Below are 53951 nucleotides of genomic sequence, written 5' to 3'. Positions count from 1 at the left end.
TGGGGGGGGGGAGGGGGGAGGGGAGGGCGGGGAGCGTCGAGGCTTTGCCGGGAGCCGAGCCGCGGTGGACGCTCTCTTCCGGCGAGTCGCTGCGGGCCTCCTGAGGGGTGTGCCGCGGGCGTTCGCCGTGAGCCTCCAGGCTGCCGCCGTGTCGCGGGAAGTCCCCGTGCTCCTCCTCAGCCTCAGCGCCTCCCTCAGGACCGCGCGATCCCCCGGCCTCGGCCTCCGTGGCGCCCACACACAAGTCCGGGCTTCCTGGACGGCGGCCGCCACCCGGGGTCTCCTCCCCTGGAAAGAACCCCGCGCCTGGACCCATGTCCCCGGTCTCATCCGCGAGTTGGTGTACGAGAATGCCGTGACGGAACGCGATCTCGCCGACTTCGGCACACGTACCGCCGTACACGGACAGCCGGTTGCCGCCCTCCCGGACGACCTCGACGGAGCGGTGCGCCGCCCGCGCCTCCTTGGTCAGCAGGGCAGCGAGGCGGACGGCGTGGGGAGTCCGTACGGCGACACGGGGGCGCAGCCTGGTGCGCGCGAACTCCCGGACCTCCTGGTCGGCGACGAGTCTGCCCTTTTCGAGCGTGACGACCCGATCCGCCACGCGCGCGGCCTCCTTGGGCTCGGCCGTGGTGAACAGGACTGTGCCGCCTCGGACGGCGTGCGCTCGCAGCACGCCGTACAGCCAGTGACTCTCCCCGCTCGAGAGTCCTTCTGCCGGCTCGTCCAGTACGAGGCTGTGCGGGTTGGGCAACAGGGCACAGGCCAGACCCAGGCGGCGGTCCATGCCGCGCGACAGCGTGCCGAGACGCTCGTCGCGCAGACTGACCAGCCCCACCGCTTCGAGCACCTCGTCGGCGCGCCTGACCGGTACACCGGCCGCCGCGCACAGCATCCGCAGATGCCCGCGGACCGTGCGCGCGGGATGACCCGGCACATCGCCCAGGAGGACGCCGACCTCACGCGAGGGATGTGCGATGCGATGCAGCGGACGCCCCCTGAAATGGGTGATGCCACGGCCCTGTTGCAGTTCGAGCATCAGTCTGAGCGCCGAGGTCTTGCCCGCGCCCGCCGCTCCGAGAAGCGCGGTGACGCGTCCCGGACGGGCTTCGAAGGACACGTCGTCGACCGTGGGCGGGAGGTCCTTGCGGGAGGGGCTGGTCAGTCCGAAGGCCTGGATCACCCGTAGCAAGATAGCGCGTTATGTCCGGGTTTCGCTGGCGTCACACTTCGGGGCGCAGCATCGGAGGGTTGAGCAGCGTCGCGCCGCCGGCGCGGAAGAGCTGGGCGGGACGTCCGCCTTGCCGCGTGGTCGTACCACCGGTGGGGACCAGGAAGCCTGGCGTACCCGTCACCTTGCGGTGGAAGTTGCGCGGGTCGAGAGCAACGCCCCACACCGCCTCATAGACACGACGCAGCTCACCGACGGTGAACTCAGGCGGGCAGAACGCGGTGGCCAGTGACGAGTACTCGATCTTCGAGCGGGCTCGTTCCACACCGTCCGACAGAATCTGCGCGTGGTCGAAAGCCAGCGGCGCGACCGGTTCCCCGTCGCGACCGTAACCGCCCTGCTGCAACAGTTCCTCGACGGGCGCCCAGCGTGCGTTGCTGGCATCGCCACCTGCCCGAGGAGCGGGCAGATCAGGGGCCAGAGCCAGATGGGCGACGCTCACCACGCGCATCCGAGGATCACGCTTTGGGTCACCGTAGGTCGCCAGCTGTTCCAGGTGCGCGCCGTTGTCCTGGACGGGGACGGCAGGGTCGTGTGCGCGCAGCCCGGTCTCCTCAGCCAGTTCCCGGGCTGCGGCCTGCGCCAGATCCTCGTCGGCCCGTACGAAGCCGCCTGGCAGTGCCCAGCGCCCCTGGAACGGCGGCTCGCCCCTGCGCACCGCGAGCGCACACAGGGCGTGGCGACGCACGGTCAGTACGACCAGATCCACGGTGACGGCGAAGGGCGGAAAGGCTGACGGGTCGTAGGGCATGCGGCGATCATAGTCGTCTGCCTGACGATAAACACTCCCTTCGCCTGTCGCGGCAACGGTTGATCCACTGCGCCCCAGGGCAGATCCCACCCCTTGTTCGCGGCCACTCTGCGAGGCGATGTCGTACAAGGTCACGACCCCAGTTGTAGCCCTTCGGCAGCCTCCTCGACCATGGCGAGCCCGAGTCTGCTGACCCGTACCGAGAACGGGGCGCCCGCAATCCTCAGTCCGGTCAGTCCGATCTCGCCGAGAGGCACGCTGCGCATGGGGCGCAGGGTGACGGTTCCCGCCGGGGCGTCCGGGCGGACCCCCGCGAGGGCACTCAGCAACAGCACTCCCGCAGCCGCTGCGGTCGCGGCGGGACGACAGGCCGCCGGATGGGGCAGCGGAGCGCTCCCCTCCGAGCGCTGTTCTCCGGCGAACATCTCGGGGAGCCGGTGCCCGAAGGTCTCGGATGCCGCGAGCAGACCTTGCAGGAGGGAGCCGGCCTCCCTCTCGAACCCGGCGGCGGCCAGCCCCGCGACAGCGACAGCCGTCTCGTCGACGCGAACGGCCCCGGTGCGGTGGCCGAAGGGGTTGTATCCCGCTTCCTTGGCACCCAGGCCACGCAGCCCCCAGCCCGAATCCATGGCCGGGCCACCGAGCAGCCGGGCGAGCTGCTCGGTCTGGACGCTGTCGAGGAGTCCGGGTGCCAGTTCGCCACCGCCGAGCAGGCCGGTGTCCAGAAGATGGACGGCCGTGGCTCCGAGGTACGGCACGAGGCGGCCGTCAGGAGCACGGGCCGCCGCTGGGCGGCCACCACCACGATCCTCGATCCAGAAATCCCGCCGGAAGGCCGTTCGCAGGTCGCGGGCCCATTGCCGCAGTGCCGTCCCACCGGGTCTGTCGAAAGCGTCGAGCAGATCCGCACCGAGGACAGCCGCGCGATGCGCGTGGGCCTGGGTCTCACAGCGGGCCGGACCACCTGGTTGCGGGGCGCGGAGATACGTCCCCTCCCCCACAGTCGCTCGCATCCAGCCCAGGCAGCGCTCGGCCGTCGGGAGCAGATCTTCCGTCTCCTGTCGCGAGAGCCCCCACCGGAAGGCCTCCGCGAGCAGAGCGGGGAAGAGCAGGGTGGCTTCGGTGCCGGTACAGCCGGCCGGCAGATGTGCCCCCGCGTCCCGGCGCGGTCCGGGGATCATTCCGGACCGTGCCTCGCGCGTTCCGGTCGTTTCTCGTTGTTGGGTGCGGGCGAGGGTTCGGAGTGTCCCGGCGGCGAGCCCGGTACCGAGCGGCAGGACCATGCGGGCCGCGGCGAGTGCGTCGGCCGGAGCCAGTCCGCAGCGCCAAGGGACTCCGGCCGCCAGGTGGGTGTCAGTGGGGTGTGCCGGGTCGCGCAGCAACAAAGACCGGAGATCGTCGATGCTCGTGTCCAGGAGAGGCTGGAGCGCGGGGTGGTCTCCCGTCGCGCGGGCGGAAGCGAGGGGACTGGTCGACGCACGGCCCGCGGCCCGGACGGGAGCTGCGCCGTCGAGACGCACACGCAGCTCCAGACCGGCCGTCCCGCCGGGCGGCAACTCGAACTCCCAGCGCAGCAGGCCTGCCGACGCCAGCGCGTCACTCGGGGGCGGGTCTGCTGTCACCGAGGCACCACCAGAGGCGCCGGACCAGCGCAAACCGGAGTCGTGCACGATCGCGGACAGCTCGGGTCCCGCTCGGCCCGACGCGATAGCGCTCAGGTCCGCCAGATCCGAGCCGAGTGCCACCTCCACGGGCAGCCGCAGGGGGCGGGAGGCTGCGCTGCGCAGCGTGATGCGTTCCGTGCCGTCGGCGTGGCGGCTGCGTTCGACGACGACATCGGGGTCCGGGCTCGGGCCAGGAGCGACGCGGACAACGGCAACGAAGCGTGCGCGATCGGCCGCGGTCGCCCGTGCCTGGACGGCGAGCGGTTCGCGGCCGGCGACCCGGACCTGGCAACGGGAGAGCAGCCGCCGGCCCGCGCGGTAGAAGCCCTCCAGCCCTTGGCCGGTCAACTGCCCTTGGGCCGTGGAGATGGCGAGGCCCGGAAGTGCCACACAGATGATGGTCGAGTGCACAGGGGGGAGGCCGGCCGGTCCTCCGGGGCCTGGGGAGCCGCCCTGCGGCTGCGGTGGCCCGGACGGAACCGGTCCCGGTAGCCGGACGGAGCGGCTCCCGGCCAAAGCCGAAGTCCGACTCGGCTCCACCGGCGGCGACGAACGTCGCGCGGGCCCTGCCGGTGGAAACGACTCGCGATCCCACGACGCCGAAGGCGTACTCCCCCATCGATCGGACGACCGGTGCTCTGCGGTCACCAAGGAGTGCTGTGTGCCGGTCGGGAACCTCGGCTCGGGTGTGCCGGTGTCCGTGACCACCCGCTGCGGCGGTCCGACGCTCCCAGTCCAAGCCGACTTCGGCGCATGGCGGGCGGACAGGGCGTCGTCGGAGGGCGGAGTCGGCTGATGCAAGGGTCGCTTCCTCTGCGCTCTGCGCGGCACGGGCGGGTGCGGCGCCCGGTGCGGGGCTACTGCCCGGTGCGGGGCTACTGAAGGACAAGAGATGTGAGACGGCACAGCCCGGTCGGGCATTCCACCCCTCAGGTGAACGGGGCAGGGCCGTTCCGAGTCACGCCCGCGACCGGGGAAGCCGACCGAATGGCGGCCGGCCAGGGGCACCACCCTGCGACACAGGCGGGACAGCCCGCGCGCCACACGTTCCCAGCGGCCGCTCACCCCTCTCCCTCGGGGGCACCGTCAGTGGCACCACCTCCAGGCCGAGTGCCCTCGGGTCGGCATGTGGCGTCCTTCCCCGTGGCACGGCGGCGCACGGCACCGGGACGCGTACGGCCGCCCGCGCGGGACGGTGGGCGCGAGTCCTCCACGCCGGACGGTCGCCCCTCCCCTGGCCCAGGGTGCGTCAGGGCATCGCCGCGAGTGCCGCTGCGAGTCCGCTTGCGTCGACGGGAGGCCGTGGGAGGCATGGACGCCGGGACGGGCTCGAACAGGCGCGAGGGAATACTCCCCTCGGAACCGAGAGCCCGACTGCCGTCGGAGTCAACCGTGTCCGACAACTCCGAATCCTCGACTGTCTGCTCCTCGCCGGACCGGCAGACCTCCGACCGGGCCTCTGTCTCACGCGTCTGACGTTCCGCGCGCAGGCACCGACGGATCGACTCGGGGTCCAGTCCCTCGTTGCAGGCCTGGTGCAGAAGCCGGGCGAAGAGATAGCTCGGATCCGCTCCGAGGGCCATGGCCAGCGCCTCCCTGGCCTCGATCTCGTCGCCCGCGGACCACGCGACCCACCCGGCGAGCGTGAGCGGCGCCGCCGCGTGTTCGCCGTACGGCCCGACGCACCGACGGGCCAGTGCCCGCCACAGCCGCAGGGCGGGCCCGGCCTCGTCGGCCTCCATCCACTCGGCTGCACGGTCCCGGGTCGTGCGGTCCTGAAGACCGAGAATGAGTTCGGCCGCCTCCTCGTGCCCCAGCAGTTCGTCGTCCCTCAGGTCCGCCTGGAGTGTGCCGGACACGGGTGGCGCTGCGGCGAAACGAGTCATGACGAGCCTTGCCAGCCGCGCCGTCTCCTCCGCCACTTCCCGGCGGCTCGGCAGGTCGAGCATCCTGGGGATCAAAGCCATACCGGCGGTGTCCAGGGCGACCTCCTGCTCCAGGGCGGCAGCGGTCTCCCACGGCTGCAACCTGCCTCGCAACTCACGCAGAGTGCCTCGCACCTGTAGGCCGGCGTAGGTCGCCGCGGCCGCGAGCACAGAGGTGCCGGGCAGACCCATCGGGAGTCCCTCCACGGGGCAGCATTCCTCGCTCGGACAGCAGTACGACCAGTAGCGGCCGCCGGAGATGCACAACGCCTCGATCACGGGCACGTCGAGCCGGCCGCATTCCGTGCGCAGTAGGGCGGCAAGCGGTGCCAGCCGCTCCGTGATCTGCTTTCCGGTCTCACCGGCTCCGGGTTCCTGGCAGAGGTAGGCGACCATCTGCTCGGGGCGGGCGCCCCTGCGCTCGCTGCCGGTGATCAGCCCATGGGCCAACTGCCGGGCCACGGCCGCCCAGTCGTCCTTGTTGGCCGGGATGCCGAGCCGGGCTCGCCCGCCGAACCGGCCACGGCCGTCCCGGTCGTGCAGGGCGACCAGCACGATGCTGTCCTCGGGCCGGTATCCGAGGAGGTACGGCAGGGCATCGGCCAGTTCGCCCGGCGTCCGCAGAGTGACCTGGTGCTCGGCACCGTGCGCGTCGAATCCGACCCGCTCACCGATACCCAAGCCGTCCCCGACCTGCTCACCGACGCCCAAGCCATCCCCGACGCCCGTGCGGTCCCCGTCCCGCTGCCCACCGCCCTCGCGACCGATGCCATCGCGCCCACTGCTGTCCTGGGCACCGCTGTCGCGGCCACCGCCTCCCCACTCACCACCACGGTACCCATCGCCGTCCCACCCGCTACCGCTTCGTCCACCACCGTCCCGTCCGTCGTTATTGCCGCTTGCAGCCGATCCGGTCGTTTCGCTGTGATTCGTCATGCGCAGACGATCTCGCGGATCGCGATCCTCCGCTTGCCCCTGTGGATAACTCCGATCAGGACCACGACAACCACCGACCCGCCGTCCACAGATCGGCAGCCCACAGGCGCCCCCGCAGGTCCTTCGTCCACAGGCAGCCCGCCGCAGCGCCCGACTGTCCGAGCCGTCCTGTTGTATGGGAGGCATGACGCACACGAGCAAGGACGAACTGCGCGAGGCCGCCGACGGCATCCTCGCCCGGCTCGTCGGGGACAGCACCGGATCGGCGCGGTTGCGCGAGGACCAGTGGCGGGCCATCGAGGCACTCGTCGCCGACAAGCGCCGTGCCCTGGTCGTGCAGCGGACGGGGTGGGGCAAGTCGGCGGTGTACTTCGTGGCGACGGCCCTGCTGCGGGAGCGCGGTGCCGGACCGACCGTAATCGTCTCCCCGCTCCTGGCTCTCATGCGCAACCAGGTCGACGCCGCCGCACGAGCCGGCATCCGGGCCCGGGCCATCAACTCCTCCAACCCTGAGGAGTGGGAGACCATTCGCGCCGAGGTCGCCGCGGGCACCGTGGACGTGCTGCTGGTGAGCCCCGAGCGGCTCAACAACCCGGACTTCCGCGACAACGTCCTGCCCGAACTGTCCGCCGCCACCGGCCTTCTGGTCGTCGACGAGGCGCACTGCATCTCCGACTGGGGACACGACTTCCGACCGGACTACCGCAGACTGCGGACCATGCTCACAGAGCTGCCGTCCGGCGTGCCGGTGCTCGCCACCACCGCCACCGCCAACGCCCGTGTCACCGCGGACGTGGCCGAGCAGCTCGGGACGGGCAGCGGCTCGGACGCGCTGGTGCTGCGGGGTCCCCTCGACCGCGAGAGCCTCAGCCTCTCCGTGCTTCAACTCCCCGACGCGGCTCACCGGCTGGCCTGGCTGGCCGACCACCTGAACGACCTGCCGGGCTCCGGAATCATCTACACGCTCACAGTGGCCGCCGCCGAGGAGATCACCGCCTTCCTGCGTGAGTGCGGGCACACCGTCGCCTCGTACACGGGAAAGACGGAGAACGCCGAACGCCAGCAGGCCGAGGAGGCTCTGCTCGCGAACAAGGTCAAGGCGCTGGTCGCCACGTCCGCACTCGGCATGGGCTTCGACAAGCCGGACCTCGGCTTCGTCGTCCACATCGGTTCGCCTTCCTCGCCCATCGCCTACTACCAGCAGGTGGGTCGCGCCGGACGTGGTGTCGAGCATGCCGAGGTGCTGCTCCTGCCCGGCCGTGAGGACGAGGCGATCTGGTCCTATTTCGCATCGGTCGCGTTCCCGCCCGAGGAAGCCGTACGACGCACTCTCGACGCCCTGGCCGGAGCGGACCGGCCATTGTCGCTGCCCGCGCTCGAACCACTGGTCGAACTGAACCGGACCCGCCTGGAGATCATGCTCAAGGTGCTCGACGTGGACGGCGCCGTCCACCGGGTCAAGGGCGGCTGGATCGCCACGGGAACGCCCTGGTCGTACGACAGCGAGCGCTACGCGTGGGTCGCCAAGCAGCGCGCCGCCGAACAGCAGGCCATGCGCGACTACGCCACCACTTCGGGCTGCCGTATGGAGTTCCTACGACGTCAGCTGGACGACGAGGAAGCGGCTCCCTGTGGCCGCTGCGACAACTGCGCAGGGCCCCGTTTCACCGCCGACATCTCTCCGGCCGCACTGGATACGGCAGGCGGTTCGCTCGCCCGGGCCGGGGTCGTGGTGGAGCCGCGCCGGATGTGGCCCACCGGGCTGCCGGCCATCGGCGTCGACCTCAAGGGCCGTATTCCGCCCGGGGAACAGGCCTCCCCGGGCCGGGCCCTCGGGCGGTTGTCGGACATCGGCTGGGGCAACCGGCTGCGTCCGCTGCTCGCGCCCCAGACCCCGGACGCCCCCGTTCCCGACGATGTGGCCCACGCCGTCGTGACCGTGCTGGCCGACTGGGCCAAGGGGCCCGACGGCTGGGCCTCCGGCGCCGCGGACTCCCCCGCCCGCCCCGTAGGTGTGGTCACGCTGCCCTCGCGCACCCGGCCTCAGCTGGTCCAGTCGCTCGGGAGCCGGATCTCCGCGGTCGGCCGGATCCCGTTGCTGGGCTCCCTCGGCTACACGAACCACTCCGACGAGCTCTCGCTGCCGCGCTCCAACAGCGCTCAGCGCCTCCGTGCCCTGCACGGTGCGCTCATCGTGCCTCCGCCCCTGCGGGAGGCACTCGAGGCAGCCGGCGGTCCCGTCCTGCTCGTCGACGACATGACCGAGACCGGTTGGACCCTCGCCGTCGCCGCCCGGTTGCTGTTGCGGTCAGGTGCCCAGGGGGTGTTGCCGCTGGTGCTGGCGGTACGTGGCTGAGAGGCGCGGAAGTCGGCGAAGGTCTCTGCGCGCGCCGGTCGAGGCCTCGAAGAGCCGGGCCGACGGCTCCGGGCGTCGCCCGGCAAAACACGGGGTAGGGATATATGCCACCAACCATCCGATTCGGGTCGGTGGGCCCAATTGCTCGTTGCCGCAACCAAGTTCGACAGGAAGAATTGGGGTCCGCTCCCCGCACGGCTCGTCCGTGAACCGGTAGGGCTCTGCTGCGGTGCGCGCTCCCCCAATCCGACCCCGCCCCCGCATGGGCGCGTAGCCGAAGGGAGGACCGTGACCTTCGGATTCGCTCCGTCCTCCGCGGCGTCCACGTCGTCAACCGACCTGTCCGCCGCATCCGCCAACCCTCTGGCCCGTCTGCTCGAACCCGCCGAGTGGGCCGAGGCCGGTATCCCGCTGCTGCGCAGTCCGCGCGAGGTCGTCAGCGGGTTGCATTCCCGGCACCAGCCCAAGCCGGCGACCGCGATCGTGGCGGTTCTCGATCCGGACGAACGGCTGCTGGCGAGCGCCTCGTTCACGCGCCGTCCGGCGCCGGCCGACGGCTGGATGTTCCGGAACACGCTGCTCTCGCAGCTGCGTCGGGTGATCCCGCACGACCTGCGGCGCCGCACCCCTGTGCGCACCGCCGTGCTGCTCTACTGCCGTGAGGGCGACGCGCGTTGGACGGAGGAGGACGGCGCCTGGATGTGGGGACTGCGTGACGCCTGCACCCTGCACGGACTGCGCTGTGGTGCGTACATCACTCTGACGCGGGACGGCTGGCAGGTTCTCGGTGAGGGACGCGGCGGTCGGCGCCCGAACGCGGACTCCGCGCCGGAGCCCTTCGCCACGTCCGAGTCGCCGCCTCTGCTGCCGCGCACCGGTGGCGCCGCCTCGGAGGTCCTGCGGCGCGCCGCAGCTCGCTGAGGACCACTGCTCCAGGACGGCATGCCCCGGCCGACACGGTTTTCCGGCCGTACGTCACCGACGTACGGCCGGGGCCGGTTCACCACTGGTTCGCTACGCCCCGGTCACACCGCCGCTGCTGCCATGTCCCGGCCGGCGCTCCCCGCACACCCGCACTCCCCCGCCGGGATTCCGCGCAGACGCGAGCATGCCAAATGGGCCGCCGTGCAGGTGCCGCACAAGCGGCACCATCGGTGACCCCAGGTGCCCCGATTCTCCGGGAACGGGCTCAGACGCCCGCGCCCAGTACCGAGTTGATCTGCTGCGGGTCACCGCAGACGATCAGCAGGGCACCGGCACGCGCATGGGCCAGCGGCAGGGCCTCGGCGGCAGCGGTGGCAGACCCGCCGTTCACGGCGACCACGACCACGGGACGCGAAGCGGCACGCGAGACGGCGGAGGCGTCCGCGTAGAACACGTCGTCGCCGGCGTCGTGCTGCGCCCAGTAGGCGGCTTCACCGAAGGACAGTTCGTGGGCGGCCCACGGATGCTGTTCTCCGGTAGTGATCACCAGCACTTCACCGGGCGCACGGCCCGATTCCAGCAGCAGATCGACGGCCTCCTCGGCAGCGTCGAGCGCACCCGTGGCCGAGGCCGGGATGAGCTGGATCTGGGGAGTCCTCGAAGCCGAGGCTTCGGCTGGGGTGGAGACGGAGGGGGCAGCGGGGCCCGGCAGACCGGGCTTGGCCACGGCCACGTCGTGCGGCGTCCGCTGCACCGGCGGCGTCGGCCGCAGAGGGCCGGGGCGACCGGGACGCGGCGGAGCCACGGGACGGGGTCCGGGTACGGGACGGGGGGTCGGCGCGGTGCGGCCGCTGGCCGCCGTGGCGCGGGGACCCTGGGCACTCTCGTGAATCTGAGGCTCCTCGGGAATGAGAGGCATGGGCTGATGTTTATCAAACGTCGGTGCGGCTCGCGTCAGCGGGTGGCACATCCGTGCGAGCGGAATCGTCAGAAATCGAAGCCGAGCTGGCCCTCGATTCCAGGAGTGCTTCCACTCGCCCAGCTGCGGGCCTTCTTGAGGTGCTGCCACTGAGGCAGCGCATCAAGATACGCCCACGACAACCGGTGGTACGGGGTGGGGCCCCGGACCTCCAGTGCGGCCTTGTGCACCGGTGACGGATACCCGGCGTTGGCCGCGAAGTCGAAGTCTGCATGGTCGATACCCAGTTCGGCCATCATTTTGTCGCGCTGAACCTTGGCGATCACCGAGGCCGCCGCGACCGCCACACAGGACTGGTCGCCCTTGATGACGGTCCGGACCTTCCAGGGCGTGCCGAGGTAGTCGTGCTTCCCGTCGAGGATTACCGCGTCGGGCCGCACCGGAAGGGCCTCCAGAGCACGTACGGCGGCGATCCGCAGGGCGGCCGTCATCCCCAGGTCGTCGATCTCCTCATGGCTCGCATGACCCAGGGCGTACGACGTCACCCAGGTCCGCAGTTCCTCGGCGAGCTCGGTCCGGCGCTTGACGCTGAGCAGCTTGGAATCAGTGAGGCCCTGGGGCGGTCGGCGCAGTCCGGTGACGGCGGCGCAGACGGTGACAGGGCCGGCCCAGGCGCCTCGCCCGACTTCGTCGACACCGGCAATGATCTTCGCTCCGGTCGTGGCGCGGAGGGAGCGCTCGACGGTGTGAGTAGGCGGTTCGTACGGCATGGCGCCCTTAGCCTACGCTGCTCGGATCACCCTGCGACACCCCGGTTTTCCTGACGGCCGGCGAGACACTCGCGAGCACCGGTCAGGAACCCGTCGGCCGCAGAAGGGGCAGGACCAACTGGTCGATCATCTCTTCCATCTCCAGGTCACCCCATTCGCTTCCGCGCATCTTGGAGCGGTACATCATCATGGCCGGAATCGCATCGAAGACGTAGTCGTTCGCCGCGTCAGGGCGGACCTCTCCTCGCTCTATTCCGCGAGTGACAATCTGGTGCAGCAGCTTGACGCTCGGCTCCACGACTCCGTTGAAGATGACTGCATGGAAGCGCTCGGCCTGCACCTGATCGCATTCGTGAATGACCGCACGCAACGCGAAGCCGGAACGGGAGAACATCGCCTCGCGTGCCTGTCGGCAGAGTTCGAGCAGGTCCTCTCGCACGCCGCCGAGGTCGGGCACGTCCTCGAAACGCGGCAGCCCGGCCCTGAGCGCGTCCGCGACAAGGTCCTCCTTGGACGGCCAGCGACGATAGACCGCAGCCTTGCCCGTCTGGGCCACGGCCGCGACACCTTCCATCGTGAGGCCGTTCCAACCGACCGTGCTGAGCTGCTCCAGGGCGGCATCGAGGATCGCCCGTTCCAGCACGGGGCCGCGCCGACGGAGTGAGGCCGTCTGGGCGGGGGCGGCCGTCCAGCGCGAGGTAACCATCTGAGTGTCTCCAGCGAACAGGGAAGCGGGAATTCCGGGGAGGGCGGGTGGGTCGCGCGGCGACATAGGGGGATACGCCACGCACCGACAAACTTAAGTGAACGCTTGCGTTCACTACTGGGGACTCACTACCGTGGGCGCGACAGTGAACGCCACCGTTCACTAAAGCGCTTGTGGGGGACTCATCGTGACAACCTCTCAGTTGATCAACAGTCAGAAGCCAGGCGCGGCCCGCCGGGAAGGGCATCCCGGCATCGCGCTTGCCGTCATCGCGGCCTGTCAACTCATGGTGGTGCTCGACGCGACGATTGTGAACATCGCGCTGCCGCACATTCAAGATGCGCTCAAGTTCAGCACCACCGACCTCACCTGGGTCGTCAGCGCCTACACCCTCACCTTCGGCGGTCTGCTCCTCCTTGGCGGCCGGGCAGGTGACATCCTCGGGCGCCGCCGGGTCTTCCTGACCGGCATCCTGTTGTTCACCTTCGCCTCGCTGCTCGGCGGACTCGCCCAGGAGCCATGGCAGTTGCTGGCTGCGCGCGTCCTGCAGGGCATGGGTGGCGCCATCGCGTCGCCCACCTCGCTGGCGCTGATCACCACCACCTTCCCCGAAGGGCCGGAGCGGAACCGGGCCTTCGGCGTCTTCGCCGCGGTCTCCGCGGGCGGCGGCGCGATAGGCCTGCTGGCGGGAGGCATGCTCACCGAGTGGCTCGACTGGCGGTGGGTGCTCTTCGTCAACGTGCCCATCGGCGTACTGATAGCGGTCCTGACCCCGCTCTACATCAGCGAGTCCGAACGGCACACGGGCCGCTTCGACATCGCGGGCGCTCTGACCTCCACTGGAGGCATGGCCCTGCTGGTCTACGGCTTCATCCGCGCCGCCGACGAGGGCTGGCGGGACAGCCTGACCATCGGGTCCTTCGGCGTCGCCGTGGTGCTCCTGCTCGCCTTCGCGTACATCGAGTCGCGAGCCAAGGAACCCATCACTCCGCTGCGGATGTTCGCCGACCGCAACCGCGCGGGCACCTACGTGATCATGCTGAGCCTGGCCGCAGCGATGTTCGGCATGTTCTTCTACATCGTCCTCTTCGTCCAGAACGTACTGGACTACACCCCGATCGAGGCAGGGCTCGCCTTCCTGCCGGTGACCGTCGTGATCGCGCTGGGCGCGGGTCTGTCGCAACGGTTCCTGCCGGTGTTCGGCCCCAAGCCGTTCATGCTCACGGGGTCGGCGCTTGCCGTGGCCGGGCTCGCCTGGCAGACGCTCATCAGCTCCGACAGTTCCTACGCGGGCGGGGTACTGGGCCCGATGCTGGTCTTCGGCTTCGGCATGGGGCTGAACTTCGTGACGCTGACGATCACAGCGGTCTCGGGTGTCGCCCAGCACGAGGCGGGCGCGGCTTCCGGACTGCTCAACGCCATGCAACAGGTGGGTGGTTCGCTCGGCCTGTCCATCCTGACGACGGTGTTCGGATCGGCCAGCAAGGACGAGGCGGAGAAGCAGCTGCCGAACTTCATGGCCGACGGTTCCGCGGAGCAGAAGGCGGAGTTCGCCAAGACGCAGCAACTGCCCGCCCCCTGGGGGCACGAGGTGCTCGCCCAGGGAATCTCCACGGGCTTCGTCGCGGCTGCCGCGATGGCCGCACTCGCCCTGGTCAGCGCCTGGCTGGTGATCAAGGTCCGCAAGAGCGACCTCGAGGCGCTCGCCGGCACGGCGGGTCCGGGCCTCGGCTGATCGCGCCGGGCTCACGCCGAGCACCGGATGGCCGGGCAAGGACCCTTGGGTCCACGACAGCCCGGCCATCCGCGCACGGCACACCCACGACAGCACAGGCAGCACCCACCGCAGCGCCGCGAGCGCCGCGCCCGACACCCGCAGCCGTACCGACAACCACAACCACACCGAAACCACCCCCCGCACCTGCCTCGCGCCAACCGGCCTGCCCGTCGCACAGCAACTGCAACGACAACGAGCACTTGGTCACGCAGAGTTCCCGACATGCACGGAGAGTTTCCAAGCGCGGCGCCCCCGGAGCGCGGCGCCCCCAAGATCGCGCCGAGCCTCAGAGCACGGCGGTTTACCAGACGAGGACCGGCGCCCCGAGGCCTCTCAACCCGCGCCCACCCGCGTCGCCCTTCAACCCGCCACCCGCAACCACTCCGGAAAGTCCTCGGTCCGCGCCACCCACTCGGCGGGCGGTGCCCCGGCCTTCCCGCCGGCGATCACACCGCCCACGATGGCGCAGGTCGTGTCCACATCGCCGCCGACCTGGGCGGTCGTCCAGAACGCCGATTCGTAGTCGCCGAGAGACCTGGCGGCCGACCAGATCGCGAACGGCACGGTGTCATGGGCCGTCGTTCGGCGCCCGCAGCCCAACACCGCGGCGACGGTCGAGGCGTCGCCGTAGTCGAGCATGTCCCGGGCCCTGCGCAGCCCCGCGCCGACGGCACTCTTCGGAACGAGAGCGATGACACCGTCGAGGAGCGCACCAGGGCTCGGCGGCCCACTGGGATCCGCCGCCAGGGCGGCTGCCGCGGCGACGGCCATCGCGCCGGCGACGGCCTCCCGGTGCTGGTGCGTGGGATACGCCGAGATCTCGGCCTGGTGGGTCGCCTGTTCCGGGTCGTCCGCGTAGTAGGCGCCGAGGGGCGGGATGCGCATCGCGGCACCGTTGCCCCAGGAGCCCTGCCCGTTGAAGAGGGCCGCGGCCAGCTCACGCCAGTCGCCGCCCTCGCGGACCAGCCGCAGCAGACGGTTGACGGCGGGGCCGTAACCGCGGTCGAAGTCGTGGTGACGGGCGAAGGAGTGGGCCAGTGCGTCCTGGTCGATGCGGTGGTGGGCACTCAGGACGGCCACCACGGAGCAGGCCATCTCGGTGTCGTCCGTCCACTGCCAGCGGCCGGACGGCAGCTCACGGTTCTGGAGGAGGGGGTAGTTCACCGGCACGAAGAACTGCGAGCCCAGCGCGTCTCCCACGGCCAGACCACGCAGACTGGCCAGGGCACGCTCGAGGCGCCCGTCGGTTGAGGAGTCAGCGGTCATCGGTCTGCCACTCTAGTCGGTGATCCCGTACGGTTCCGGATCCCGCCAACGATCGAACGGTCGGTCCATCAGGTACTTGTCGTCGTCCCCGAGAACGAGCATCCGCATCTCCGCGTTCCCCGGGTTCGACAGCGACTCGAATTCCGCGACCGTCCAGTGGAACCAGCGCATGCAGAACAGCCGCATGGCCAGGCCGTGCGTCACGATCAGGACGTTGGGCGGGTGGTCGGGGGCCTCGAAGCTGCGGAACAGGCTCTCCAGGAAGCCGCCGACCCGGTCGTACACGTCGGCCCCGGACTCTCCCTGGGCGAACCGGTAGAAGAAGTGCCCGTAGGCATCCCGATAGGCCTTCTGAAGGCGTACGTCGTCGCGGTCCTGCCAGTTCCCCCAGTCCTGCTCCCGCAGCCGGGGCTCCTCACGCACCCGTATGAGCTCGGGATCCAGGTGGAAGGCGCGCAGCGTCTCGTGGGTACGGCGGTACGGGGAGACGTACACACTGACGCGTTCGCGGCCGAAGACCTCACGCAGCCGTTTGCCCGTCTCCTCTGCCTGCCGCCAGCCCTGCTCCGTCAAGGCCAGGGCGTGGTCGGGCTCGCGTTCGTAGACGGTGTCATCAACATTGCCCGTTGACTCCCCGTGCCGGACAAGGACGATGCGCCGTGGTCGTGCCATGCCAAAACCCTAGATCGAGTCGGCCCGTATCGAGGACTCGTACGCGCTCCATACGGCGTAGGTCACATGGTTTCCGTACCAGAAGTCACTTATGAACACACACGTACCAAGTTCGGATCTCAAACTATCCAGGCCGGCTCGAGGTCCACAATGTCACCGGTGAGGGCGGCGACGTCGGCCTCGGTCTGGGCACGCAGAGCGAGGCGCTCCACCCTCTCGGTGCGGTATTTGCCGTGTTCAGCGGCCGACCGCCACATGGAGAGCACCAGGAACTCGTGCCCCGGAGCCTCGCCGAACAGTCCCCGGATCATGCCGGGCGAGCCGGCCATGGCCGGGTTCCAGACCTTCTCCTGCATCAGGGTGAAATGCTCCGCGCGCTCCTCGTGGACACGGCAGTGGGCGAACCGCACCAGGTCGGCATCGGTGAAGCGGGGCTCGAAGCCCGTCTTCACGTCGAAGCGATAGTCGAACAGCTTGACCTGGATGTCCTTGAACGTGCCTGACTGGGCCGCCGCGAGCCGGTCGTGGGAACGCGCCATGAAGGAGTCGTAGAAGGAACGGCTCTCCCAGAAGGAGAAGATGTGCGCCACACCCTGCCGTCCCCGGCTCCAGCCTCCGCCCTGTCCCCGAAACCCCGGCTCTCCCAGAAGCCCCGCCCACTTTCGCTGCCCCCGCTCGAAGCCGCGGCGGTCCACCACGGTGCAGCGAATCCACTTGACCAGCACCGCGCCATCGTAAGGCCACCAAGCGTGGCGTCGGTCACGCTCGGCGGGAGAGCGCACCCCCAACTGTCGGACCCTCGTGGCAGGATGGACAACAGGTCTTGCCCGACCGGCAGTTCGGACCGTGGACGCAGGGGGAAGGGGACGTCTGGTGAGCGCTGTCAACAAGGGGATCCGCAAGGTCGAGGTCGCGCTCAAGTGGGATCCGAGTCCGGCCGGGCAGCCGGACACCGATCTGGACATCGTTGCCGCGACCTACGTGGCGGACGCCCCGTACGGGGATCCCGCCTATGTGGTGCACTTCGACAGCCGCTCCCCCGACGGCACCATCTACCTCAACCGGGACAGCAAGGACGGCAAGGGCTTCGGCTGGGACGAGGTCATGACGCTGGAGCTCGACCGGCTCGACGCGCGGTACACGCGTGTGGTGGTGGGTGCCGTCATCCAGCAGCGCTCCGTGCACCGCACCTTCGTCGGCGTGGCGAATCCTGCCCTGCGCATAAGGGAGGGCTACACGGTCCTGGCCGAGGACGACTTCGGCAGCGTCCTCGGCGCGAGGGCCGCGACCATCGCCGAGTTCGTCCGCCAGGAATCCGGTTCCTGGGACTTCCATCCCGGGATCAGCGGCTTCGAAGACGACCCCGCCACCTTCACCCGGACGATGGGTCGCCAGTGACCCGTCTGCGGGCCACTGTTCGCAGGTGACCCGTCAGCCGGCGGCCCAGCCGGGGACCGTCGGCAGTACCGTCTCGGCGACGCGGAGCAGGGCGAAGTCGTCCGGTACGACGTCGTCCTGGCGCCATATGGTGACCTCGTAGAAACCACCGCCGTCCTTGGCGTTCTTGGCGACCACCAGACTGCGGGCGATGCCGCCGGGACCGGTGTCGACCTTCCCGCCGCCGAAGTTGAACTGAAGGGCGATGGTCCGGTCCGAGTAGAGGACCGCCGGGTGCCCGCCTATCACCCTGTTCTCCGCCGTTTTCCCCAGGAAGCCCACCATCTCGGCCACCGGGGTGTCGTCCTCGGACGAGGAGAGCTTGACGGAGTACGTGGCCAGCTGGATCTCCGCCTCGGGCGTGACGGTCTTGGTGCCGTCGGCCCAGTTGCTCGAGGTCTCCTTGCCGCTGGCGTTCATGGCGTACTCGTCCGGTGTGCCGAGCAGTGTGGGCAGGTCCGCGCGGTTCAGAGCCGTGCACAGCTGCATCCCGGAGACGGGCTTCGAGGGCCGGGCGCCGTCCGATGCGTCACACGCGGCCGGTTCGGGTTCACTGGCCTTCGACTGAAAGGTCCCTGACAACAGAAGAGCGGCAAGGCCCCCGACCGCCACCAGGGCCAGCAGGGCCTGCCCCCACTCGTTCATGCCCTTCTCGGGTCTCTCGACGCTCGTCGCGGCATCGCTGATCTGCTGCTCGCTCATGTCCCCCGTGTCCCCACCCTGCTCTTCGCGCCGGTCGTGCGCGGAGGGAGCCTAGCGCGTGATCGACTCGTGGAGAAACGGAAAAGAACGAGGGCGGTGCGGCCGGTTTCCCGACCGCACCGCCCTACGCGGCTAGTTCGACGTCAGCTGCAACCGCTGGTCGAGCCACAGCCCTCGCAGATGTAGCAGGAACCGGCCCGCTGCATCTTCGTACCGCAGGAGAAGCAGAGCGGGGCGTCGGCCTGGATGCCCAGCTGCATCTCCACCAGCTCGGCGCTCGTGTGAGCCTGCTTCGGGGCGGGCTTTGCCGCCTCGACCTCGGCCTTCGGCGTGGCGACGGCCTTCAGCTCCTGGGTGCGCGGAGCCGACTGGGCCAGTCCCTCGACGTCGACCTCGTCCTCGGTCGGCTCGTAGGAGCCGGTCTCCAGGTGACGCTGACGCTCCTCGGCGGAGTGGATGCCGAGCGCGGAGCGCGTCTCGAAGGGCAGGAAGTCCAGCGCCAGGCGGCGGAAGATGTAGTCGACGATCGACTGCGCCATCCGCACGTCCGGGTCGTCCGTCATACCGGCCGGCTCGAAGCGCATGTTGGTGAACTTCGAGACGTACGTCTCCAGCGGCACGCCGTACTGGAGACCGACGGAGACCGCGATGGAGAAGGCGTCCATCATGCCCGCGAGGGTCGAGCCCTGCTTCGACATCTTCAGGAAGACCTCGCCGAGACCGTCGTCCGGGTAGGAGTTGGCGGTCATGTAGCCCTCGGCGCCACCGACCGTGAAGGACGTGGTGATGCCGGGCCGGCCCTTCGGGAGGCGCTTGCGGACCGGGCGGTACTCGATGACCTTCTCGACCGTCTCGCGGATGGTCGCCTCGGCCTTCTCGGTGACCTCGACCTTCTCCTTCTCCTTGGTCTTCGCGGAGAGGGGCTGGCCGACCTTGCAGTTGTCGCGGTAGATGGCGAGCGCCTTGACGCCCATCTTCCAGGCCTCGAAGTAGATCTCCTCGACCTCCTCGACGGTCGCCGACTCCGGCATGTTGACCGTCTTGGACAGGGCGCCGGAGATCCACGGCTGGATCGCGGCCATCATGCGGACGTGGCCCATCGCGGAGATGGAACGCTCGCCCATGGCGCAGTCGAAGACCTCGTAGTGCTCGTGCTTGAGGCTGGGAGCGTCGACGACATTGCCGTTCTCGGCGATGTGGGCGACGATCGCCTCGATCTGCTCTTCCTGGTAGCCCAGGCGGCGCAGGGCCTGCGGGACCGTGCCGTTGACGATCTGCATCGAGCCGCCGCCGACCAGCTTCTTGAACTTGACCAGCGCGAGGTCGGGCTCAAGACCGGTGGTGTCGCAGGACATCGCGAGACCGATGGTGCCGGTCGGGGCGATGACGGACGCCTGGGAGTTACGGAAACCGTTCTTCTCACCGAGACGCAGCACGTCCTGCCAGGCCTCCGTGGCGGCGGCCCAGATCGGCGTGTCCAGGTCGTCCATGCGGACGGCCTTGGTGTTCTCGTCGGCGTGCTGCTTCATGACCCGCAGGTGGGGCTGCGCGTTGCGGGCGTAGCCGTCGTACGGGCCTACGACCGCGGCGAGTTCGGCGGACCGCCGGTACGACGTGCCGGTCATCAGGGAGGTGATGGAGCCGGCGAGGGCACGGCCGCCGTCCGAGTCGTAGGCGTGGCCGGTCGCCATCAGCAGGGCGCCGAGGTTGGCGTAGCCGATGCCGAGCTGGCGGAACGCGCGCGTGTTCTCGCCGATCTTCTGGGTCGGGAAGTCGGCGAAGCAGATGGAGATGTCCATCGCCGTGATGACGAGCTCGACGACCTTCGCGAAGCGCTCGACGTCGAAGGACTGGTGGCCCTTGCCGTCGTCCTTCAGGAACTTCATGAGGTTCAGCGACGCGAGGTTGCAGGACGTGTTGTCCAGGTGCATGTACTCGCTGCACGGGTTCGAGCCGTTGATACGGCCGGACTCCGGGCACGTGTGCCAGTGGTTGATGGTGTCGTCGTACTGGATGCCCGGGTCGGCACAGGCCCACGCGGCCTCGGCCATCTTGCGGAACAGCGCCTTGGCGTCGACCTCTTCGATGACCTCACCGGTCATGCGGGACGTCAGCCCGAACTTGCCGCCCGTCTCGACCGCCTTCATGAAGGTGTCGTTCACGCGGACCGAGTTGTTGGCGTTCTGGTACTGGACCGACGTGATGTCGTCGCCGCCCAGGTCCATGTCGAAGCCCGCGTCGCGCAGGGCGCGGATCTTCTCCTCTTCCTTCACCTTGGTCTCGATGAAGTCCTCGATGTCGGGGTGGTCGACGTCGAGGATGACCATCTTGGCGGCGCGGCGGGTGGCGCCACCCGACTTGATCGTTCCTGCGGAGGCGTCGGCACCGCGCATGAAGGAGACGGGACCCGAGGCGTTGCCGCCGGAGGACAGCAGCTCCTTGGAGGAGCGGATCCGGGAGAGGTTCAGGCCGGCACCGGAGCCGCCCTTGAAGATCATGCCCTCTTCCTTGTACCAGTCGAGGATCGACTCCATGGAGTCGTCGACGGCCAGGATGAAACAGGCGGAGACCTGCTGCGGCTGGGGCGTACCGACGTTGAACCACACAGGGCTGTTGAAGCTGAAGATCTGGTGCAGGAGGGCGTACGCCAGCTCGTGCTCGAAGATCTCCGCATCGGCGGGCGAGGCGAAGTACTTGTAGTCCTCACCGGCCTTCCGGTACGTCTTCACGATGCGGTCGATCAGCTGCTTGAGGCCGGTCTCGCGCTGCGGGGTGCCGACGGCACCGCGGAAGTACTTGCTGGTGACGATGTTGACCGCGTTCACCGACCAGAAGTCGGGGAACTCTACGCCGCGCTGCTCGAAGTTGACCGAGCCGTCGCGCCAGTTGGTCATGACGACGTCACGGCGCTCCCAGGCCACCTCGTCGTACGGGTGCACGCCGGGGGTGGTGTGGATGCGCTCGATGCGCAGGCCCTTGTTCGCAGCCGCCTTGGTGCCCTTGGCGCGGGAACTCCGTGCCGGACCGCTCGCCGTCTCTGTCATGCCGCCTCCCTGTACGGGCTAAAACGCCCTGAAGTGCCACGATGTTCCCGTGACACGGTGTTTTGTCTGGTGCTGCGGGCACCCACTCGCTACCGCCCGCAACAGGTCTCGTTGGCCGCCGTCCGGCCGGCCCGGGGGTCCTGGCCCGGTCCGGCCCGCCGATCAGTCGGCGGCGCGGGCGGGCTCGGGGACCTGAGCGGTCCCGCCGGGCCCGAGATCGTCTTCCTGGCTCCCCACGACGGCCTCATTGCCGCCCTCAGCCTCTCCGCGGTCCTCGTCGTCCGCGGCGGGGGGTCCCGTGTCCTCCCTCAGTTCCGCGATCGCGGCCTCGAAGTCCTCGAGCGAGTCGAATGCCCGGTAGACGGAGGCGAAACGCAGATACGCGACGAGATCGAGCTCCTGCAACGGTCCGAGTATGGCCAGCCCCACGTCGTGGGTGGTCAGCTCGGCGCTTCCGGTGGCCCGCACCGCCTCCTCGACCCGTTGGCCGAGCTGAGCGAGCGCGTCCTCGGTGACAGGCCGTCCCTGGCATGCCTTGCGCACACCGTTGATGACCTTGGTACGGCTGAAAGGCTCGGTGACTCCGGACCGCTTGACCACCATCAGCGAGCACGTCTCCACGGTCGTGAAACGACGGGAGCAGTCCGGACACTGGCGGCGCCTGCGGATCGACGTGCCGTCGTCGGTCGTACGACTGTCGACGACGCGGCTGTCGGGGTGCCTGCAGAAGGGGCAGTGCATGAACTCCCAACCCTCCTCACAGCAGACTCAATAGCCTCGCTGGGCCCCATGAGCCCCTCGAAGCAGCCCCAAGCATAGGCGATGACAGCGGGCGCGGAGACCCGGGGGACCACAACTTCTGGGCTGCTGTAGCAATCCAAGCACTACATGTAGGGATTGGCACGGCATACACGCCGTACGCGCGTGTCGCGCGAGTATGGGCATGTGCCATACGACCGTCCCGGCCCGCGGCGAACACGACGCACAGCCGTATCCCTGCGCAGCATGCGGAGATACCGTGTGAGCCACAGGGAGGGGACGTGGGATTCCCGCAGAGATGGAAGCCGGTGCCCGGCTGACGGGTCACCTGGTGGCAGACTGGCCCAGCGGACCGCGAGGTCGCCACCGGCGGTGAAGAGTACAGCAATGGCCCCTTCAGTTCGGCGGTCGGCGCGTTAGCCATACACCCAGACACTTGATCGCGTCAGGCAATCCGCGATTTTTCACTCGAACGTGTGTTTGGCGCAACCTTTCGAAAGCAACTACCGTTGTCCAGCAGGGAGACCATCGAGAGGGGCCGACGTGACCACGACCGCAGACAGTGCCACCATCACTGCCCAGGACCGTTCCCAGGGCCGACTCGAGCCGGTGCATGCGATGAACGAAGCCGTGAATCCCGAGGGACACAAGCGCTCCCTGCCGGGCCGGCCTCCAGGCATCAGGGCCGACAGCTCGGGACTCACGGACCGGCAGCGCCGAGTGATCGAGGTCATCAGGGACTCAGTCCAGCGGCGTGGCTACCCGCCGTCCATGCGGGAGATCGGCCAGGCGGTGGGCCTGTCGAGCACCTCGTCCGTCGCACATCAGCTGATGGCGCTGGAGCGCAAGGGCTTCCTGCGCCGCGACCCGCACCGTCCGCGCGCGTACGAGGTGCGTGGCTCCGACCAGGGCGCTTCGGCGCAGCCGACGGACACCGCGGGCAAGCCCGCCGCATCGTACGTCCCGCTGGTGGGCCGGATCGCCGCCGGTGGCCCGATCCTCGCCGAGGAATCGGTCGAGGACGTGTTCCCACTGCCGCGTCAGCTCGTCGGTGACGGTGAGCTGTTCGTCCTCAAGGTCGTCGGTGACTCTATGATCGAGGCCGCGATCTGCGACGGCGACTGGGTCACCGTCCGCCGCCAACCCGTCGCCGAGAACGGCGACATCGTCGCCGCGATGCTCGACGGCGAGGCCACCGTCAAGCGCTTCAAGCGCGAGGACGGCCATGTCTGGCTCCTCCCCCACAACGCCGCGTACGAGCCGATCCCCGGCGACGACGCGACGATCCTCGGCAAGGTGGTGGCCGTTCTGCGGCGCGTCTGAGCACCGCGGCAGACCCCGCCGATTCGACCGGGCCCCGGAACCTCTGCGCCGGTTCCGGGGCCCTGCGCTGTCCGGGCCCATGCCCCTGCCCCCAGGGGCATGGAGGCCCGCACCATCACTCCGCTTCCGCCTGGGCTTTCCCTGCGTCGGCCGCGAGTTCCGCCGCCTCGGTCACCTTCGCGGCGGCGTCGATCGCCGCGAGCGACTTCCGGACCTGGTTACGGTCCGTCGTGTACCAGAAGTCAGGCAGTGACGCCTTCAGATAACTGCCGTACCGCGCGGTGGCCAGCCTCTGGTCCAGTACGGCCACGACGCCACGGTCCCCTGATGCCCGGACGAGACGGCCCGCGCCCTGTGCCATCAGAAGTGCCGCGTGTGTGGCGGCCACGGCCATGAAGCCGTTGCCCCCCGCGTCCTCGACGGCCTTCTGGCGGGCGCTCATCAGGGGGTCGTCGGGACGCGGGAAGGGGATCTTGTCCATGACGACGAGCTGACAGCTGGGGCCGGGTACGTCGACGCCCTGCCACAGAGACAGGGTGCCGAAGAGGCAGGTCTTCGGGTCTGCCGCGAAGTTCTTGATCAGTTCACCGAGGGTCTCCTCGCCTTGGAGGAGGATCGGGAACTCCGGGATACGGGAGCGCAGTTCCTCGGCAGCCAGCTGGGCCGCCCTCATGGACGAGAACAGGCCCAGGGTGCGGCCGCCGGCCGCCTGGATGAGCTCGGTCAGCTCGTCGAGCATGTCCACGCGGTCGCCGTCGCGCGCGGGGCGCGAGAGGTGCTTGGCGACGTACAGGATGCCCTGCCTGGGGTAGTCGAAGGGCGAACCCACGTCCACGCCCTTCCACTTCGGCAGGTCATCGCCCTCGGTCCCCTCCGGGGCGAGCCCGAGGGACGCGCCGACGCCGTTGAAGTCGCCGCCCAGTTTCAGGGTCGCCGAGGTCAGGACCACGGAGCGGTCGGCGAACAGCTTCTCCCTCAGCAGGCCCGACACCGACATGGGGGCGACGCGCAGGGAAGCACCGAAGCGGTCGTGGCGCTCGTACCAGACGACGTCCCACTCCGAGCCGTTCGTGATCCGCTCCGCCACGTCGTGAACCGACTCCACGGAGGCGAGCGCCTGCTTGCGGACCGCGTCCTCGTCCTGGACCGACTTGTCGCGGGTCGCGCCGATCGCGGAGATGACCGTACGCGCGGCGTCCCGCAGGGCCATGAGGGCGTAGCCGAGGTCCTCCGGAATCTCCTCCAGTCGGCCGGGCAGGGCGAGCTCCATCAGCCGCTCGAAGCCCTCGGCGGCGGTCTGGAGCTGGTCGGCCGCCTTTTCGTTGACCAGCTTCGCGGCGCGGCGCACCGCGCGGTTCACCTGGCCGGGGGTGAGCTCGCCGGTGGCGACGCCGGTGACCCGGGAGACCAGCTCATGAGCCTCGTCGACGATCAGCACCTCGTGCTGCGGGAGGACCGGGGCGCCTTCGATCGCGTCGATGGCGAGCAGCGCGTGGTTGGTGACGACGACCTCGGCGAGTTTGGCGCGCTCACGAGCCATCTCGGCGAAGCACTCCGCTCCGTAGGCGCACTTCGTGGCTCCCAGGCACTCCCGGGAGGACACGGAGATCTGCGCCCAGGCCCGGTCCGAGACACCGGGAGTGAGGTCGTCACGGTCACCGGTCTCGGTGTCCTGGGACCAGTCCCGCAGCCGCAGGAGGTCCTGGCCCAGCTTGCTGGTGGGCGCGGCGGCCTCGAACTGGTCGAAGAGGCCCTCCTCCTCGTCCTGTGGAACTCCTTCATGCAGCCGGTGCAGACACAGGTAGTTCGACCGGCCCTTGAGCATCGCGAACTCGGGGCGGCGGCGCAGCAGCGGATGCAGGGCATCGACCGTGCGCGGCAGGTCACGCTCGACGAGTTGTCTCTGGAGGGCCAGGGTGGCCGTCGCGACGACGACCCGCTCCCCGTGCGCCAGCGCGGGCACGAGATAGCCCAGCGACTTTCCGGTGCCGGTGCCGGCCTGCACCAGCAGATGGGAGCTGTCGTCGATCGCATCCCTGACGGATTCGGCCATGGTCACCTGGCCGGGGCGCTCCGTGCCGCCGACGGCAGTGACGGCAGCATGCAGGAGTTCGGGGAGTGAGGGCTTCGTCATAGCGCGACCACCCTACGACCCGACACTGACATTGGGGTGATCAAGGCGGGGACGAGGGCTGGGAGCAGGGGCGGGATCAGGACCGGGAGCAGCTCGGAGCAGTCGCGAGCCGGTATCGGATCGGCTCGACTTGGTTCGTATCGGACCGGGTGTGGCACGAATGGTTCGGGATCCGTCCGGCGAAGGCCGAAAGTGTCCGGAGACCCCTCCGATTGGCACGCTTCGCGACTTCCGACTGGCTCGGTCCGGGACTGGCGAGGCGCTCACGAAAAAATTTCGGGGCGAGTGGGAACCGGCCCGCCGCGGGCGGTGTACCAAAAGTGATTACGCGATGACGCGCTGCTACAGCAGATCGCGCAGGGACCGCTCCCGGACCATGAGGGCCGCCCGTTTGGCGGGCAGGTCGATCTCGGCGGAGAAGCGGAAGCCTGCGCTCAGGAAGGCGGTGACGGACGGAATGTTGCGAAGGTCGGGTTCCGCGATGACGCGGGCGCAGGCGGGCCGCTTGTCGAGCACGAGATCGGCCAGGGCGCGGAGGAGTGTGCTGCCCAGACCGCGCCCGCGATGGAGGACTTCTCCGATGAGGAGGTGGATACCGGTGTCATGCGGTCTTGCCGGATAGTGGCGGGCCAGCGGATCGAGGTCTGCACGGTAGATCTCCCAGTAGCTCATCGGAGTGCCCTCCAGCACTCCGAGGCAAGGCACGCTGCGTCCGTCGCCGGTCAGCTGGGACCGCAGGTGCTCCTCCGTCACGCGCTGAGGCCCGGCCAGCTCCCAGAACGCGGTGACGGCGGGGTCGTTCATCCACCGGCTGATGAGAGGGAGGTCCCGGTGGACCTGCACGGGCACCAGGTGAAACACGCCTGCCGGGGTGGTGACCGGACCCCAGTCGGCGATGTTGCCGAGCAGGTCCCCGCAGGCAGGGGTCAGTGCGGTGTTCGGCGGTGTGGCGTATGGCTGCGCGGTGTACGGCGGTGTGGTGCCGTCGTCTCGGCTCGGTTCTCGGTGTCCGCCTCTGCCGGTGCCCTCCGGATCGAGGAGCGCGAGGAGTTCCTCGGGCAGACGCAGTTCCAGCGTGTCCTCGCTGTCGGTGCCCTGGTCGGTGCCTGGTGTGGCGGCGCCGGTCTCAGCGTCGGGATCGAGCTCGGTGCCGGCGGCGTCGGCGTCGGCGTCGGCGTCGGCCGAGGGGACGGAAGCAGATTTGGTGTGGGCACGGGTGGCTGACACTGCGGGCCTCTCAGGAGGTGGGGTGGGTCATGTTCCTCAGGAGTGAAGGGGGTTGGCGATGGTGACGTAGACGGACTGGGTGTCGACCGGACCGACGAGCTCGTCGAGACCGTGCACTCGGGTCAGCAGGTTGGCCTTGCAGCGCAGGACGGGTGAGTCGAGCAGGCGGCCGGGGAGGGTGCTGCGCCTTCGGTCGGGTCCGGAGGCCACGTCGTCCAGGAAGCGGCGGAAGGCTGCGAGCAACAGCTGTTCATCGGCCAGGTGCTGGGAACCGAACGCACCGATGAGCCCGAAGACGTTGTTGATCGCCAGGTAGTAGGCGAAGCGCTCATCGGTGACTTCATCGGAGACGAAGGTGTCGCTGCGTTGCCCGACGCCTGGCAACCGGGCATCGAGTTCCGCCCGTCGGGACTCGCGGAAGTAGTAGCCCTGGTTGTCACGGTAGCGACCGCCGGCGGGCCAGCCGTCATCGTCCAGCAGTACCAGGGTGTTCTGCTGGTGCGCCTCCAGTGCGATACCCGCCTCGCCGTCGAACCACAGCACCGGGCGGACGACATGTTCGAGATAGCGCAGGAACCACTCGGCGGCGACGGCTCCGTGCGGCCGGCCGGTCCGGAAGGCGAGACGGGTGACGAGCTGGGCCAACCGGGATCGCCAGGTCGTTCGGCCTGTGACGGGGTCGGCGTGGGGACGGGGTGAGACCAGTCCGGCGACGCAGGAGACGTCGTGGGACGGGGTGAACGGGTTGTGACGGATCACCACGTCAAGGCCGGGGACGGGAGTCCCGTCGGGTCCGTCGACGGCGAGCCAGGCGGGGTCGCGCACGATGTCGAACGCGGGGTGGGCCGCCTGCCACTCCCTGGACAGGCCGGCACGCAGAAGTTGGTGCACCTCGACACCGCGGTGGAGTTCCTTGCGGAGGTTCTCGCGGCGGGAGTTGGTGATGCACAGGCCGAGCGAGAGCTTGAGCATGGCGGGAGCACCGGAGCGATGGACCGTACGTACGGAGGAGGTGGGATGCCAGCGGGAGCCGTGATCACCGAGGTCCCGGAGCATTCCGGATGCGAAGAGCGGGGCGGCTTCGGGGCGGAGCCGGACCTCACGGAGCTGCCAGGGATGCATGGGCAGAGCGGTGTGGCCGTCGGGCAGGGGGAGGTGGGGTCCGGCCAGGCGCTGGGTGAGGTGGGCCGCGGGGACGGGACGGCCGCGTTCGGTCCAAGCCGAGTCGGTGGCGAGGAGAGAGGGGTCGACAGCGAGCCAGCGCAGCGGGAAGGAGCCGCGCAGTTCGGGTGAGTAGAAGGTGGCTTCGGCTTCGGAGAGGCCCTCACGGCTCTTCGGGGCGGGGTGGAGTGGGTGGCCGAGGACGAGTGCCTGTTCGGCGGCGAGGAAGAGGTCGGGGCCGTCGTCGGGGTGCTTGAGGCGCTCGCGGACGAAAATCGCGGTGCGACGTACGGAGTCGGCGACGCGAGCGGTGAGTTCGACTGATGCGGGTGCGGTGAGTTCCGCACCCGCGGATGTGGGGTCCGTCGGCATCGACTCGCGGGAGAGCAGTGCTGCGAGGGTGACCGCGTCCACCGGCGGAGCCTGCACAGGGGCGCCGTCGAGACGGGGACGGCCGAAGCGGTGCCAACCCGTCGGGGACCAGTACTGGACAGGGACGAGGAGGGAGGCGCCGCTGGCGGGTAGGGGGATGTGGAGAGTGCCGGTGCCTTGTGCGGGCGCCGGGAGGTCGTTCTCTCGGACCCAACAGCGCAGCAGGTTCTCCACGGCTGCGGCCTCGGCTGCGGTATGGGCGTCGGGGTGGTCCAGGGGGTCCGGGGTGGTGTCCGGGGTGGTGTCAGGCAGGCGTTCCTGTCGTGGTGGGCCGGCCTGGGAGGGGGTGCGGTGGGGCCGAGGAGAGCTTGGGAGGGGAGGAGCCGTGGGGGGCTGCGTAGACGTCCCGTTGTCAGGAGCGGGGGCGGGGGTGATGTTCACGTTCGCTGTTCCTCGGGCTGCCAGGGGATCGTTCTGGGATTGCGGGGTGCGTTCTCTGTCCTGGAGTGCAGAGAGGGTGGTGGATCGGAGGGGCTGGTGGTCGTGGATGTTCAGTCGGCTTGTGCGACTGGTGACCGGGAGGAAGTCGGAGCGCATTGCGGCGCTGGCGGGTGCTTTGGCCGGTGCGTTGCCGATGCCGTGGGGGCTGGCGGGCAGGCGGCCCGGCAATCTCCCTCGGTGCTGGGATGGCGGCGCCCACGGGCTCGGAACAGTCGGTGTCCCACCCCACCAGGCGCCACTGCGGACCTGCGGCCCCTTCGGCTCTCCCTACCGCCTCCCGCACTCCGAAGGCGACCGGGGCCCACGCACGGACACAGGCACAGACCCCACAGAAGCCACGGCAACCAAACCCGCTCCGCTCCTCGGCAACTCCCCCGCCCGCCCCACCTCCCTATCCCCCACTCCGGCGGCGACGCTGTTGCTGCCTCCCACTCCCGGAGACGTGATCGCGGGCCACCGCTGCCACCGCGTCGGCAAGGCGGTCGAGGACGGCGGTCGCCTGTTCGTCGGTGATCGTCAGGGGTGGGAGCAGGCGGACGACGCTCGAGTGACGGCCGCCGAGTTCGACGATCAGGCCGCGTCGGAGGCACTCCCGTTGGACGGCGGCGGCGAGTGCAGGAGATGCGGGGCGAGGAAGAACAGGGCGAAGGGAACCGACCCCGCCGGCACCCCATGCACCACTCCCCGGCGAACCAACCCCGCCAGCACCCCGGCCACCGTCCCCGCCCCCGCCCCCGCCCTCACCGCACTCATCAACTCCGCCGGCCGCGACGCCCCCACCACGCCCTGGAGCCGCACCAACCCCCCACCCCTCCGTCTCCACCATCTCCGTCTCCACCATCTCCACGCCGATCATCAGCCCCCGCCCCCGCACATCACCGATCACCGGGAACTCCTCGGCCAGGAGGCGGAGTTGGTTCAGCATGCGCGTGCCGAGGGCGGCCGCTCGTTCCGCGAGCGCGTTTTCGCGGACGTAGGCCATCGTGGCCGTGCCCGCGGCCATGGCGAGTTGGTTGCCGCGGAAGGTGCCGGCGTGGGCACCGGGTTCCCAGACGTCGAGGTCGTCCCGGTAGACGACGACCGCGAGAGGCAGACTGCCGCCGATGGCCTTCGAGAGCACCATGGCGTCGGGGGTGATGCCGCTGTGCTCCACCGCCCAGAAGGTGCCGGTGCGTCCGACGCCCGTCTGGACCTCGTCGGCGATCAGCGGGATCGAGCGGTTGGCCGTGATGTGCCGCATGCGCCGCATCCAGTCGTCCGGAGCGGGGAGGACCCCGCCCTCGCCCTGGACGGGTTCGAGGATCATCCCGGCGGGCAGCGGGACCCCGGACTTGGGGTCGTCGAGGACGGACTCGGTCCAGCGGGCGGCGAGTTCGGCGCCCTGGGGACCGCCCACGCCGAAGGGGCAGCGGTAGTCCTGCGGGTAGGGGAGCCGGGCGACCCGCACGTCGGAGGCGTGGCCGGAGGCTTCGAGGGCGCCGGAGGTCATGCCGTGGTAGGCGCCGGCGAAGGCGAGAAGTTCGCTGCGGCCGGTCGCGGCACGTACGAGCTTGAAGGCGGCCTCGACCGCGTCGGTGCCGGCCGGTCCGCAGAACTGGACGCGCGCGTGGCCGGCGAGACCCGGCGGCAGGGTGCGGAACAGCTCGGTGGTGAAGGCGTCCTTGACGGGGGTGGCGAGGTCGAGGGCGTGGAGGGGCGCGCCCGAGTCGAGGACCTTGCGGATCGCTTCGAGGACGACGGGGTGGTTGTGCCCGAGGGCCAGGGTGCCGGCGCCCGAGAGGCAGTCGAGATAACGGCGGCCGTCGGCACCCTCGATGGTCAGACCGCGGGCGCGGACGGGGACGATCGGGAGGGCGCGGGCGTAGGTGCGGGCCGCCGATTCGCGGGCCGACTGACGCCGCAGGATCCCCTCGTGTGCGGCCCGGCCCGCCGACGTGTCCTGGACGGCGGTCGGTCCCGCCTTGGCCTTCCCCGATGCGGCCTCGGTCACGGCGGTCTCGGTCACGGCCATGGTTCTCCCGTCGTCGCGCTGTGCTGGGGCAAGCGGTTCCCTCGCGGACTCGCCCGTCCCGACATACGGAACCCCGTGAGCCTTTGCTCGACATCTCGGCACATCGATGACCCGATGGCTGGAAAGCCTCCGGGAGTCGGGGCGCGGGAACCCGGCCGTCCGCAGGCAGGGTCGTGGGCAAGAGCCCCCACCGCTACCAACCCCGGACCGAGCACCGGGTTACGGGTGGTCCTGAGATATTTGGAGTGACGTAACTGTTGCGATTCCGTCGGAAGTCACCCACAGCGGGCGCATAGTGTGTGGTGCCGTTCCAAGACGTGGTGCCGGAGGGTGAACTCACGGGACGCTCGCGGAAGTCGCAGGCCCTGGCATCCGGTTCGTCCTTACGCATCCGGTTCGTGCACAGCAGGGGGAGGCAGAGCATGCGATCAGATCGGCTGTCGTTCATCGCTCGCGGCGAAGGCCGGAAGGGGGCGCGCCGCAGAACCTCTTCCGCGGTGACCGCCGTGGCTCTCGCCTCGGTGCTGGCCCTGACCGCGACCGCCTGCGACTCCCAGGGCGCCGGCGCGGACGCGCGGGCCTCCGCGTCCGCAGCGTCGGCATCGTCCGGTGAGGGCGACGGCAAGATCACGATCCCCGACGACATCAAGGACCGGCTCAAGGAGCACGGAATCGATGTCGACCAGTGGAAGAACGGGGCCTGGAAGGACTGGGACAGGGACGACTGGCTGCGCGAGGCCCAGGACTACATCAACCCGATCATCGAGGGCCTGTGGAATCCGGACCGGATGCGCCGGGCCGAGGATCCGGACCGGGGTGTCCAGGAGAGCGACCTCTCGGGTGACCAGGGGGTCACCGACCCGGAGCCGGCGCCGGTGGACGCGAAAGCCGTGTCGCCTACGTATCACGACAACGTCCCTGAGGCGGGCAAGGTGTTCTTCGACTCCCCCGAGGGCACGATGGTGTGCTCGGCGACGGTCGTGGAGGATCCGGCCGCTCCGGGCAGGTCCAACCTGGTCTGGACGGCGGGGCATTGCGTGCACGCGGGCCGGAACGGCGGTTGGTACCGCAACATCGCGTTCGTGCCGTCGTACAACGACCAGGCCTTGTCGGGTGAGGAGTTGACGAGTGCGAGCGAGGACGAGCTGGCTCCGTACGGTGTCTGGTGGGCCGACTGGGCGGGGACCTCGGAGCAGTGGATCGCGCAGGGCGGGCCGACGGGCGGGGCCGGGGCGCCGTACGACTTCGCCGTGATCCATGTGACGCCGGAAGGCGGAGGGAACGGCAAGTCGCTGGAGGAGACGGTCGGTTCGGCCCTGCCGGTGGACTTCGCCGCTCCGGCGGTGCCGCGGGTGAGGACCATCACGGCGAGCGGGTATCCGGCAGCGGCACCGTTCGACGGTGAGTCGCTCTACCAGTGCCAGGACAGGCCCGGGCGGCTGTCGCTGAGCGCCTCGGATCCGACCATGTACCGCATCGGCTGCACCATGACCGGTGGTTCGTCCGGTGGCGGCTGGGTCGCAGCCGGGGCGGACGGTCGGCCGGCACTGGTGTCCAACACCTCCATAGGCCCGGTGAACGCGGGCTGGCTGGCCGGACCCCGGCTGGGTCAGGTGGCCGAGGGGGTGTACGACTCGGTCAGCCGGAAGCGCTCGGGACAGTGACCGCCCCCGGCCCCCACCTCCCCAGCCCCCGTTCGGCACCCCTGAAAAGGCCTGAGGCCCGCCCCTCGGGAAAGGGACGGGCCTCCAGCCCACTCGTCACAGCAGCCAACCCGGCCGCCGGCTACGTGCCGGTCCTCAGGCCACGACCGGCGTCGGTACGTACGGCGCCAGATCCGCGGCCAGCTCTTCGTGCACCCGCACCTTGAGCAGGGTGCCCTCCGCGGTGTGCTCCTCGGAGATCACCTCGCCCTCGTCATGAGCGCGTGCCACCAGCTTGCCGTGGGTGTACGGCACGAGTGCCTCGATCTCGACGGACGGACGCGGCAGCTCGTTGTCGATCAGGGCGAGCAACTCGGCGATGCCCTGGCCGGTGCGGGCCGAGACCGCGATGGCGCGCTTCTCGATCCGCATGAGCCGCTGGAGCGTCAGCGGGTCGGCCGCGTCAGCCTTGTTGATCACGACGACCTCGGGCACGTCGATGGCGCCGACGTCCCGGATCACCTCGCGTACGGCGGCCAGCTGCTCCTCCGGATTCGGATGCGAGCCGTCCACCACATGCAGGATCAGGTCGGACTCGCCGACCTCCTCCATGGTGGAGCGGAACGCCTCGACCAGGTGGTGCGGCAGGTGCCGTACAAAACCGACGGTGTCGGCCAGGGTGTACAGGCGGCCGCTCGGGGTTTCCGCGCGGCGGACGGTGGGGTCCAGGGTCGCGAACAGGGCGTTCTCGACCAGGACACCGGCGCCCGTCAGGCGGTTGAGCAGGGACGACTTGCCGGCGTTGGTGTAGCCCGCGATGGCGACGGACGGCACCTTGTGGCGCTTGCGCTCCTGGCGCTTGATCTCGCGGCCGGTCTTCATGTCCGCGATCTCCCGGCGCATCTTCGCCATCTTCTCGCGGATCCGGCGCCGGTCCGTCTCGATCTTGGTCTCACCGGGACCACGGGTGGCGAGACCGCCGCCCTTGCCGCCGCCCATCTGACGGGACAGCGACTGACCCCAGCCGCGCAGTCGCGGCAGCATGTACTGCATCTGCGCGAGCGCGACCTGCGCCTTGCCCTCTCGGGACTTGGCGTGCTGGGCGAAGATGTCGAGGATCAGGGCCGTACGGTCGATGACCTTGACCTTGACGACGTCTTCGAGGGCGATGAGCTGGCCGGGGCTGAGCTCACCGTCGCAGATGACGGTGTCCGCGCCGGATTCGACGACGATGTCCCGCAGCTCCATGGCCTTGCCGGAACCGATGAAGGTGGCCGCGTCGGGCTTGTCGCGGCGCTGGATCACGCCGTCCAGCACGAGTGCGCCGGCGGTCTCCGCGAGGGCGGCGAGCTCCGCGAGGGAGTTGTCGGCGTCCTGCGCGGTCCCCGTGGTCCAGACGCCGACGAGGACGACCCGCTCCAGGCGGAGCTGGCGGTACTCGACCTCGGTGACGTCCTCGAGTTCGGTGGAGAGGCCGGCGACGCGACGCAGGGCCGCGCGCTCGGAGCGGTCGAACTGGTCGCCGTCCCGCTCTCCGTCGATCTCGTGGCTCCAGGCGACGTCCTCTTCCATCAGGGCATCGGCCCGAAGACCTTCGGCGTAGGTGTGCGCGAGGCGCTGCGTGTCCTGGGAAGGGGATGAAGAGGAGGTCATTGGGTCCTTACGTCGTTGGGGAGTCCGATTCGGCGGCCACGGGTCCGTTGTGGTCACGACACCACCGCCGGTCACATTGGTCAACGCACGGGTACCCCGGGAGATTCCCGTGTCCCGTGCCGCGCCGACCTGAAGATGGTCGCACGGCACGGGGCGTCTCGTCACCGGCTTATTTCACCGGCACGGCGGCGGGGGCCACGGCCTTCCAGTCCGGGTGTCCGGGCATCGCCGGGGTCTTCTCGGCGTAGAGCCAGTCCTGGAGGAAGCCGTCGAGGTCGCGTCCGGAGACCGCGGAGGCGAGACGGACGAAGTCCGCGGTCGCGGCCGTACCGTCCCGGTGCTGCTGCACCCAGGCCCGTTCCAGGGTCTCGAAGGCCTTGCGGCCGATCTCCTGGCGCAGGGCGTAGAGGACGAGCGCGGCGCCGTCGTAGACGTTCGGGCGGAAGATGCCGATCTTCTGCCCGGGCTTGGGCGGCTTGGGGGCGGCGGGCGGTCCGCCGGCGGCGCGCCAGCGGTCGGAGGCGCCGTACGCGGCCTTCATACGGGCGTCCAGGGTCCGCCCCGCCTTCTCCTCCGCGTACAGGGCCTCGTACCAGGTGGCGTGTCCTTCGTTGAGCCACAGGTCGGACCAGGTGCGGGGGCTGACGCTGTCGCCGAACCACTGGTGGGAGAGCTCGTGCACCATGATCGACTCGACGTACCACTTGGGGTAGGCGGGTTCGGTGAACAGGTCCTTCTCGAAGAGGGACAGAGTTTGAGTTTCCAACTCGAAGCCGGTGTCGGCGGCGGCCATGAGGATGCCGTACGTCTCGAAGGGGTACGGCCCGACCCTGTCCTCCATCCACGCGATCTGTGCGGGGGTCTTCTCGAGCCAGGGCTCCAGGGCGGCGCGGTCCTGGGTGGGCACCACGTCCCGTACGGGCAGTCCGTGCGGCCCGTTGCGACGCAGCACGGTGGAACGGCCGATGGACACCTGTGCGAGTTCGGTGGCCATGGGGTGCTGGGTGCGGTACGTCCAGGTGGTCGTCCGGCCGGCGCGGTCCACGTCGGTCGGCAGACCGTTGGCGACGGCCGTGTAGCCGTCCGGCGCCGTGACGCGGATGGTGAACATGGCCTTGTCGGAAGGGTGGTCGTTGCAGGGGAAGACCAGGTGGGCGACATCGGCCTGGTTGGCCATGGCGAGCCCGTCCGTGGTCCGCACCCAGCCGCCGTCGCGGTCTTCCGGGGAGACGGGGTCGCTGGTGTGCCGGACGGTGATCCGCATCCAGCCGCCCCTGGGCAGCGGCCTGTCCGGGGTGACCACGAGGTCTTCACCGGCACTGCTGAACGCGGCGGGCCGACCGTCGACCTCCACTGCCTGGACGTCACCGTGCGCGAAGTCGAGGTTGATGCGGTCGAGCTCCGTCGTCGTCCAGGCGTCGATCGTCGTGACGGCCGTGAGCGGCTTGCTGTTGTCTCCGGCATAGGTGAAGGAGAGGTCGTACGACGCCACGTCGTAGCCGGGATTGCCCAGGTACGGGAAGAGGCGGTCACCGACACCGAGGGGCTCGGCCGGGGCGCTCGCGGCGAGCAGGCAGACGGAGACGGCGGAGGCGAGCAGCGCGGCCGCCTTGCGGCGCGGGGAGGGCCCCTTGCGCTGAGAGCTTCCTGTGCGCTGGCGGCTTCCCGCGCTCCGGGAGCTTGCCATGCTCTCGGAGCTTGCCGTGCTCTCGGAGCTTCCCGTACGGCGGCGGAGGGCGGCGGAGTCCGGCAGGGCGGCGGGCGCGGGTTGTACGGGGGCGGGGCGGGTGTGGCTGCGGGGGGTGAGCGGCATGCACCACCGCTACCAGCGCGCGCGTGCGCCGCGGCGGCGACGCGCGATCGGCCCACCCGAACGAGGTCTTCCGGTCTCGCCAAGGCGACGGCCCGGCGGAGCCGACGGGGGGAACCCCGGCCCCGGCGTTCCCCCCGTCAGGCCCCCGGCGTCTGCGCCCTGCTCACGTCGTAGACGCCCGCCACGTTCCGCATGGCCCGCATCAGGGACGGCAGCAGGGCCGCGTCCGGCAACTGGACGGTGTACGTGTGGCGCACGCGCTGCTGGCTGGGGGGTTCGACGGTGGCGGAGACGATCTCGGCGCCCTCGCCCGCCATGGCCTCGGTGAGGTCGGCCAGGAGGTGCGGGCGGCCGAACGATTCGGCGAACAGGGTGACCCGGCACTCGGCGCTGTCACCCCAGCTCACGCCGACTTCCTTGCGCCCCATGCCCTGCATGCGCGCCACCGCGGCGCACTCGACGCGGTGCACGGTGACCACTCCGCCGCGCACGGCGAAGCCGATGATCTCGTCGGGCGGTACGGGTGTGCAGCACCCGGCCAGCCGTACGGTCGCGCCCGGCTGGTCGACGAGGGCGTTGGCGGTGCCGGGGCGGGCCGGGGTCTGCTGGTCGGGAGCGGACGCAGGCTCGGCGAGAGCCGCACGCGCGGGGGCAGCTTTGTCATCGGCGCCTGGAAGGGAGGCGCCCGGCGCGGAGGCCGCCACCACGGCCGACCCCTCGGTGACACCCTGATCGACTGCACCGACCGGCTCGGTGGCCCCGGACCTGGCTGCGCCCCCTCCGGTGCCGTCCGGCACGGCCGCACCCGGCGCGAAGGACCCGACCTCTCCCCCCGCGCCCCGCTCCGCCGACTCCTGGGTGGGATGCGTCGCGATCCACCGCTGGATCGCGATCCGGGCCGCGGGCGTGTGCGCGTGCTCCAGCCACTCCTTGGAGGGCTCGGCGGCCGGGTCCTGCCCCATGAGGAGCTGGACGGTGTCGCCGTCCTTCAGAACGGTGCTCAGGGTCGCCAGCCGGCCGTTGACACGAGCGCCCAGGCACGCGTGCGCGTCCTCGCCGTACTGCGCGTAGGCGGCGTCCACACAGGTCGCGCCCTCGGGCAGCCCCAGGGTGCCGCCGTCGGGCCGGAAGACGGTGATCTCGCGGTCCTGGGCGAGGTCCTCACGGAGGGTGGACCAGAAGGTGTCGGCGTCGGGCGCGGCCGCCTGCCAGTCGAGCAGCCGGGAGAGCCAGCCGGGGCGGGTCGGGTCCACCCGCTCCTCGTCGACGGCACCGGGCTCCTCCGGGGAACCCACGTACGGATTGCCCAGCGCGACCACGCCGGCCTCGGCGACCTTGTGCATCTGGTGCGTGCGGATGAGGACTTCGACGACCTGGCCGTCGCCGCGGGCCACGGCGGTGTGCAGCGACTGGTACAGGTTGAACTTCGGTACGGCGATGAAGTCCTTGAACTCCGAGACGACCGGCGTCATACAGGTGTGCAGTTCGCCGAGGACGCCGTAACAGTCCGCGTCCTCGCCGACCAGGACGAGAAGCCGCCCGAAGTCCGCGCCGCGCAGGCGGCGGCCGCGCTTTCGGGCCGTGCGGTGCACGGAGACGAAGTGCCTCGGCCGGATGACCACTTCGGCCTGGATGCCGGCCTCGCGCAGCACCCCGCGCACCTCTTCGGCGATCTCGGCGAGCGGATCGTCCTCGCGCGAGGCGTTGTGGACGATCAACTCCCGCGTGTGCTCGTACTCCTCGGGGTGCAGGATCGCGAAGACCAGGTCCTCCAGCTCGGTCTTGAGGGCCTGGACGCCGAGGCGTTCGGCGAGCGGGATGAGGACGTCCCGGGTGACCTTGGCGATGCGGGCCTGCTTCTCGGGGCGCATCACACCGAGGGTGCGCATGTTGTGCAGCCGGTCGGCGAGTTTGATCGACATCACGCGGACGTCGTTGCCGGTGGCGACCAGCATCTTGCGGAAGGTCTCGGGCTCGGCGGCGGCGCCGTAGTCGACCTTCTCCAGCTTGGTGACGCCGTCGACGAGGAAGCGGACCTCGGCGCCGAACTCCTCGCCGACCTGCTCGAGCGTCACCTCGGTGTCCTCGACGGTGTCGTGGAGCAGGGAGGCGGTCAAGGTGGTGGTCTCGGCGCCGAGTTCGGCCAGGATGAGGGTGACGGCGAGCGGGTGGGTGATGTACGGCTCGCCGCTCTTGCGCATCTGGCCGCGGTGCGAGGACTCGGCGAGGACCCAGGCGCGGCGCAGGGGTTCGAGATCGGCGTCGGGGTGGTGGGCGCGGTGGGCCTCGGCGACGTGGCTGATGGCGTCGGGCAGCCGGTCACGGGCGGCGGGGCCGAGCAGGGCGGCGCGTCCCAGGCGGCGCAGGTCGATCCGCGCCCGCCAGCGGGCGGCCGCACCTGTCACCGGACCTGGGGTCGCGGGGTTCGTGGCCTCCGCACTCATGGGCACCTCCGGCTGTGGACCGGCGGACGGGGTGCCCCATGGCGGACACGGCTCAGGGGATGGCATTCCCCCGTCCGGGCCGGTGCTTGATGCTACCGAGCCCATCACGCCCGGCTGACCGCCTCTCGGCGAGCGTGAAACGGATCACCCATTCGAGCGACGATTTGCAGGTTTACGATTTGCGCCGCCTGAATGGGGGGTTTCCGTGCTTTTGCATCGCACACGGTGCCGAAGGCTTCGGTTCCACGCCTCCGACGCTCCGAGTGCCGTCGTTCATATGGTCAACGAACCGCTTTTTCCAGCCAGTCGGCATCGATCTCGCCCTCGGCGACGATCACCGCGGGGCCGGTCATCTCGATCTCGCCGTCCGAGCGCTCGGTGATCACGAGGGTGCCTCCGGGCACGTCCACGGTGTAGGTCACCGGGGCACCGGTGACCGCCGGGTCGGTGCCGTCCCTGCGCGCGGTGGCGACGGCGACGGCACAGGCGCCGGTGCCGCAGGAGCGGGTCTCGCCGGAGCCGCGCTCGTGCACGCGCATCGCGACATGACGGGGGCCGCGGTCGACGACGAACTCGACATTGACCCCGTCCGGGTAGGCGGCGGCCGGGCTGAAGGGCGGCGGGGAGTACAGATCGCCGGCGTGCGCCAGGTCGTCCACGAAGGCGACGGCGTGCGGGTTGCCCATGTTCACGTTCCGCGCGGGCCAGCTGTGCTCGCCGACGCTCACCGTGACGTCGCCCTCGGGGAGCCGCGCCGCGCCCATGCCGACGGTGACGTCGCCGGCCTTGTCGATGTGCACGGTCTTCACCCCGCCGCGGGTCGCCACCGTGAGGTCGCCCTCGGTGACGTGTCCGGCGTGCTGGAGGTAGCGGGCGAAGACGCGTACGCCGTTGCCGCACATCTCGGCGATCGAGCCGTCGCCGTTGCGGTAGTCCATGAACCACTCGGCCTCGTCCGCCAGGTGCGCCGCCTCGGGGTGCGCCGCGGATCGCACGACATGGAGGAGGCCGTCACCCCCGATGCCGGCCCGGCGGTCGCAGAGGGCGGCCACGGTCTCACGGGGCAGGTCGAGGGCGTTCTCGGGGTCCGGGATGATCACGAAGTCGTTCTCGGTGCCGTGACCCTTGAGGAAGGGGATCCGCGTGCTCATGTCTCGATCGTACGGCGCGCGCCGGTGGGGGCTCGTCGCGCAGTTCCCCGCGCCCCTTGGGGAGCTTCAGCGCAGCCTTGCCACACGCCACACGGCGAGGACGATGACCACGGCCACCAGCAGTACGTATGCCAGCAGGACCCGCCAGTCCGCGCGTCGGTCCGAACCCCTCGGCGGCAGCCCCGGCCACGTGTAACCAACGCGCCGCGCCGCCGTCATTCCCCAGCCCGCCGCGCACGAGCAGATCAGCAGGCCCAGCATCGCGATCACCGCTCCGCTGTCGCCGAAGTCGAAGGCCAGTGGGAAGGCGAACATGAGGGAGCCGACCGCGGCCAGCGCGACGATGGGAGCGAGCTGCCAGATCCGCAGACGGCGCTGCGGGCGCAGCTCGACCTCGACCTCTTCCCCGGCCGCGAACATCTCCTCGGGCTCGGGGCCGTCGTCGGTCACACCGTCCGGCACCTCGTCGAGCGCTTCGGGGCCCGGACGGATCCCGTCCTGCTCCGGTTCACCGTTCTCGACGGTGAGGGGCTCGGTGCCATGTGCGGTGTCGCGAGGGCCGGCCTCCATCGCCACGCGCCCTCCCAACTCGGACTCCACTTGGTCGATCGAAGCTCGATGATGGCACGGCGCCGGAGGCTCGGATGACGGCCGGAGCGTCCCGATGCCAGGACGTGATCAGGCTGTGACCGGTCGTTCGACCAACGCCAGTGCGAGCTGCGGAAGTTCTGTGAGATGCGCCGCAGCCCCACTCAACCAATGCACCCGCGGGTCGCGCCTGAACCACGAATCCTGGCGGCGCGCGAAGCGTTTCGTGGCCCGTACGGTCTCGGCCCGCGCGTCCTCCATCGTGCACTCCCCCGCGAGCGCCGCCAGCACCTGCTGGTACCCGAGCGCGCGCGAGGCCGTGCGCCCCTCGCGCAACCCGCGCGCCTCGAGCTCCCGCACCTCGTCCACGAGTCCCGCGTCCCACATCCGGTCGACCCGTCGCGCGATGCGCTCGTCGAGCTCGGGCCGGGCCACGTCGACGCCGATCTGGAGGGTGTCGTAGACGGAGTCATGACCGGGGAGGTTCGCGGTGAAGGGCTTGCCGGTGATCTCGATCACCTCGAGGGCCCGGACGATACGGCGGCCGTTGCTGGGCAGGATCGCCCGCGCGGCACCGGGGTCGGCGGCGGCGAGGCGGGCGTGCAGTGCGCCGGAGCCGCGCAGGACGAGCTCGTCCTCCAGCCGGGCCCTGACGTCGGGGTCGGTGCCGGGGAACTCCAGGTTGTCGACGGCACCGCGGACGTACAGGCCGGAGCCGCCGACCAGGACGGGCCAGCGGCCCTCGGCCAGCAGGGCGTCGATCCTGGCGCGGGCCAGTCGCTGGTACTCGGCGACGGAGGCGGTGACCGTGACGTCCCAGATGTCCAGGAGGTGGTGCGGGACGCCGTCGCGCTCCTCGGGTGTCAGCTTGGCGGTGCCGATGTCCATCCCTCGGTAGAGCTGCATGGAGTCGGCGTTGACGACCTCACCGCCCAGGCGCTGGGCGAGGAAGACGCCCAGATCGGACTTTCCGGCCGCGGTGGGTCCGACGACGGCGATGACGCGGGGGGCGGGGGGTGCGCTGCTCACGGCACCAGTCTCGCAAACCTCCGAACCCCACCTCGAACGAGTTACGTGACGGCCCCGGCCCGACGTCGTTGCCAGTTGCGTGGTTTCCGCCGCCGTCTTCCCGGAGGTGGCGATTCCGGGTGGCGCAAACGGGCGCACCGGACGACGCGGGTTTTCCCCCGCATGAGTAACGTATGGAGTGGATATGGGCGTTTTCGCACGACTTCTCCGGAGGTCGAAGGCTACGGAGGAGGCGTCAACCGCCGAGACGCAGGCCGACATCCGTACGGCCGACTCCGCGGCGGATGCGGCGGATGCGGCGGACGCGACGAAGGCAACGAACGAGGCGGACGAGGCGCCGGCGGCGAAGGAGCCGACCGGCACCAAGGCTGAGGAAAAGGCCGACGAGAAGGCCGAGGCCGGTGAAGCGTCCGGAGCCGAGGACACTCAGGCGGACACGGAGGCCGTCGGGGAGGCCGCCGCCGAGGACGTCGAGATCCCGAAGCAGCAGTCCGCCGAGGATGCGGCCAACCGTGAGGCCGGCGAGGGCGCCCGCACGTAACTGCCCCGCGTGGGAAGGCGAACGATGGGTCTCATGGACAGTTTCAGGGCCAAGCTCAGCCCGGCGAAGGACAAGGTCTCCGGCCTCGCGCAACAGCACGGGGACAAGATCCAGCACGGCCTCGACAAGGCCGCAAAGGTCGTGGACGAGAAGACCAAGGGCAAGTACAGCGACAGGATCCAGACGGGCACGGGCAAGGCCAAGGACGCCATGGACCGACTCGCCGCGCACAAGGACGGCACGAAGGGACCGGGCGGACCGGGCGGCGGCACCACGCCTCCGGCCTCACCGCCGCCCACCTCCTGAACGGCGGGCACGGCACACTGGCGGACGGCCGGGGGCGGACGCACCCGGCCGTCCGCCGTTGTCCAGGCGCTCCCGGACTCTTTACGGCCCCACTGCCCTTCCGAAGCCCTGGCCCTTCCACGCCCCCGTTGCCCTGGCCCTTCTACGCCCTCGTCACGACCAGGCCGCGACCACGTACCCCACGCCGTACGGCGCGTCCTCGTACAGCAGCGAGCCGCCCAGCCCCGCCCCCTCGGCCGCGCCCGCCAGGACCTGCCAGGGCGCGCGGCCGGAGGCCTTCAGTTCGTACGCCAGCTCGGCGTCCAGCGCGCGCAGGGCCGCCACGTCGGCCGCGCCCAGTGCCCGAGCGACCTCAGCGTCGAAAGGGGCCGCGCGCTCGTCGAGGTAACCGGGTGCCTTGAGCGTGCGGCAGGCGCTGGCGTCGCCCATCACCAGCAGCACCACCCGCTCGGCCCGGCCGGCGATTCCCCTCCCGGTCTGGATACACCGCTCGGGCTCCAGAGGTTCCCCGACCCCGAGTCCCTCGATCGGGGCGTCCGACCAGCCGGTGCGCTCCAGCAGCCAGGCGGCGACGGCGAGGGAGGTCGGCAGCGGACGCGGCTCGTCGTCGCCCTGGTCGGCAACCGGTCGTACGCCGGCACCTGCTGCCCCGTCGGCAACCGGTCGTACGCCGACGCCGACTGCCCCGTCGGCACCTGGTCGTACGCCGACGCCCCCTGCCACATCGGCACCCAGTCGTACGTCGACGTCCACACCGAAGCCCCGGAACGAGCCGCGCGTGCCCTCCGCGTGCACCCCGCGGCCGCTCTGCTCCGCGGGTCCGACGACCACGAGGAGGTCGGGCCGGGCGGCGGCGAGCACGCCCAGTGCGTCCGCGCACGCGGCCCGCGCGGTGTCCAGCTCGGGCGCGGCGCCCGCGGCGACCTCCGGCACGAGGAGCGGCGGGCAGGGGCAGACGGCGGCGGCGACAAGCATGATCCGCAGCCTACTTCGAGGCCCACGGCCAGGACTCGGGATGGGTGCTCCACGCCAGTTCGGCGAGCCGGTACAGCAGGCGGTGCGTGCTGATCGCGCCTTCGATGTTCACGTAGTAGGCGTCCCCGTCACCGATCCGGTAGACCTGTCGGCGCTTCTGGCGCAGGCCGGCGCTCGGACGGTGGGTGCAGGCGAGCTCGTACAGACGGGCCCGGGCCTCGTCCTGAGTGCCCTCGAAGTGCGCCACCTCATCGACGTCGTTCTGAGTCCCGACAGCACGGTCGACGACCACCACCCAGCGCCCCATGCCCCACCCCTCCCCTGCCCCGCTGAATCCGACGAACGGCTGAATCCGACGAACGGCTGAATCCGACGAACCGTCGGCTCCGATGAACCGCTGACTCCGCGCCGTCGCTCAGTGCGCGGCGCACCCCCCGGTGGCCACCGGCAGCGGCGCCGGGACCCCGATCTGCGGCAGTCCCAGCAGCACGCCCGCCGGCTTCACGGCCTCCTGGGCGTTGCGCTTCTCCCAGGCGTCACCCGCGCGCGTGCGGCGCACGTCGAGGACGGCGCCCTCGGCGAGGAGGTGGTGGGGGGCGGCGTAGGTGATCTCGACCGTGACGACGTCGCCGGGGCGGACCTCCCGGTCGGGCTTGGTGAAGTGGACCAGGCGGTTGTCGGGGGCGCGGCCGGAGAGGCGGTGGGTGGCGCCGTCCTTGCGGCCCTCGCCCTCGGCGACCATCAGCTCCAGGGTGCGGCCGACCTGCTTCTTGTTCTCGTCCCAGGAGATCTCCTCCTGGAGGGCGACGAGACGCTCGTAGCGCGACTGCACGACCTCCTTGGGGATCTGCCCGTCCATGGTGGCCGCGGGGGTTCCGGGACGCTTGGAGTACTGGAAGGTGAAGGCGTTCGTGAAGCGGGCCTCGCGGACCACGTGCATGGTCTGCTCGAAGTCCTCCTCGGTCTCGCCGGGGAAGCCCACGATGATGTCGGTCGAGATCGCGGCGTCCGGCATGGCGGCGCGGACCTTCTCGATGATCCCGAGGTAGCGGTCCTGGCGGTACGAGCGGCGCATCGCCTTGAGGACGGTGTCCGAGCCGGACTGGAGCGGCATGTGGAGCTGGGGCATGACGTTCGGCGTCTCCGCCATGGCCGCGATCACGTCGTCGGTGAAGTCGCGGGGGTGCGGGGAGGTGAAGCGGACGCGCTCCAGGCCCTCGATGGTGCCGCAGGCCCGCAGCAGCTTACTGAAGGCCTCGCGGTCGCCGATGTCGGAGCCGTATGCGTTGACGTTCTGCCCGAGCAGCGTGATCTCGGAGACGCCCTCGCCGACCAGGGCCTCGATCTCGGCGAGGATGTCGCCGGTACGGCGGTCCTTCTCCTTGCCACGCAGGGCCGGGACGATGCAGAAGGTGCAGGTGTTGTTGCAGCCGACGGAGATCGACACCCAGGCCGCGTAGGCGCTCTCGCGCCGGGTCGGCAGGGTGGACGGGAACGCCTCCAGCGACTCGGCGATCTCGACCTGCGCCTCCTCCTGCACGCGCGCGCGTTCCAGCAGCACGGGCAGCTTGCCGATGTTGTGCGTGCCGAAGACGACGTCCACCCAGGGCGCCTTCTTGACGATGGTGTCGCGGTCCTTCTGGGCGAGGCAGCCGCCCACGGCGATCTGCATGCCGGGCCGCGAGGCCTTCCTGGGCGCGAGCCGGCCGAGGTTGCCGTAGAGCCGGTTGTCGGCGTTCTCCCGTACCGCGCAGGTGTTGAAGACGACGACGTCCGCGTCCCCGTCGGAGCCCTCGGGCGCGGGCACGTACCCGGCCTCCTCCAGCAGTCCGGACAATCGCTCCGAGTCGTGGACGTTCATCTGGCACCCGTAGGTGCGCACTTCGTACGTTTTCGGAGATGAAACGTCCACTGCCGGGCTTCGGTCGCTGCTGCTGGTCATGGGTCAAGGGTAGGCGCTCCACGGAGCGGCCAGAATCGGCCTCCAGAGAGGGGCTTTGCATGACCATGCGTCGTGATGCATAATCTTCCTATGTCCAAGGTCCTCACGTCCCTCCCCGCCGGCGAGCGCGTCGGCATCGCCTTCTCCGGCGGTCTCGACACCTCCGTCGCGGTCGCGTGGATGCGCGACAAGGGCGCCATCCCCTGCACCTACACCGCGCACATCGGCCAGTACGACGAGCCCGACATCGACTCGGTGCCCGGTCGTGCGCAGACCTACGGGGCCGAGATCGCGCGCCTGGTCGACTGCCGTGCCGCGCTGGTCGAGGAGGGACTGGCCGCGCTCACCTGCGGGGCGTTCCACATCCGCTCGGGCGGGCGGGCGTACTTCAACACCACCCCGCTGGGCCGTGCCGTCACCGGCACGCTCCTGGTGCGGGCGATGATGGAGGACAACGTCCAGATCTGGGGCGACGGCTCGACCTTCAAGGGCAACGACATCGAGCGGTTCTACCGTTACGGCCTGCTCGCCAACCCGAACCTGCGGATCTACAAGCCGTGGCTGGACGCGGACTTCGTGACCGAACTCGGCGGCCGCAAGGAGATGTCGGAGTGGCTGGTCGCGCACCAGCTGCCGTACCGGGACTCCACGGAGAAGGCGTACTCCACCGACGCCAACATCTGGGGTGCCACGCACGAGGCCAAGACCCTGGAGCATCTGAACACCGGCATCGAGACCGTCGAGCCGATCATGGGCGTCAGGTTCTGGGACCCGTCGGTCGAGATCGCGCCCGAGGACGTGACGATCGGCTTCGACCAGGGCCGCCCGGTGACCATCAACGGCAAGGAGTTCGGCTCCGCCGTCGACCTGGTCATGGAGGCCAACGCGATCGGCGGCCGGCACGGTCTCGGCATGTCCGACCAGATCGAGAACCGGATCATCGAGGCGAAGAGCCGGGGCATCTACGAGGCGCCCGGCATGGCCCTGCTGCACGCGGCCTACGAGCGGCTCGTCAACGCGATCCACAACGAGGACACCCTCGCCCAGTACCACAACGAGGGCCGGCGCCTGGGCCGTCTCATGTACGAGGGCCGCTGGCTGGACCCGCAGGCCCTGATGATCCGCGAGTCGCTCCAGCGGTGGGTCGGCGCGGCGATCACGGGTGAGGTCACCCTGCGGCTGCGGCGGGGCGAGGACTACTCGATCCTCGACACGACCGGTCCGGCGTTCTCGTACCACCCGGACAAGCTGTCGATGGAGCGCACCGAGGACTCGGCCTTCGGCCCCGTGGACCGGATCGGCCAGCTCACCATGCGCAACCTCGACATCGCCGACTCCCGCGCCAAGCTGGAGCAGTACGCGGGCCTCGGCCTGATCGGCACCGGCAGCCCCACGATCGGCGCGTCCCAGGCCGCCGCGACGGGCCTCATCGGGACCATGCCGGAGCTCCCCGAGGGCGGCGCCGAGGCGATCGCGTCCCGCGGCGAGGTCTCGGAGGACGAGGCCCTGCTGGACCGCGCGGCGATGGAGTTCGGCACGGACTGACGCGCCGCACCTGGAGAAGGGCCGGCCCCCACGCCGTCATCGGCGCGGGGGCCGGCCTTTCCTCGCGCCCGGGGACTGACCGAGCTCGAGATCGGAAACCGCCCGCCCGACGGCGCGGCACACGCCCGGGATTTCAAACAACTTGCCGTGAATTAGCGGCAGTTGGGGTGAGGAAGTGAAGGAGTCGTCCGGGTCGGAACTGTGAAGCAAGGTTTCGAACAGGAACGGGAACGATAAGTTCCCTGCATGAACGCGCGGCTCGCTCTTCTCGGCACGGTCACCCCTGGCGCAACGGAGAGCGAGGTCTTCCGGCTCGCGCTCGGGCACGCGGTGGGCGAGCTGAGCGCGCTCGGCGGCACGATGCACCTGCGCGGCCCGATGTCGGCGCTGCGGCTGGTGTCGTCCGTCGGCCTGCCGCCCTCCCTCACCCGCTCCTGGGAGATCGTCGACCAGGAGGGCCCGCTGGCCCCGGCCCGCGCGCTCCAGCAGGGCAAGGGCGTCTGGGTGCCGCTCCCGGCCCGCGGGAAGACCACCGGCCGGGACAGAGCAGGCCGGGACACCGCAGGCCGCGAGACCCCCGGCCAGGAGACCCCCGACGACGTCCCCTGGCCCGGCACCGGTCTCGCCGCCCTCCCGGTGTTCAGCGGCAGACGCAGCGTCGGCGCGCTGACCGTCCTGGCCGGCGAGCAAGGCGAACCCACCCCGGCGCACTGGGACTTCCTGCGGGACGTGGTCGCCTGGACCGAGGACCGGATGGCCCAGGCCCCGCCGGCGTCCGGCCCCACCCACGCGGAGCGGAGCGGCCAACGGCTGCGGCAGGCCCTCAAGGAGGTCCAGGTCGGCTCGTGGGACTGGGACATCCGCAACGGCGACCTGATCTGGGACGAGGCGGCCCTCGCCCTGTACGGCACCCGGCCCGCCGAATTCACCGGCAGGATCGACAACTGGATGCGGATCGTCCACCCCGACGACCTGGCCCCCACGCTCGCGGCGGCGCAGCGGGCCATCCTCGACCACTCCGTCTACGAGGCCGAGTACCGGGTACGGCGCCTGGACGGCACCTGGGGCTGGACCCAGGCCCGCGGCCGGGCGACCTACGACGAGCAGGGCGAGCCCCTCAGGATGATCGGGGTCGGCTGGGAGAGCAACGAGTCGCGCACCGCCCGGGACGCGCTCGGCAGGGCCCTCAGGCACATGAGCGACGGCTTCCTCGCGGTCGACGACGAGTGGCGGATCACCTTCGCCAACCTGGAGGCGGAACGCTTCCTCGGATTCTCCGAGGAGGAGCTGTTCGGGCGGCTGCTGTGGGACCTGTCGGCCACCCAGCAGGTTCCGGGGCTGAAGGAGGGCTGTCTGGCCGCCGCGGCCGAGGAGCGGCCCAGCGGCTTCGACGTGCACATCGCGCAGTGCGAGCGCCGCCTGCACGTCCGGCTGGTGCCGGGGCCCGGCGGACGCACCCTGTACTTCCAGGACGTCACCGAGAAGCGCAGGCTCGCGGAGGAACGGCAGGCGGCGGAACGGGCCGCTGCCGAACGGGCGTTGCGGATCGCGGAGCTGACCACGGAACTCGCCAAGGCGACGACCTCCCGGGACGTCGTGGACGCGGTCGCCCGCCGGGTGCTGCCACCGTTCGCCGCCGCCGGACTCATGGTCCAGGTCAGCGAGGGCGACCGGCTCCATCACGTGGGCGCGGCCGGCTACCCCGCCGAGTTCGTCGACCTCCTCGACAGCCGCCCCCGGGCGACGACCGGCGACCCGGCCTGGGACACGATCGAGACCGGCGTCCCGCTGTTCATGTCGTCCCCGCACGAGTACGCGGCCCGCTACCCCGCGCTGGCCGACTTCCCCGCCCGCGGCAACAAGCGGTCCTGGGCGTTCCTGCCGTTGACGGCCTCCGGGCACACCTTCGGGGTGTGCGTCGTCTCCTTCGACCGGCCCCGGTTCCTCGACGACGAGGAGCGCGCCCTGCTCACGACGATCGCCGCCCTCCTCGCCCAGTCCCTGGAGCGGGCCCGGCTCTACGACGCCGAGCACACCCGGTCCCGGGAACTCCAGCGCAGCCTGCTCCCGCAGGACCTGCCCGACCTGCCCGCGTGCACGGCGGCCGCGCGCTATCTGCCGGCGGGGCCCGGCGCGGACGTCGGCGGCGACTGGTACGACATCATCCCGCTGTCCGGCGGACAGGTCGCGCTGGTCGTCGGCGACGTCATGGGCCACGGTCTGCCGGAGGCGGCCACCATGGGCCGGCTGCGCACCGCGGTGCACACCCTGGCCGACCTGGAGCTGCCGCCCGCCGAGATCCTCGGCCACCTCAACGACATCGTCGGCGCCATGGGCGAGGCGTCGTACGCCACCTGTCTGTACGCCCTCTACGACTCCACGACCCGGGTCTGTTCCCTCGCCCGGGCCGGACATCCGCCGCCCGCCCTGGTCCACCCCGACGGCACGGTGCACTTCCCGGAGCCGGACGCCGACCCACCGCTCGGCGCGGCGAAACCGCCTTTCGAGACGGTCGAGTTCGAGGTGCCCGAGGGCAGCCTGCTCGTGCTCTACACCGACGGCCTGGTCGAGTCGGCGAGGCGGGAGATCGACGAGGGCATGGCCGAGCTGGCGCGGCTGCTCGGCGCCGCGCACGCCGACGGAACCGCCGTAGACCTCGAGCGCCTGTGCGACACGCTGACGGTGGGACTGCTGCCGACGGATCAGCAGGCGGCCGACGACGCGGCCTTCCTGGTCGCCCGCCTGCATGCGCTGCCCGCCGACCGGATGGCGTCATGGCGGCTGCCGGACGACCCGAAGGCCGCGAGCCAGGCGCGTCGGCACGTGCGCGAACAGCTGGCCTCCTGGGACCTGGACGACCTCGTCCCCACCACGGAACTCCTGGTCAGCGAACTGGTCGGGAACGTGGTCCGGCACGCCCGGGGCCCGGTCCGGCTCCGGCTGCTGCACAGCGCCGGGCTGATCTGCGAGGTCTACGACGGCAGCCAGACCATGCCCCGCATCCGGCGCGCCACGGAGACCGACGAGGGCGGCCGCGGCCTCCAGCTCATCTCGGCCCTGTCCACCCACTGGGGCGCCCGCTACACCCCCACGGGCAAGTGCATCTGGACCCAGCAGTCGCCTCGTGGCCCCGAACAGTCGTCGGACCGGCTGTTCCTGAACGCTGGGGACTTCGGCGGGGACTTCACCGGAGACTTCGACGGGGACTGGGACTCGCTGCTGTGACACCGCGCCCGTTCGGCCCAGCACCACGGGCCGATCCCCGGGCGCGTCCCTAGGGTCGCGGTGACGGCTGTTCAGGCCCCCGCCCGAAAGGCAACCCGACCCATGGCAATACGCACCGCAATAACCGGCGCGGCAGTGGTCCTCCTGGCCGCCGCCGGCCCCCTGACCGGCGCCGCGCACGCCCAAACCGACCCGGGCTGCTCGGACTTCGCCTTCCAACAGGGCGCACAGGCACAGTTCGACCAGAGCCCCGCCGACCCCGACCGCCTTGACGAGGACCAGGGCCGAGGCGAGAGCCAGGGCCGGGACGAGGACCAAGGCCGGGGCGAGGGCCAGGGCCGGGACCAGGGCCACGGCCGGGACGAGAGCCAGGGCTGGGACCAGGGCCAGGGCTGGGACGAGAGCCAGGGCTGGAACAACGGCATCGCCTGCGAGGCGGCGCCGCCACGGCGGGAGCCCGCCGACGACCTGCTGCCCCAGGACGACATCGACCCCGAGGTTCTCCTCCAGCCGGAGACCGCCCCCGAAGTGCTGCTCCAGCCGGAGACCACCGTCGCGAACGTGGCCACGGTCGCCCCCACCCTCGGCGTCCAGGGCGGCTCCGGAGGCAGCGTCGGCCCGGCCGGCTTCGAGAGGGCGATCGGCGTGGCACTGGCCCTCGCCGGCGCCGGGCTCGCGGGCACCTACGTGGTACGGCGGCGGCGCGAGGCCGGTCGCAGAGCCAGGGATGTGCGCGTCACGGGTCGATGAGCCCGGCTCTTATCGCGTACCGGGTCAGCTCCAACCGGTCCTTCATGCCCAGCTTGGCCAGCAGGTTCGCCCGATGCCGCTCGACCGTCTTCGCGCTGATGAACAGCAGCTCACCGATCTCCTTCGTGGTGTGCCCCTCGGCGACGAGCTTGAGGATCTCCTCCTCCCGCTCGGTGACGGCCCGGGCGGGCAGGTCGACACCGCGGTGCAGCCGGTCCAGGTACGACCGGACAAGGGCCCGCTCGGCCCCCGGATAGACGAAGGACTCGTCCCGTACGGCGGCCCGGCACGCCTCGACGAGATCGCGGTCGGCGACGGACTTGAGCACGTACCCGCTGGCGCCGGCCTTGAGCGCCTCGAAGAAGTACTGCTCGTTGTCGTACATCGTCAGGATCAGTATCCGCAGGTCGGGCAGGCGCCGGGACAGTTCGCGGGCGGCCTGGAGCCCGGTCATCCGGGGCATCGCGATGTCCAGCACGGCCAGATCGACCTCACGCGCGCGTGCCAGCTCCACGGCCTCCGCGCCGTCGCCCGCCTCGGCCACCACCGTGAGGTCCGGCTCGCCCTCCAGGATGAGCCGGACCCCGCGACGGACGAGCGTGTGGTCGTCGGCGAGCAGCACCCGCGTCGGCTCCGCCATCACCGCACCTCCGCCGCGACGGGTATCCGCAACCGCACATCGGTCCCCCGGCCGGGCCCGGGCTCCACCGAGAACGCGGCCCCCACCAGCAGTGCCCGCTCCCGCATGCCCTGGATCCCGGCGCCCTCGGCGGCCGTGCCCAGCCCGCGGCCGTTGTCCCGCACGAGCAGTTCGACACCGCCGGCGACCGCCTCCAGCCGCACTTCGGCACGGTCGGCGGCGGAGTGCCGCGCGGTGTTCGTCAGCCCCTCCTGGGCCACCCGGTAGACGACCAGTTCCGACTCCTCGGTCAGCGGGGGCAGATCGCCCCCGAGGTGGTGGCGCACGGTCAGTCCGTGCGTGGTGAACTCGGCCGCGAGGGACCGCAGGGCGCTCGGCAGCCCCAGTTCCTCCAGCACCCCGGGCCGCAGCCGGCGCGCGATCCGGCGGATCTCGTCGAGCCCGGCCCGGGTGGCCTCCTGCGCCTGCCCGACCTCCTCCCGCAGCTCCTCGGGAGCCCGGTCGGCGACCCTCTTGAGCTGGAGGAGCACGGCGGTCAGGGTCTGCCCGACCTCGTCGTGCAGCTCGCGCGCGATCCGGTGCCGCTCCCGCTCCTGGGCGGACAGCGCATGGGCCGCACCGGTCGCCCGCTCGGCCTCCAGCCGGTCGAGCATGGTGTTGTACGTGGTGATCAGCGCGGCCGTCTCGGCGGGACCGGAGACGGGGGCACGTACGCCGGGACGCAGCAGGTCGGCGGCGGCCATGGCCTGCCCGAGCCGCTGGAGCGGGGCGAGCCCGACCCGCAGCACCAGGGCGTTGGCGACCAGCAGCAGCACGAGCCCGGCGAGGACGACGACGGCCTCCCCCTGCCGTACGGGCGTCGACACGGTGACGGGGCCCAGCAGCAGCGCGGCGGCGACGAGGAGACCCGCGGCGTTGAGCGAGAAGATCCGCCAGAACAACGACACGGCCGGACCTCCGCTCCTCTCCTCGGCTCCGCACGACGTTTCCGTGACCAGCTTCGCCGGTCCCCGTCGCTCGCGTATATCCGTCACGTCACCCATATCGCCACGGTACGGGGAGCTGACACCATGCGAACCCGGCACCTGTGATCACTTGAACCGCACCACACTCGAAGCACAAGGGGAAGAAACGTGTCTGCTCCACGCCTCAGGGCGACGCCGCTGCCGGGCATCGGGGTCCAGTACGACCTCATCACCCGGGAGGACCGCCATCTGTCCGTGGTGGCCCACCGCGACGGCGCCCGCACGGTGAGCGTGTACCGGGCCGACGACCCCGACTCCTGCGCCCAGTCCCTGCGGCTGACCGGCTCCGAGGCCGGCGCCCTGATCGACGCGCTGAAGCCCTCCCACCACAGCGCGAGCCTCCTCTACACCACCGACCTGGGCCTGGTGGCCGAGCGCATCGAGGTGGCGGCGGGCTCCCGCTGGAACGGCCGGGTCCTGGGCGACACGAAAATGCGCACCGACACGGGAGCCTCCGTGGTGGCGGCCCTGCGCCGCGCGGAGGCCATCCCGTCCCCCGCACCGGACTTCCGCCTGGCGGGCGGCGACATTCTCATCGTCGTGGGCACCCGCGAGGGCGTGGACGCGGCGGCGGCGATCCTGGGTCGGGAGTAGGAAGCATGCACTCCGCGGTCCTCCTGATCGAGTTCGGCTCGATCATCCTCGGCCTGGGCCTCCTGGGCCGTTTCGCCGCCCGTTTCCGCCTCTCCCCCATCCCTCTCTACCTCCTGGCCGGCCTGGCCTTCGGCGAGGGCGGCCTGCTGCCCCTGGGCGCGAGCGAGGAGTTCGTCTCCATAGGCGCGGAGATCGGAGTGATCCTCCTCCTCCTGATGCTCGGCCTGGAGTACAGCGCGGGCGACCTGGTCACCAACCTCAAGGCGCACTACCCCTCCGGCCTGGTCGACGGCGCCCTGAACGCCCTCCCAGGAGCCGCGGCGGCCCTCCTCCTGGGCTGGGGCCCGGTGGCGGCGGTCGTCCTGGCGGGCGTCACCTGGATCTCCTCCTCGGGCGTCATCGCGAAGGTCCTAGGCGACCTCGGCAGGGTCGGCAACCGCGAGACCCCGGTCATCCTGAGCGTCCTGGTCCTGGAGGACCTGGCGATGGCGGTGTACCTGCCCATCGTCACCGCGCTGGTGGCCGGCGCGGGTCTCCTGGCCGGCAGCCTGACCCTCGCGATCGCCCTCGGCGCGGCCGGCCTGGTCCTCTTCGTAGCGGTCCGCTACGGCCGTCTGATCTCCCGCTTCGTCTCGAGCGACGACCCCGAGAAACTGCTCCTGGTGGTACTGGGCCTCACGATCCTGGTGGCGGGAGTGGCCCAGCAACTCCAGGTGTCAGCGGCGGTAGGCGCCTTCCTCGTGGGCATCGCCCTCTCCGGCGAGGTGGCGGAGGGCGCCCACACCCTCCTCAGCCCCCTGCGCGACCTCTTCGCCGCGGTCTTCTTCGTCTTCTTCGGCCTCCACACCGACCCGGCGAGCATCCCACCCGTCCTCCTCCCCGCCCTCGCCCTGGCCCTGATCACCGCGGCCACGAAGATAGCCACCGGCTACTGGGCCGCCCGCCGGGCCGGTATCTCCCCCAAGGGCCGCTGGCGCACGGGCGGCGCGCTGGTCGCCCGCGGCGAGTTCTCGATCGTCATCGCGGGCCTCGCGGTCTCGGCGGGCATCGAACCCTCCCTGGGCCCCCTCGCCACGGCGTACGTCCTCATCCTGGTCATCCTGGGCCCCCTGACAGCGCGCTACACCGAACCCCTGGCAACCCGCCTCACCACGCGCCGGCATCCGCCGGAGACACCGGGGCCGCCGTCGTCCCGGGTGACTGAGGCGACGGTGGGGAGGGATGGGGGGTAGGGGGTGCGGGGTTCGGTTTCAGGGGCGCCTACGGGGGTGCCGGGTGCGGTTGGTCGGCGGGTGCGGGTCCGTCGTGGCTGGTCGCGCAGTTCCCCGCGCCCCTGGGGAGTTGCAGTTCACCTGCGCCACGACGGGACCGTCAGCCGCGCGCGCCCGCCCCATCGAACCGTTGGCCGCGTACGGCGCGCAGGGGCCGGGGTGGGGGGTGTCCGCCCGCAGCGGCCGGCGTCCGGAACCGAGAACTGACCGAGAGACCGAGCCGCCGGACCGAGGACGGACACCCCCCA

41 protein-coding genes are annotated in these 53951 nt (G+C 70.6%); 13 read left to right on the top strand and 28 right to left on the bottom strand.

Going from position 1 to position 53951, the window contains the following annotated elements:
• From IF54_RS0136405 to IF54_RS0136385, 4 genes are all read right to left on the bottom strand, one after another.
• The coding region (locus tag IF54_RS0136405; RefSeq protein WP_234439149.1) for an ATP-binding cassette domain-containing protein at positions 1–1183 on the bottom strand (1183 nt) is incomplete at its 3' end.
• A gap of 40 nt (positions 1184–1223) precedes the next feature.
• On the bottom strand, positions 1224–1982 hold the full coding sequence (locus IF54_RS0136400; RefSeq protein WP_030326766.1) for an NUDIX hydrolase: 759 nt from the start codon (positions 1980–1982) through the stop codon (positions 1224–1226).
• A gap of 131 nt (positions 1983–2113) precedes the next feature.
• A complete protein-coding gene (locus IF54_RS0136395) occupies positions 2114–4036 on the bottom strand; it encodes a glycogen debranching N-terminal domain-containing protein (RefSeq protein ID WP_234439148.1) in 1923 nt (640 codons plus the stop codon).
• Between the two features lie 671 nt (positions 4037–4707).
• Positions 4708–6507 (bottom strand): DUF4192 domain-containing protein, encoded by a 1800-nt coding sequence (locus IF54_RS0136385; RefSeq protein WP_037821084.1) that lies wholly within the window; start codon positions 6505–6507, stop codon positions 4708–4710.
• Positions 6508–6691: 184 nt separating this feature from the next.
• Here IF54_RS0136385 and IF54_RS0136380 point away from each other — a divergent pair, with 184 nt between their 5' ends.
• Both IF54_RS0136380 and IF54_RS0136375 read left to right on the top strand, forming a co-directional pair.
• A complete protein-coding gene (locus tag IF54_RS0136380) occupies positions 6692–8863 on the top strand; it encodes a RecQ family ATP-dependent DNA helicase (protein WP_030326763.1) in 2172 nt (723 codons plus the stop codon).
• 288 nt (positions 8864–9151) lie between these two features.
• Complete coding sequence (locus IF54_RS0136375; protein ID WP_030326762.1) at positions 9152–9784, top strand: hypothetical protein; 633 nt, start codon at positions 9152–9154, stop codon at positions 9782–9784.
• Between the two features lie 268 nt (positions 9785–10052).
• Here IF54_RS0136375 and IF54_RS0136370 read toward each other — a convergent pair whose 3' ends face one another.
• The 3 genes from IF54_RS0136370 to IF54_RS0136360 all read right to left on the bottom strand — a co-directional run bounded on the left by IF54_RS0136370 (position 10053) and on the right by IF54_RS0136360 (position 12182).
• The gene (locus IF54_RS0136370) at positions 10053–10706 is read right to left on the bottom strand and encodes a hypothetical protein (protein ID WP_078852235.1); all 654 of its coding nucleotides are present in this window, start codon (positions 10704–10706) and stop codon (positions 10053–10055) included.
• A 68-nt stretch (positions 10707–10774) separates the two neighbouring features.
• Positions 10775–11476, bottom strand: coding sequence for a ribonuclease HII (locus IF54_RS0136365; protein ID WP_030326760.1), 702 nt, complete (start codon positions 11474–11476; stop codon positions 10775–10777).
• 82 nt (positions 11477–11558) lie between these two features.
• Positions 11559–12182 (bottom strand): TetR/AcrR family transcriptional regulator, encoded by a 624-nt coding sequence (locus IF54_RS0136360; protein WP_030326759.1) that lies wholly within the window; start codon positions 12180–12182, stop codon positions 11559–11561.
• 187 nt (positions 12183–12369) lie between these two features.
• Here IF54_RS0136360 and IF54_RS0136355 point away from each other — a divergent pair, with 187 nt between their 5' ends.
• Positions 12370–13917 carry an MFS transporter gene (locus tag IF54_RS0136355; RefSeq protein ID WP_030326757.1) on the top strand — a complete coding sequence of 516 codons (1548 nt, stop codon included), beginning with the start codon at positions 12370–12372 and terminating at the stop codon, positions 13915–13917.
• Between the two features lie 402 nt (positions 13918–14319).
• On the opposite strand, the gene IF54_RS0136350 is transcribed toward IF54_RS0136355, so the two are convergent.
• The 3 genes from IF54_RS0136350 to IF54_RS0136340 all read right to left on the bottom strand — a co-directional run bounded on the left by IF54_RS0136350 (position 14320) and on the right by IF54_RS0136340 (position 16622).
• The gene (locus tag IF54_RS0136350; RefSeq protein WP_030326755.1) at positions 14320–15225 is read right to left on the bottom strand and encodes an ADP-ribosylglycohydrolase family protein; all 906 of its coding nucleotides are present in this window, start codon (positions 15223–15225) and stop codon (positions 14320–14322) included.
• Positions 15226–15237: 12 nt separating this feature from the next.
• On the bottom strand, positions 15238–15897 hold the full coding sequence (locus IF54_RS0136345; protein ID WP_030326754.1) for a histidine phosphatase family protein: 660 nt from the start codon (positions 15895–15897) through the stop codon (positions 15238–15240).
• Between the two features lie 119 nt (positions 15898–16016).
• On the bottom strand, positions 16017–16622 hold the full coding sequence (locus IF54_RS0136340) for a YdbC family protein (protein ID WP_028809894.1): 606 nt from the start codon (positions 16620–16622) through the stop codon (positions 16017–16019).
• A gap of 148 nt (positions 16623–16770) precedes the next feature.
• Between IF54_RS0136340 and IF54_RS0136335 the strand changes: the two genes are divergently transcribed.
• On the top strand, positions 16771–17295 hold the full coding sequence (locus IF54_RS0136335; protein ID WP_030326752.1) for a TerD family protein: 525 nt from the start codon (positions 16771–16773) through the stop codon (positions 17293–17295).
• Positions 17296–17328: 33 nt separating this feature from the next.
• On the opposite strand, the gene IF54_RS0136330 is transcribed toward IF54_RS0136335, so the two are convergent.
• The 3 genes from IF54_RS0136330 to nrdR all read right to left on the bottom strand — a co-directional run bounded on the left by IF54_RS0136330 (position 17329) and on the right by nrdR (position 21821).
• Complete coding sequence (locus tag IF54_RS0136330) at positions 17329–18036, bottom strand: DUF6215 domain-containing protein (RefSeq protein WP_030326750.1); 708 nt, start codon at positions 18034–18036, stop codon at positions 17329–17331.
• Positions 18037–18179: 143 nt separating this feature from the next.
• On the bottom strand, positions 18180–21080 hold the full coding sequence (locus tag IF54_RS0136325) for a vitamin B12-dependent ribonucleotide reductase (RefSeq protein WP_030326748.1): 2901 nt from the start codon (positions 21078–21080) through the stop codon (positions 18180–18182).
• 162 nt (positions 21081–21242) lie between these two features.
• Positions 21243–21821, bottom strand: a complete 579-nt coding sequence (nrdR, locus tag IF54_RS0136320) for a transcriptional regulator NrdR (protein WP_030326747.1) — start codon at positions 21819–21821, stop codon at positions 21243–21245.
• Between the two features lie 561 nt (positions 21822–22382).
• Between nrdR and lexA the strand changes: the two genes are divergently transcribed.
• Complete coding sequence (gene lexA, locus IF54_RS0136315; RefSeq protein WP_020139143.1) at positions 22383–23162, top strand: transcriptional repressor LexA; 780 nt, start codon at positions 22383–22385, stop codon at positions 23160–23162.
• Positions 23163–23277: 115 nt separating this feature from the next.
• Here lexA and IF54_RS0136310 read toward each other — a convergent pair whose 3' ends face one another.
• From IF54_RS0136310 to IF54_RS0136295, 4 genes are all read right to left on the bottom strand, one after another.
• On the bottom strand, positions 23278–25296 hold the full coding sequence (locus IF54_RS0136310) for an ATP-dependent DNA helicase (protein WP_030326746.1): 2019 nt from the start codon (positions 25294–25296) through the stop codon (positions 23278–23280).
• Between the two features lie 342 nt (positions 25297–25638).
• A complete protein-coding gene (locus IF54_RS0136305) occupies positions 25639–26523 on the bottom strand; it encodes a GNAT family N-acetyltransferase (RefSeq protein ID WP_030326745.1) in 885 nt (294 codons plus the stop codon).
• Positions 26524–26559: 36 nt separating this feature from the next.
• Entirely contained in the window at positions 26560–28491 is a 1932-nt protein-coding gene (locus IF54_RS0136300) for an IucA/IucC family protein (RefSeq protein WP_420790974.1), read from the bottom strand.
• Between the two features lie 457 nt (positions 28492–28948).
• The gene (locus IF54_RS0136295) at positions 28949–30568 is read right to left on the bottom strand and encodes a diaminobutyrate--2-oxoglutarate transaminase family protein (protein WP_030326743.1); all 1620 of its coding nucleotides are present in this window, start codon (positions 30566–30568) and stop codon (positions 28949–28951) included.
• Positions 30569–30990: 422 nt separating this feature from the next.
• Between IF54_RS0136295 and IF54_RS0136290 the strand changes: the two genes are divergently transcribed.
• The gene (locus IF54_RS0136290) at positions 30991–32232 is read left to right on the top strand and encodes a trypsin-like serine peptidase (RefSeq protein ID WP_030326740.1); all 1242 of its coding nucleotides are present in this window, start codon (positions 30991–30993) and stop codon (positions 32230–32232) included.
• A gap of 135 nt (positions 32233–32367) precedes the next feature.
• Here IF54_RS0136290 and hflX read toward each other — a convergent pair whose 3' ends face one another.
• The 6 genes from hflX to miaA all read right to left on the bottom strand — a co-directional run bounded on the left by hflX (position 32368) and on the right by miaA (position 40889).
• Positions 32368–33864, bottom strand: a complete 1497-nt coding sequence (gene hflX / locus IF54_RS0136285) for a GTPase HflX (RefSeq protein ID WP_020139137.1) — start codon at positions 33862–33864, stop codon at positions 32368–32370.
• 169 nt (positions 33865–34033) lie between these two features.
• A complete protein-coding gene (locus IF54_RS0136280) occupies positions 34034–35551 on the bottom strand; it encodes a M1 family metallopeptidase (RefSeq protein ID WP_063755017.1) in 1518 nt (505 codons plus the stop codon).
• 263 nt (positions 35552–35814) lie between these two features.
• A complete protein-coding gene (locus tag IF54_RS0136275; RefSeq protein WP_030326736.1) occupies positions 35815–38121 on the bottom strand; it encodes a RelA/SpoT family protein in 2307 nt (768 codons plus the stop codon).
• Positions 38122–38402: 281 nt separating this feature from the next.
• Positions 38403–39272, bottom strand: coding sequence for a diaminopimelate epimerase (dapF, locus tag IF54_RS0136270; protein ID WP_030326735.1), 870 nt, complete (start codon positions 39270–39272; stop codon positions 38403–38405).
• A 66-nt stretch (positions 39273–39338) separates the two neighbouring features.
• Complete coding sequence (locus IF54_RS0136265; protein ID WP_030326734.1) at positions 39339–39842, bottom strand: hypothetical protein; 504 nt, start codon at positions 39840–39842, stop codon at positions 39339–39341.
• Positions 39843–39950: 108 nt separating this feature from the next.
• Positions 39951–40889, bottom strand: a complete 939-nt coding sequence (gene miaA / locus IF54_RS0136260; protein ID WP_030326733.1) for a tRNA (adenosine(37)-N6)-dimethylallyltransferase MiaA — start codon at positions 40887–40889, stop codon at positions 39951–39953.
• A 184-nt stretch (positions 40890–41073) separates the two neighbouring features.
• Here miaA and IF54_RS0136255 point away from each other — a divergent pair, with 184 nt between their 5' ends.
• Both IF54_RS0136255 and IF54_RS0136250 read left to right on the top strand, forming a co-directional pair.
• The gene (locus tag IF54_RS0136255) at positions 41074–41430 is read left to right on the top strand and encodes a hypothetical protein (RefSeq protein ID WP_030326732.1); all 357 of its coding nucleotides are present in this window, start codon (positions 41074–41076) and stop codon (positions 41428–41430) included.
• Positions 41431–41454: 24 nt separating this feature from the next.
• Complete coding sequence (locus tag IF54_RS0136250) at positions 41455–41736, top strand: antitoxin (RefSeq protein WP_030326731.1); 282 nt, start codon at positions 41455–41457, stop codon at positions 41734–41736.
• A 153-nt stretch (positions 41737–41889) separates the two neighbouring features.
• On the opposite strand, the gene IF54_RS0136245 is transcribed toward IF54_RS0136250, so the two are convergent.
• The 3 genes from IF54_RS0136245 to miaB all read right to left on the bottom strand — a co-directional run bounded on the left by IF54_RS0136245 (position 41890) and on the right by miaB (position 44653).
• Positions 41890–42711 (bottom strand): class III extradiol dioxygenase subunit B-like domain-containing protein, encoded by an 822-nt coding sequence (locus tag IF54_RS0136245; RefSeq protein ID WP_030326730.1) that lies wholly within the window; start codon positions 42709–42711, stop codon positions 41890–41892.
• Between the two features lie 10 nt (positions 42712–42721).
• The gene (locus tag IF54_RS0136240; RefSeq protein WP_030326728.1) at positions 42722–43018 is read right to left on the bottom strand and encodes a hypothetical protein; all 297 of its coding nucleotides are present in this window, start codon (positions 43016–43018) and stop codon (positions 42722–42724) included.
• A gap of 108 nt (positions 43019–43126) precedes the next feature.
• Positions 43127–44653: a tRNA (N6-isopentenyl adenosine(37)-C2)-methylthiotransferase MiaB gene (miaB, locus tag IF54_RS0136235; protein WP_030326722.1), complete on the bottom strand. Its 1527-nt coding sequence runs from the start codon at positions 44651–44653 to the stop codon at positions 43127–43129.
• 90 nt (positions 44654–44743) lie between these two features.
• Between miaB and argG the strand changes: the two genes are divergently transcribed.
• From argG to IF54_RS40025, 3 genes are all read left to right on the top strand, one after another.
• Positions 44744–46198: an argininosuccinate synthase gene (argG, locus tag IF54_RS0136230; protein WP_030326721.1), complete on the top strand. Its 1455-nt coding sequence runs from the start codon at positions 44744–44746 to the stop codon at positions 46196–46198.
• A 246-nt stretch (positions 46199–46444) separates the two neighbouring features.
• Positions 46445–49423 carry a SpoIIE family protein phosphatase gene (locus IF54_RS0136225; RefSeq protein ID WP_030326718.1) on the top strand — a complete coding sequence of 993 codons (2979 nt, stop codon included), beginning with the start codon at positions 46445–46447 and terminating at the stop codon, positions 49421–49423.
• A gap of 102 nt (positions 49424–49525) precedes the next feature.
• A complete protein-coding gene (locus IF54_RS40025) occupies positions 49526–50173 on the top strand; it encodes a hypothetical protein (RefSeq protein WP_159002279.1) in 648 nt (215 codons plus the stop codon).
• On the opposite strand, the gene IF54_RS0136210 is transcribed toward IF54_RS40025, so the two are convergent.
• Complete coding sequence (locus IF54_RS0136210; protein WP_020139123.1) at positions 50160–50813, bottom strand: response regulator; 654 nt, start codon at positions 50811–50813, stop codon at positions 50160–50162. The genes IF54_RS40025 and IF54_RS0136210 overlap by 14 nt on opposite strands.
• On the bottom strand, positions 50813–51760 hold the full coding sequence (locus IF54_RS0136205) for a HAMP domain-containing sensor histidine kinase (protein ID WP_063755015.1): 948 nt from the start codon (positions 51758–51760) through the stop codon (positions 50813–50815). Before IF54_RS0136205 ends, IF54_RS0136210 begins: the two co-directional genes overlap by 1 nt.
• Positions 51761–51946: 186 nt before the next feature.
• Here IF54_RS0136205 and IF54_RS0136200 point away from each other — a divergent pair, with 186 nt between their 5' ends.
• A complete protein-coding gene (locus IF54_RS0136200) occupies positions 51947–52432 on the top strand; it encodes a cation:proton antiporter regulatory subunit (RefSeq protein WP_020139121.1) in 486 nt (161 codons plus the stop codon).
• Between the two features lie 5 nt (positions 52433–52437).
• Positions 52438–53664, top strand: coding sequence for a cation:proton antiporter (locus IF54_RS0136195; RefSeq protein ID WP_030326713.1), 1227 nt, complete (start codon positions 52438–52440; stop codon positions 53662–53664).
• Positions 53665–53951: the final 287 nt, after the last annotated feature.

Source organism: Streptomyces sp. NRRL B-3229, from assembly GCF_000719505.1.
Taxonomy (GTDB): Bacteria; Actinomycetota; Actinomycetes; order Streptomycetales; family Streptomycetaceae; genus Streptomyces; species Streptomyces griseorubiginosus.
Note: the sequence above shows the minus strand (reverse complement) of the source record. Positions and strands in the feature narration are given on the sequence as shown.

Bases quoted from the DNA above. Each gene is read 5' to 3' on its own strand.
- IF54_RS0136365 (WP_030326760.1), bottom strand. From the start codon at position 11,476: ATGCCGTACGAACCGCCTACTCACACCGTCGAGCGCTCCCTCCGCGCC.
- nrdR (WP_030326747.1), bottom strand. From the start codon at position 21,821: ATGCACTGCCCCTTCTGCAGGCACCCCGACAGCCGCGTCGTCGACAGT.
- argG (WP_030326721.1), top strand. From the start codon at position 44,744: ATGTCCAAGGTCCTCACGTCCCTCCCCGCCGGCGAGCGCGTCGGCATC.
- IF54_RS0136240 (WP_030326728.1), bottom strand. From the start codon at position 43,018: ATGGGGCGCTGGGTGGTGGTCGTCGACCGTGCTGTCGGGACTCAGAAC.
- IF54_RS0136195 (WP_030326713.1), top strand. From the start codon at position 52,438: ATGCACTCCGCGGTCCTCCTGATCGAGTTCGGCTCGATCATCCTCGGC.
- IF54_RS0136255 (WP_030326732.1), top strand. From the start codon at position 41,074: ATGGGCGTTTTCGCACGACTTCTCCGGAGGTCGAAGGCTACGGAGGAG.
- IF54_RS0136210 (WP_020139123.1), bottom strand. From the start codon at position 50,813: ATGGCGGAGCCGACGCGGGTGCTGCTCGCCGACGACCACACGCTCGTC.
- IF54_RS0136310 (WP_030326746.1), bottom strand. From the start codon at position 25,296: ATGACGAAGCCCTCACTCCCCGAACTCCTGCATGCTGCCGTCACTGCC.
- IF54_RS0136380 (WP_030326763.1), top strand. From the start codon at position 6,692: ATGACGCACACGAGCAAGGACGAACTGCGCGAGGCCGCCGACGGCATC.
- IF54_RS0136295 (WP_030326743.1), bottom strand. From the start codon at position 30,568: ATGGCCGTGACCGAGACCGCCGTGACCGAGGCCGCATCGGGGAAGGCC.
- IF54_RS0136400 (WP_030326766.1), bottom strand. From the start codon at position 1,982: ATGCCCTACGACCCGTCAGCCTTTCCGCCCTTCGCCGTCACCGTGGAT.
- IF54_RS0136225 (WP_030326718.1), top strand. From the start codon at position 46,445: ATGAACGCGCGGCTCGCTCTTCTCGGCACGGTCACCCCTGGCGCAACG.
- IF54_RS0136265 (WP_030326734.1), bottom strand. From the start codon at position 39,842: ATGGAGGCCGGCCCTCGCGACACCGCACATGGCACCGAGCCCCTCACC.
- dapF (WP_030326735.1), bottom strand. From the start codon at position 39,272: ATGAGCACGCGGATCCCCTTCCTCAAGGGTCACGGCACCGAGAACGAC.
- IF54_RS0136360 (WP_030326759.1), bottom strand. From the start codon at position 12,182: ATGGTTACCTCGCGCTGGACGGCCGCCCCCGCCCAGACGGCCTCACTC.
- IF54_RS40025 (WP_159002279.1), top strand. From the start codon at position 49,526: ATGGCAATACGCACCGCAATAACCGGCGCGGCAGTGGTCCTCCTGGCC.
- IF54_RS0136275 (WP_030326736.1), bottom strand. From the start codon at position 38,121: ATGAGTGCGGAGGCCACGAACCCCGCGACCCCAGGTCCGGTGACAGGT.
- IF54_RS0136350 (WP_030326755.1), bottom strand. From the start codon at position 15,225: ATGACCGCTGACTCCTCAACCGACGGGCGCCTCGAGCGTGCCCTGGCC.
- IF54_RS0136370 (WP_078852235.1), bottom strand. From the start codon at position 10,706: ATGCCTCTCATTCCCGAGGAGCCTCAGATTCACGAGAGTGCCCAGGGT.
- hflX (WP_020139137.1), bottom strand. From the start codon at position 33,864: ATGACCTCCTCTTCATCCCCTTCCCAGGACACGCAGCGCCTCGCGCAC.
- miaB (WP_030326722.1), bottom strand. From the start codon at position 44,653: ATGACCAGCAGCAGCGACCGAAGCCCGGCAGTGGACGTTTCATCTCCG.
- IF54_RS0136385 (WP_037821084.1), bottom strand. From the start codon at position 6,507: ATGACGAATCACAGCGAAACGACCGGATCGGCTGCAAGCGGCAATAAC.
- IF54_RS0136325 (WP_030326748.1), bottom strand. From the start codon at position 21,080: ATGACAGAGACGGCGAGCGGTCCGGCACGGAGTTCCCGCGCCAAGGGC.
- IF54_RS0136280 (WP_063755017.1), bottom strand. From the start codon at position 35,551: ATGGCAAGCTCCCGGAGCGCGGGAAGCCGCCAGCGCACAGGAAGCTCT.
- IF54_RS0136250 (WP_030326731.1), top strand. From the start codon at position 41,455: ATGGGTCTCATGGACAGTTTCAGGGCCAAGCTCAGCCCGGCGAAGGAC.
- IF54_RS0136290 (WP_030326740.1), top strand. From the start codon at position 30,991: ATGCGATCAGATCGGCTGTCGTTCATCGCTCGCGGCGAAGGCCGGAAG.
- IF54_RS0136345 (WP_030326754.1), bottom strand. From the start codon at position 15,897: ATGGCACGACCACGGCGCATCGTCCTTGTCCGGCACGGGGAGTCAACG.
- IF54_RS0136245 (WP_030326730.1), bottom strand. From the start codon at position 42,711: ATGCTTGTCGCCGCCGCCGTCTGCCCCTGCCCGCCGCTCCTCGTGCCG.
- IF54_RS0136330 (WP_030326750.1), bottom strand. From the start codon at position 18,036: ATGAGCGAGCAGCAGATCAGCGATGCCGCGACGAGCGTCGAGAGACCC.